The sequence below is a fragment of the Microbacterium sp. M1A1_1b genome, from assembly GCF_053345565.1.
The window spans coordinates 171057-228524 of sequence record NZ_JBKFAJ010000005.1 but is presented as its reverse complement, the minus strand read 5'-3'; the positions used below and the strand labels follow the sequence as shown (position 1 = coordinate 228524).

Sequence of the window (57468 nt, the reverse complement as noted above, 5' to 3'; positions counted from 1 at the left end):
GCCTGCCGCTCATCGCGCACGTGCTGCGGACGGCCGAGTCCCTCGAGCCCGCGCACATCGCCGTGGTGGTCCGCCACGAACGTGAGCGCGTCGCCGCCGAGGTCACCGAGCGGATGCCCGACGCCGTCGTCGTCGACCAGGACGAGGTCCCCGGCACCGGCCGCGCGGTCGAGGTCGCCGTCCAGGCCCTGCCCGCGGACTTCGACGGATCGGTCGTCGTGCTCTCCGGTGACGTCCCGCTCGTCGACCCGGCGTCCCTCCGTCGCCTGGTCCAGGCCCACACCACGGCGACGAACGCGGTCACCTTCCTCAGCGCGATCGCACCCGACCCGACCGGACTGGGCCGCATCCTGCGTGACGAGCACGGTGCGTTCGTGGGGGTCGTCGAGCACAAGGACGCCACCGACGAGCAGCGGACCATCACCGAGGCGAACGCGGGCATCTACGCCTTCGACGTGACCCACCTGCGTGCCGTGCTGCCGCAGCTGACGACCGCGAACGTGCAGGGCGAGAAGTACATCACCGACGCGCCGTCCCTCATCGCCGCACGCGGCGGGCGCATCGACGTGCTGCGCTTCGACGACCCGTGGCTGCTCGCCGGCATCAACGACCGCGCACAGCTCGCCGACGCCGCACGGGTGCTCAACGACCGCATCGTCCGGGCGCACCAGCTGGCGGGCGTGTCCGTGCAGGACCCGCGGTCGACGTGGATCGACCTCGACGTGACGATCGAGCCGGACGCCGAGATCCTCCCCGACACGCAGCTCATCGGGGCCACCGCCATCGCTGCGGGTGCCGTCGTCGGACCGGGGACGACCCTGCGCGACACCGAGGTCGGTGCCCGCGCCACGGTGAACCGCGTCGACGCCACGCTGGCGGTCATCGGCGACGACGCCTCGGTCGGGCCGTTCGCGTACCTGCGTCCGGGGACGGCGCTGGGCGACCACGGCAAGATCGGCACCTTCGTCGAGACCAAGAACGCCACGATCGGCCGCGGCAGCAAGGTGCCGCACCTGTCCTACATCGGCGACGCCGAGGTGGGCGAGGACTCGAACATCGGGGCGAACACCATCACCGCGAACTACGACGGTGTGCACAAGCACCGCACCGAGGTCGGCTCGCACGTCCGTACAGGCTCGCACAACGTCTTCGTCGCCCCCGTTAGGATTGGTGACGGGGCGTACACCGGTGCAGGCACGACGGTCCGCAAGGACGTGCCGGCCGGGTCGCTCGCGATCAGCTACGCCCCACAGCGCAACACCGACGACTGGGTCTCCGAACACCGACCCGGCACGCCGGCGGCCGAGGCGGCTCGGCGCGCGCACGGAGCATGACACCTTCTCGACGGCCACCGGTCGTCACACGGGGGCCCGGATCCGGGTCCCCGGCCACACGGCCCAGCTGGGCCAGGGAGTGAGTACGGCACTTGTCCGGAATCAAGATCACCGGCCAGAAACGACTCGTCCTCGTCTCCGGGCGAGCACACCCCGAGCTGTCGGAGCAGATCGCCGAGGAACTCGGCGTCGACCTCGTCCCGACGGATGCCCGAACGTTCGCGAACGGTGAGCTCTACGTCCGCTTCGACGAGTCGGTCCGCGGCTGCGACGCGTTCGTCATCCAGTCGCACACGTCGCCCATCAACGAGTGGCTGATGGAGCAGCTCATCATCGTCGACGCGCTCAAGCGTGCGTCGGCCAAGCGCATCACGGTCGTCGCGCCGTTCTACCCGTACGCGCGTCAGGACAAGAAGGGCCGTGGCCGCGAACCGATCTCGGCGCGTCTGGTCGCTGACCTGTTCAAGGCCGCCGGCGCCCACCGCATCATGAGCGTCGACCTGCACGCCGCGCAGATCCAGGGGTTCTTCGACGGGCCCGTCGACCACCTGTTCGCGATGCCGGTGCTGCTCGAGCACTTCAAGGCGATCCTCGACCCGTCGATGCTGACGGTCGTGTCGCCCGACATGGGCCGTGTCCGTGTGGCCGACATCTGGTCGGAGAAGCTGGGCGCACCGCTCGCCATCATCCACAAGCGTCGTGACCCCCTGGTCCCGAACCAGGTCACGGTGCACGAGATCGTCGGCGACGTCTCCGGGCGCTGGTGCCTGCTGGTCGACGACCTCATCGACACCGGCCGCACGATCGCCAAGGCGGCCGAAGCCCTCAAGGCCGCCGGGGCGATCGGTGTCGTCGTGGCCGCCACGCACGCGGTCTTCTCCGACCCCGCGACGGAACTGCTGCAGAGCGAGTTCATCGACCGCGTCGTCGTCACGGACACGCTGCCCGTGCCGCACGACAAGCGCTGGGAACGACTCGAGGTCCTGCCGATCGCCCCGCTGCTGGCCCGCGCGATCCACGAGGTCTTCGACGACGGCTCCGTGACCTCGATGTTCGACGGTGCAGCCTGACGCACCCCGCTCGCGCCGCCCTCGCCGCCCGACTCCGGGCGGCGGGCAGCGTGTTCGCCGAAGACGAGGCCGACCTGCTGCTCGATGCCGGTGACGGTGACCCGGTACGCCTGCGGTCCCTGGTGCAGCGGCGACTGCGCGGCGAACCGCTCGAGGTCGTGCTCGGCTGGGCGGCGTTCGACGGGCACCGCATCCGGGTGACACCGGGGGTCTTCGTGCCGCGTACCCGTACCACCGTCGTGGTCGAGCAGGCAGCGCGACTGCTGCACCGCTACGACCGGGTGGTGGACCTGTGCTGTGGTGCCGGGGCGATCGCGGTGGCACTGCTCGAGCGGGTGGGCGCACTCGACCTGGTCGCCAGCGACATCGACCCGGACGCCGTCGCCTTGGCGGCCGAGAACGTCGGCGATCGCGGGATCGTCGTCGCCGGCGACTTGTTCGCCCCGCTGCCGGCACGATTCCGCGGCGCGGTGGACGTCATCGCGGTGAACGCCCCGTACGTCCCGACCGATGCCGTCGCGACGATGCCGTCCGAGGCGCGCGACCACGAGCACCGGGTGGCGCTCGACGGCGGCGACGACGGGCTCGACCTGCACCGGCGCATCGCGCTCGGCGCAGGGGAGTGGCTGCGTCCGGGTGGCTCGGTCGTCATCGAGGTCTCCGATACGCAGGCCGACGCGTCAGCGGCGGCGTTCGGTGCGGCTGGGTTCCGGACGCGCGTCGAGCACGACGACGCCGTGGACGGCACGTGCGTGGTGGCGACGCTGCCCGTGTGACGCACACCGGGCCTCCCGGCTGACGGCGTCAGCCCGCGCTGATCGTGATCGTGTCCCAGCCCGTCGCACCGTTGGGCGCGGGCGGTCGCTCGACGCTCGTCTGCACCTGACCGTCGCTGCTGACGGCGCGGACACGGACCTCGTGGTTGCCGGACGTCGCCGTCCAGCGGTAGACCCACTGGCGCCAGGTGTCGGCCGACACCGAGTCAGCGAGTTCCGCGTCCTGCCAGTCCGCGGCCCCGACCTTGACCTGCACGGCCTTGACCCCGATGTGCGGCTGCCAGGCGACGCCCGCGATCGCGACCCGGTCACCGGACGTGACGCTGGTGCCGTTCGCCGGGGTGTCGATCCGCGACTCGAGCTTGACCGGACCGCGCTCTGACCAGCCGCGGGGCGTCCAGTAGCCCTGCGCGTCGGCGAAGCGGGTGACCTCCATCTCGGTGACCCACTTCGTCGCGGAGACGTAGCCGAACAGGCCCGGCACGACCATGCGGACGGGGAAGCCGTGCTCGGCCGGCAGCGGGTCGCCGTTCATGCCGACGGCCAGCAGTGCCTGGGTGCCGGTGTCCTGCAGGACGTCGAGGGGGGTGCCGGCGGTGAACCCGTCGATGCTGCGGGACAGCACCATGTCGGCGTTCCCGGTCGGCTTCGCGCGGGCCAGCAGGTCGCGGATCGGGTACCCGAGCCACAGGGCGTTGCCGATCAGGTCACCGCCGACCTCGTTCGACACGCAGCTCAGTGTTGCCATGTGCTCGGTCATCGGGAGCGCCAGCAGCTCGTCCCAAGTCAGCGTGATCTCGTGCTCGACGGCGCCGTGGATGCGCAGGCTCCAGTCGGCCGGGTCGATCGACGGCACACGCAGTGCCGTGTCGATCCGGTAGAAGTCGGCGTTCGGCGTCACGTACGGGGTGATCCCGCTGACGTCGAGGGACGAGCCCGCCGGCACGGCCGGTGCCGCTGTCGCGGGGGCCGGGAGGCGCACCGCACGTCGGATGGCGGCCGTGCGTTGCATCGCGGCCGAGCCGAGCCGCGCGCCGGTCCCGACGACCAGGGCCAGCGCTCCGGCGGTCACCGACCACGCCAGGAACGCCCGGCGTTCCGGTCGGGCGGCGTCCTGCCGGGTGGGGGTCTCGGCGACCGCCTCCCAGCGGCGCAGTCGGGTGATGAGCGGACGGAGCACACCGATCGCCGCACCGACGCCGACGACCGAGGGCAGGCCGTCCCACATCCCCGATCCGGAGCGCGTCGTGACGGCGAGCAACGACAGCGCACCGCCGAGCGCGAAGACCATCGCACCGAACGGGGGACGGCGTCGTTCGAGGATCCCGGCGGCAGCCGAGATCGCGAGTATCAGGACGCCCATCAGCACGAAGAGCGCGACCTTGTCGCCCGTACCGAACAGGGAGACCATCAGGTCCTTCGCCCCCGCCGGAGCCAGGTCGATGACCGCGCCGCCGACCGCCACGAGCGGGCTGCCGGCACCGCCGAGGAACAGGGCGGCGAGCTCGGCGACCGCCAGGAACGCGAGCGCGGCGACGACACCCGACACCGCGGCCAGCAGGCGCGGCCGCATCGACGTTCCAGGGGCAGGCACGGGACGATCGTACGTCCGGCGGACTGGGACCCAGCCGCGTCCCGGCCATGGGTCCTGTTCGTGTTCATCCGGGGTGCGGTGCCCCTGGCCGGGCGGGCGTGCGAGGATCAGGGTGTGCTGAGGCGTCGCGGTCGTGTCCCCGGGGACCCGCGCGCCCGCCGCCCGATGTCACCCGACCGGCGACTGCTGACCGTGCGCTGGGTCATCGTCGCCGTGTGGGGAGCGCTGCTGGTGGCGCGGGTCGTCGTCGTCGCGCAGCGCCCCGACGCCGACATGACCGCGTTCGGTGTCGCCGAGGTCGTCGTGATCGCCTTCGGGGTGGGGGTCATCCTGGCCGGGGTCATCCGCATGCAGGGGATGCGTCGTCGCCGCGAGGACGAGTCGCTGGCGTTCGCGATCCGTCGCATCGACCCCACCGTGTGGCTCGTGCCCGCGGCGCCGACGGCCGAGCTGCGCGCCGCGGTCGAGGAGCAGCGTTCCGACGTGACGCTCGGACCGCGGGTCACGTGGGCGTTCGGCGCGACCGAGGCCTCGCTGTGGGAACTCGACGAGCGGCGGGCCACCCGGCTGCTCGTGATCCGCTGGAGCCGGGTGATGCACATCGGACTCGAGGACGTGCCGGCACCGGGTCACCGGGACGCCTGCGCGATCGCCGTCCACTACGTGCGGCCGGACGACTCGATGGCGGTCGCCACGTTCCATGTCCGGACGGCGCCGGGCTCGCGGCGGTTGCTGGGGCGGGGTCCGAAGCTCGAACGGCTGCTGGCGGAGCTGGCACGGGAGCGCATCGTCGCCTGACGCGTCGTCGCCAGACGCGTCGGCGTCCGCCGCGTCGGTGCCCCACGCGTCGGTGCCGCACGCGTCGGTGCCCCACGCGTCGGTGCCGCACGCGTCGTGGTCTGACGCAGGACGGGTCCCGCCGTGTGGCGAGACCCGTCCCGAGCGCGGCGCCGCTGACAGCTAGTGCGTCGACGGCTCCTGCTCGACCTCGCGACGGTCGTCGTCGGACCACAGCGTGTGGAAGGTGCCGTCCTTGTCGACGCGCTGGTAGGTGTGTGCGCCGAAGAAGTCGCGCTGCCCCTGGATCAGCGACGCGGGCAGGCGGTCGGACGCCAGCGAGTCGTAGTAGGACAGCGCGGACGAGAACCCCGGCGCCGGGATGCCGGACGCGGCCGCGATGCCGACGATGCGGCGCCACGCGGCTTCGCCCTCGGCGACGGCGTTCGCGAAGTACGGGTCCACCAGCAGCGACTCGAGCTCGGGGTTCTTGTCGTAGGCCTCGACGATGCGGTTGAGGAACTGCGCACGGATGATGCAGCCGCCGCGCCAGATCTTGGCGATGTTGCCGAGGTTGATGTCCCAGTCGTACTCCTTGGCCCCGGCGATGATGAGGTCGAAGCCCTGTGCGTACGCGACGACCTTCGACGCGTAGAGCGCGGCACGGACGTCGTCCTCGAAGGTGTCGGGGACCTGCGCGATGTCGGGTCGGCTCTGCACCGACCGCTGGACCGCGGCACGCTGTGACGGCTTGGATGACACCGCACGGGCGAAGACGGCTTCGCCGATGCCCGAGACGGGGATGCCGAGACCGACGGCGTTCTGCACCGTCCACACGCCGGTGCCCTTGGAGCCGGCTTCGTCGCGGATGACGTCGACCAGGGGCTTGCCGGTGTCGGCGTCCTGCTGCTTGAGGACCTCGCCGGTGATCTCGATCAGGTAGGACTCGAGGTCGCCCTCGTTCCACTTGCTGTAGATCTGGACGAGCTCGTCGACGCTGTGCCCACCGGCGCGGCGGAGCAGGTCGTAGGACTCGGCGATGAGCTGCATGTCGGCGTACTCGATGCCGTTGTGCACCATCTTGACGAAGTGGCCGGCGCCGTCGGTGCCGATGTGGGTCACGCACGGCTCGCCCTCGGCGACCGCGGCGATCGACTTCAGGATCGGGCCGAGGGTCTCCCAGGCCTCTTTCGAGCCACCGGGCATGATCGACGGGCCGTTGAGCGCGCCTTCTTCGCCGCCGGAGATGCCGGTACCGACGAAGTTCAGGCCCTTGTCGCGCAGGTCGTGCTCGCGGCGGATGGTGTCGTGGAAGTTGGCGTTGCCGCCGTCGACGATGATGTCGCCCTCTTCGAACCGCTCCGCGAGCTGCTCGATGACGGCGTCGGTGCCCTTGCCGGCCTGCACCATGATGATCGCGGTGCGGGGCTTGGAGAGCGATGCGACGAAGTCGTCGATCGACTCGGACGCGATGAAGCCGGCGTCGCCGTGCTCCTGCATGAGTTCTTCGGTGCGCGCGTACGTGCGGTTGTAGACCGCGACCGTGTTGCCCTCGCGCGACGCGAGGTTGCGGGCGAGGTTCGACCCCATCACCGCGAGCCCCACCACGCCGATGTTCGCCTGTCCGTTGCTGTCTGCCACCATGGTCTCCTTCGTCCTGACGTCGCGACGCCCGCACACACTGCAGCAGCGCGATGCCACGTTGCACCAGCGCAGTGCCGATGTCCTGCGGCCAACCTACGGATCGACGCTTGGGACCGCACGGGTGTTGCCGCAACCTGTGGATGGTGTTCACCCGTCTCCCTACGGTGGAGGGATGAGCGACCGATCCGTCCGCCCGCCCGTCCTGGTGATGGGGGTCTCCGGCTCCGGCAAGTCGACGGTGGGCGAGGCACTCACCCGCGCACTCGTCGCCCGCGGCGAGCCGGCCGAGTTCATCGACGCCGACGACCTGCACCCCGCCGCCAACAAGGAGAAGATGCGGCAGGGCACCCCGCTGACCGACCAGGACCGCTGGCCGTGGCTCGACGCCTGCGCTGCACGCATCGCGGCGGTTCAGGCAGGCGGGAAGCGCTGCGTGATGGCGAACTCCGCGCTGAAGCGTGCCTACCGCGACCGGCTGCGGACGAGCGCGCCGGACCTGGTGATCGCGTTCCTGGACGGGTCGCAGGACCTCATCGCCGAGCGCCAGTCGCACCGGCACCACGAGTACATGCCGAACTCCCTGCTCGACTCGCAGTTCGCCACACTCGATCGCCCGCAGGCCGACGAGGCCGCGGCGTCGATCCCGATCCACGGTTCCGTGGACGACACCGTCGCCGCGATCCTCGACGCACTGCCGCCCGTCACTTCCGACTGAGCTCGGACAGCCGCGAGCGGTACTCCTCGGCGCTGATCTCACCGCGGGCGAAGCGGTCTGCCAGCACCGACCGGGCATCGGCGCGTGCCCGCCAGCTCCCACGGCGCAGGACGCCGACCACCAGGAACAGGACCAGGAACACGACGAAGAAGAACACGGGGAAGACGGGGAACGGGAATCCGCCGCCGTGCCAGTACGGAGCGGTGGCGGCGAGGGTGGTGAGCATGGTGACCTCCTGGGTCGGATCCGGTGCCGCAGATGCGACCCTCCAAGACTCCGGTCGGGAGGCCCGTGGCGCGTCCGTCGCCGAGGCCCACTTCCTCCTGCTCCCGGGGTCGTACGGCGGCGCCTCCTCCACATGCCGGTACTCCCCGGGGAGTAGTCCACAGGTCCCCCCGCGGCCCGACGCCGCGGAGGAGGCTCGACCCTAGAGTCGGAGCATGACCACCGACACGCAGGCCGCCGAGCCGCACCGGCCGTTCACCGGCCGCACGGGTCGGCTGCGGTTCGCGCGCATCGGCCGGGTCGTCCCGGTGGCGGTCGTCCAGATCGTGGTGACCCTGGCCGCGTCGCGGTGGTCGGGCGCCGGGGACGGTTCCGGTCCGCCGTGGGCAGGCGGTGGCCGGCCGGGGCTCGAGCCGGTCGACGTCGGGCCGCTTGCCGTCGTCCTGCTCGTCGCGGGCGTCGTCGCGCTGCCGTTCCGCTGGCGGTGGCCCGTCGCAGTCCTCGCGGTGAGCCTCGGTACGACGATCGGCTACGCGCTCGTCGTCAGCCCGCGCGGCCCGTTCGTCGCGGCCCTCACGATGGCCCTGGCGAACGCCTGGTTCCGCGGTCACCGTGTCGCCGTCTGGGTTGCTGCGGGCATCGCGGTGGTCGTGTTGCCGTGGGCGGACACGCTCACCGGACGTGCCCCGTTCGCCTCGACCACCACCGTGACGCTCTGCCTCGCCTGGCTGACCGCGACCGTCGCGATCACCGAAGTCGTCCGGGTGCGGGTGCAGCGTGCCACCGAAGCACGTCGTGCCCGCGCTGCGGCGGAACGCGCGCGAGCCGACGACGAACGCGTGCGGATCGCGCGGGAGCTCCACGACTCGGTCGCACACAGCATGTCCCTGATCAACCTGCAGGCCGGCGTCGCGCTGCACCTCGGCGGGGAACTGCCCGAGCCGACCCAGCAGGCCCTGACGAGCATCCGCGACACGAGCAAGCAGGCCCTGGTCGAGCTCCGGAGGGTGCTGGGTGTCCTGCGAGCAGTCGACGCCGACCGAGCCGAGCGCACCCCGACGCCTGGACTCGCCCGCGTGGCCGACCTGGTCGAGCGCGCTCGTGCTGCCGGGCTCGACGTCACGGCCGAGGTCCACGGCGACCCGTCAGCGATCGACGGGGTCGTCGACCGCAGCGCGTTCCGCATCGCACAAGAGTCGATCACGAACGTCATGAAGCACGCGCCCGACCACCGCGCGACCCTGACGCTCGACATCGGGACGGACGTGGTCGACCTGGTCGTCGAGGACGAGCCGACCGCGGCGTCCGACTCCGCACGCCGTGCCGCGGGGGTGCCGCCCGCGCTGTTCGGCGAGTCCGGCAACGGGATCATCGGCATGCGCGAACGAGCCATCGCGGTCGGCGGCGAATTCCGCGCCGGACCCCGGCCGGACGGCGGATGGACGGTCGTTGCGCGCCTGCCGTCCGGGACACCGGAGCGGGACGCATGACCGACCGCCTCGCCGGCCTCGTCACCACCCCGGCGACGCCGATCCGTGTGGTGCTGGCCGACGACCAGGTCCTCATCCGCGCTGGGCTGCGGGCACTCGTCGACGCCGAGCCCGGCATGACCGTCGTGGGCGAGGCCGGCGACGGTGACGCCGCCGTGCAGATCGCCACGCGTGAGCGCCCGGACGTCGTGCTCATGGACATCCGGATGCCCGGCACCGACGGGCTCGCGGCGACCCGGCGCATCTCGGCCGACCCGGCCCTGGCAGACGTCCACGTCGTGGTCCTCACCACCTTCGAAGAGGACGACTACGTGTTCGAGGCGATCCGTGGTGGCGCCGCCGGGTTCCTGGTCAAGGACACCGAGCCTGCCGAGCTCCTCCGCGCGATCCGTACCGTGGTGGCGGGTGAGTCCCTGCTGTCGCCCGGCGCGACGCGTTCCCTGGTCGAGGCCTTCGCGACCCACGCCAAGCCGGCCGCACTCGCTCCCGGGCTCGACGTCCTGACCGACCGCGAACGCCAGGTGATGCGGCTCGTCGCGGCCGGGCTCACCAACACCGAGATCGCCGAGCGGTTGTTCGTCAGTCCGACCACCGCGAAGACCCACGTGTCCCGCACGATGATCAAGCTCGGTGCGCGGGACCGTGCCCAGCTCGTGGTGTTCGCCTACGAGACGGGGCTGGCGACGCCCGGGTGGCAGGCATGACCGGCCTGCCGCCGCGGTACGCCGAGGCACTCGACCGCCTCGCGCAGTGAGTCCTGCGCATCGTGATTCACCTGACCCTCGACGAAGCGCTCCACGTCGTCCGACGGACCGTGGGGTCCGATGCCCTGGTCCGAGATCCGGGGCTGCTGCAGGCTGCCGTCGCCCGACCCGCCGCGACGGTCGGCAGGCAGGATGTCTCCCCGACGCTCGTCGACAAAGCCGCGGCACTCGTCCACTCGACCGTCGGCAACCACGCGCTGGTGGACGGCGACGAGCGGCCGGGGCTGATGCTGCTGGTCGTGTTCCTCGGGGTGAACGGCCGGAGGCTCACCATGTCGAACGACCAGGCGTACGCGTTCATCGTCGCGATCGCCGACGGACGACTCGACGACGTCGAGGCGATCGCTGCACAGCTCCGCGGTGCGGCGACCCCGAGCTGAACGCGTGCGTCCGCCAGCGCGCCGACCGTCCCGGACAAGGGGCAGACCGGGTGTCAGGATCGTGCCATGGGCATCGTGGTGCGCGCAGCGACCTCGTTCGACGACGTCCGGACGATGGTCGGGCCGAAGCGTCCCGACGCCAACGTCTGCTGGTGTCTGAGCTACCGGATCCCCTCGCGCGAGAACCAGCAGCTGAGCGGGACGGCCCGTGGCGACCGGGTCCGCGAGCTCGTGCGGCAGGACCCGCCGCCCGGGGTGCTGGCGTACGACGGCGACGCGGTCGTGGGGTGGGCGGGCGTCCATCCACGGCCCGACACGACCTTCGCCCGGAACCGGCGGATCCCGCACCTCGACGACCCCGGGGACACCGGCGTGTGGAGCGTCTGGTGCATCCGTGTCCGCCCCGGGCACCGCGGGCAGGGCATCTCGCACGCGCTGCTGGACGGCGCGGTGCGGTTCGCGGACGAGCACGGTGCGCGGGTGATCGAGGGCTACCCGGTCGACAACGGGTCGGCGAAGGTGGACCTGACGATGGCCTACGTCGGAACACGTCGGCTGTTCGAGCGAGCGGGCTTCGAGCACGGGGCGGACACCACGTCGGTGCTCAACGGCTTCCCGCGCGTCCTGATGCGCCGGACCCTCCGGTGAGCGTCACGACACACGACAACGCATGGCAACGCCGCACGGTGCGGCGGCCGGGGAGCAGCATGGACGCATGGCCTTCAGCGGGATCGGCATCGTCGCCGGCGCAGCACTGACCCACATCGTCCGCCGAGCGGGCGCCGACCACGTCGAACCCGGCATCGCGGGCAACCTGGTCCACCGTGACGGCGACGGGTGGTGCCGCGATCCCGCCTACGACGACGAGGGACGATTCGGCTCGTTCGCGCTGTTCGTCCCGCCCGACCTGCCGCTCCTGACCGCGGACCCCGACCTGGTCGACGGGTACCTCCGTGCGGTGCTGCCGATCGTCGCGTCGGTCGCCACGTCCGGCGCGACGATCGTGTTCGGGTCGGGGACCGCCCGGACGGCACCGCCGGACATGCCCATGACACAAGCACACGAGCGCTTCGCCCGGGTCGTCCGCGTCGCCCGCGACCTCGCGGCCACGCACGACCTGCGCATCGTGCTCGAACCGCTGAACCGCGACGAGACGAACGTCGTCCACACGATCGAGCAGGCCGTGGCGTTCCTCGACGCGTTCGACCTGCAGGGTGTCAGCGTGGTCGCGGACCTGTTCCACGTGCAGGCCGAGCACGAGTCGTTCGACGTCGTCCGGTCTCTGGCCGACCGGATCGGGCACGTGCACGTGTCCGATCGCGACCGCCTGCCGCCGGGCGAGGGGGACTGGCCGTGGCCGGAGTTCCTGGCCGCGGTGCACCAGGGCGGGTACCGCGGCCCGGTGTCGCTGGAGTGCCGGTGGTCGGACGACCCCGAGCCGCAGATGGCCGCCGCACTCCGCGCCGTCCGCGCCGCGGCCCCGCACTGACCGCACGACGTGTCACTCCCGCCTCGTGCGAGGACGATCGCCCCGTGCAGCGGATCAGCGCAGCACGGGGCCACCAAACCCGCACCCGGCGAGACGGCACCGGCACCGGCGCAGCGTCAGAGCTTGAACGTCGCCCTCGGGATGTCCGACACGATGCGCCGGGCAGTGCGGACGGCGTCCTCTTCCGACACCTGGTGCGTCACGACGAGCGACGCCAGGTACGCGGCGTCGGCGCGCCGGGCCATGTCGTGCCGCGCGGGGATGGAGCAGTACGCCCGGGTGTCGTCGATGAACCCCGAGGTCTTCGTGAACCCCGCCGAGTCGGTGATCGCGCCGCGGTACCGCCCGATCGCCGCCGGGGTGTCGATGAACCACCACGGGGCACCGGCGTACACGGCGGGGTAGAAGCCGGCCAGGGGCCCGATCTCGCGCGAGAACACCGTCTCGTCCACCGTGAACAGCACCAGGTGGAACCCCGGAGCGGTGCCGAAGGCCTCGAGCAGCGGACGGAGCGGCTCCGTGAACGCGCCGACGGCGGGCAGGTCGTGCCCGGTGTCCGGCCCGAAGCGCTCGAGCGTCGGTGTGTGGTGGTTGCGGATGACCCCCGGGTGCAGCTGCATGACGAGTCCGTCGTCGACGCTCATCTCGGCCCAGCGGAACAGCATGTCGTGTCGGTAGGCCACGGCGTCGGCGGCGGAGACGTCCCCGCGCAACGCCTCGGCGTGGATGCGCTCCCGGTCGGCGGTGGGCAGCGGCGTCGACCCGGCGTCGATGACCCCGGTGTCGGTGGCCGTCGCCCCGTGGCCGATGAAGTGGCGGCGACGGGCGCGCAGTGCTGCCAGCAGCCCGTCGTGCGTGCCCGTGTCGATGCCCGCAGCCTGTCCGATGGCCGCGACCACGGTCCTCCAGTCCGGTCGGGCCGGATCGAAGACCGCGTCCGCACGGAACGTCGGGACCACGCGACCGGTGAAGGTGGGGTCGGCTCGGAGCTGCGCGTGCGCGGCCAGGTCGGCCGTCGGGTCGTCGGTGGTCGCGAGCACCTCGATGCCGAAGGCGTCGAAGAGTGCGCGGGGTCGGAACGACGGCTCGAGCAGCGCCGAGGCGATGTGGTCGTACTGCGCGTCGGCGTTCGCGGCGGAAGGCTGCTGGTCGAGCCCGAACACGTCGTGCAGCTCGGTCTCGAACCAGTACCGCACGGGGGTGCCGAGGAAGTCGTCCCAGTGCTCGGCCAGGCGGCGCCAGATCGCCCGGCCGTCCGCCGGGCCGGGTCCGCGGCCGAGGTCTGAGAGCGGCACGCCGTTCGCGTGGAGCAGCCGCAGCACGTAGTGGTCCGGCGTGACGAGCAGCGCCGCCGGGTCCGGGAACGGGACGTCCGCGGCGATCATCGCCGCGTCGACGTGTCCGTGCGGGGAGATCACCGGGGCGTCGGCGACCGCCTGGTACACGGTGCGCGCGATCCGGCGGGCGGCCGGATCGGCGGGGAACAACCGGTCGGGGTGCGGTGCGAGCACGGTGGACGTCGTGGTGGTCGGCTGGGACATCATCGACCCTTTCGTCGGGAGGCCGGGGACGGCGGGGAGGCCGGGGAGGGCGCGGGACCGGTGGACTCGCGCACGGTCAGGTGGGTGGGGAGCGCGACGGCGCCCTGCATCCGCTCGCCGGGCAGCTGTTCGGCGGGGATCGCGCCGAGCCGCCCGAGCAGCATCGTGATCGCGACCCGACCGGCGCGCTCGATCGGCGAGGTCATCGTGGTCAGCGGCGGGTTGCAGAAGTCGGCACCGAAGATGTCGTCGCAGCCGACGATGCTCATGTCCTGGGGCACGCGCACGCCACGCTCGCGCAGTCGTCCGAGCATGCCGATCGCGATCAGGTCGTTGAAGGCGATGCACGCGGTGGCTCCGGCGTTCACCGCGGCATCGGCAGCTGCGGCACCCGAGTCGACGAACGGCGCGTGCGGGCCGATCCGGGCGACCCGGACGTCCAGGCGCTTGGCGACCTGCACCAGGGCCTTCCACCGGCGTTCGTTCGACCACGAGCTGTCCGGCCCGGCGACGTAGAGCACGTCGCGGTGTCCGAGTGACACCAGGTGCTGCACGGCCTGCTCGACCCCGCCCGGGGTGTCGATGAGCACCGAGGGGACCCCGGCCGGCCGCCGGTTCACGACGACCAGCGGGGTGCGCTCGGCGTACCGGGCGATCTGCGCGTCGGACAGGCGTGACGCCGTCAGCACCACGCCGTCGGCCTTGGCGGAGATCGCGCTGAGGGCGGCCATCTCGGCGTCGGCGGACTCCTCGGTGTCGACCAGCAGTTGCGTCCAACCGGCCGCGGCGAGCTGGTGCTGGGTGCCGCGGATGACGTCGAAGTAGAACGGGTTGGTGATGTCGGAGACCAGGACGGCGACGGCGCGGGTGCGACCGGACGTGAGCGCGCGTGCCTGCGAGTTCGCCACGTACCCGAGTTCGCGGGCGGCGTCCTGGATCCGCTGCTGGGTCACGCGGTTCACACGGTCGGGCATGGACAGGGCGCGCGAGACCGTCGACGGGGCCACCCCGGTGGCATCGGCCACGTCGCGGATGGTGACCCGACGGAGCGTGCCGGACGCGCGATCCGACGCCGCACGGGACGTGTCGGTCTCGGTCATCGGGCCTCCGATCGTCCGACGGTGGTGGCGCCTGGACGGTGCCCCGGTGACCCGAACCTAGGCCGTTCTGGCAACAAGTGGCAACCGGTTGCCGGATGTTGCCACCAGCGGGACAGTGGAGGCACCACCGGCAGCGTTGCCCGTGGATGCTCCGAGGAGGAACCCCCATGAAGACACGGACCCTGATCGGTTCCGTGGTCGTGGTCGCCCTCGCCGCGCTGTCCCTGCAGGGATGCGCGATCGTGAACGGCAGTGGCGACGACCCGAACACCCTCCGCGTCATGATGGGCGCGGACACGACCTACCCCAAGGAACGCAAGCAGTGGCAGCAGGACACCGCTGCCGAGTTCAAGCGCACCACCGGCGCGGACATCCAGTGGGAGACGTACTCGTCCGCGCAAGAGGAGTTGACCGCCATCCAGACGAGCGTCATCTCCGGACAGGGCCCCGACGTCTACGCCATCGGCACCACGTTCACACCCACCGCGTACGCCACCGGCGCGTTCGTCGAGATGGGCGAGAAGCAGTGGGCCGCGGTCGGCGGCAAGGACCAGTTCGACCCGGCATCGTTCGGCATCTCGGGCCCCAGCGCGTCGAAGCAGATCGGCATCCCGTTCGCCAGCCGTCCGTTCGTGATGGCCGTCAACAAGGACCTGCTGGCCAAGGCCGGCATCACCGAGATGCCCACCACCTGGGACCAGTTGACCGCCGACGCGAAGGCCACCACCAGCGGCGACGTGCACGGCATGGCGATCGCCTACGCCGACGGCTTCGACCCGTGGAAGTTCATCTGGGGCATGTCGGAGAACGCCGGCAACACCCTGGTCGACGGTTCGAAGGCCGAGCTGGACGCTCCCGCGGTGCAGAACGCCTACCGCACCTACTTCGACTGGGTGACGAAGGACGGCGTGGTCGACAAGTCGGCGATCGGGTGGAACAACGCCCAGGCGCTGGCGCAGTTCACCGAGGGCAAGGCCGCCTTCTTCCCGATGACCACGACGACGGCCATCAACTCCTTCAAGGGCACCGAGATCGACGGCAAGTACGAGTTCGCACTGCTGCCGACCGTCCCCCCGGGCGCAACGGAGCGTCCCGCCGACGGCATCCAGGCGGCGAGCATCCTGTCCGGCGACAACTTCGTCGTGGCCGACTACGGCACCAAGCAGGACCTGTCGTTCGACTTCATCAAGCAGGTCAGCAGCAAGAAGGCCCAGCTGCAGTACTACGACCTGTTCGGCAACCTGCCGACCAACACCGCGGCGGCCAAGCAGTTGGCCGACGACAACCCCCAGCTGAAGCCGATCATCGACGCCGGCAAGCTCTCCAAGCCGACCGCGTTCACGGGGGCCTGGTCCGACATCCAGCTCGCCCTCGTCGACGTCGTCGTGCAGTCGATCCCCTCGCTGAAGAGCGGCGAGGTCACCGACGACCAGCTCCGGAAGCGTCTGCAGGACGCCCAGAAGGACGCCCAGGCCACGCTCGACCGGCAGAAGAACGGAGGCCTGTGATGACCGCCACACAGACCGACCACAGCACGACCCGCACCCCGGTGCACAACCCCGACCGGACGGTCCGCCCGCACGGGAAGACCCCGCTGTACAAGAAGGAACGCCCGCTCTGGATGCTCCTGCCCGGCGGGGTGCTGATGGCCGCGATCATCGTGGTGCCGCTGCTCGTCGGCCTGTTCATCGCGATGCTCGACCTGGACCAGTACACGCTCCGGCAGTGGTTCAGCGCACCCTTCGTCGGGTTCGCGAACTTCGCCGAGGCGATCACGAACTCGCCGCTGCTGCACTCCGTCTGGATCTCGTCGTCGCTCGCGGTGCTCGTCACCGCGGTCACCGTGCCGATCGGCGTCGCCGCCGCGATCTCGACGCAGAACCGGTTCCCGGGCCGGGGACTGGTGCGGTCCATCTACCTGATCCCGTACGTGCTGCCCGCATTCGTCGTGGGGACCTTCTTCCGCACCATGCTGCAGCCGCAGGGCGTCGTGAACGCGGTGTTCCACACCGACGTGCTCTGGCTGAACGGTGCGGCGTCCTACTGGGCGCTCGCCGCGGTGATGGTGTGGACGTCGTGGCCGTTCGTGTACCTGCTCAGCCTGGCGGGCCTCCAGGCCGTGGACCTCGAGGTCCACGAAGCCGCGTCGCTCGACGGGGCGACCTGGTGGATCAAACTGCGGTACGTGGTCTTCCCCTACCTGCGGGGGCCGCTCAGCCTGGCCGTGATCATCGCGATCCTGCACAACATCAACAACTTCACGCTGCCGTTCGTGCTGTTCGGCATCCCGCTGCCGTCGAGCGTCGAGGTGATGCCGGTCCTGACCTACATCGCCAGCTTCCAGTCGTTCCGCTTCGGGCTGTCCGCCGCCATGGCGATCTGCTCGCTCGTGATCGTCGCCATCCCGCTGTTCGTCTACCTGCGAGCCGTGCAGCTGGACACCGGTGACGACGCCGGGCCGAACCGCAAGCAGCGCCGCGCCGACCAGGCGACGCTCGACACCGCCGCGGTCGCCACCCCGGCCGCCGCCGACATCGAGGGAGCCCGCGCATGAGCGGCTACAACGCCACCCGGACCCGTCCGACGGCGACCCTGACGGAGAGCATCACCTCGCAAGGACAGCGCCGTCGCGCCAAGCGCCCGTACGACACCGATGTCACACGGCTGCTGCCGAGGTGGCTGCTCATCGTGGTGATCGCCGTCATCATCGCGTTCATCGCGGTGCCGGTGCTCTACATCGTGTTCGGCTCGGTGAACTCCGACGTCGCGGTCGCCCGTGGCGAGTACTTCCCATCCGAGTTCACGCTGTCCAACTACGTCGACATCTGGTCGACGGTCGCGCTCGGCCAGGGGCTGGTCAACAGCATCCTGACCGCCGGAGCGGTCGCGGTCGCCAGTGCGGCGCTCGCCGTGTCGACGGCCTACGTGCTCGTCCGCTTCCGGTTCCTCGGCCGCCTGACGTTCCTGCGCGGCCTGCTCGCGCTGCAGTCGATCCCCGGCACGCTGCTGCTGCTGCCCGCGTTCGTGGTGTTCTCGAACATCGCGAGCGCCACCGGTGTGCAGATCATCGGGACCCGGTGGGGACTGTTCGTGACGTACCTGACGTTCGCGCTGCCGTTCTCGACCTGGGTGATGGTCACGTACCTGCGCGGTCTGCCGAAGGAGCTGGAAGAGGCGGCGCGCATCGACGGGGCGTCGTCCACGAAGATCCTGACCAAGATCGTCCTGCCGCTGTCGTGGCCGGGCATCGTCGTCTCGGCGATCTTCGCGTTCCTGCTCGGCTGGAACGACGTGCTGTTCTCGACGATCATGACGACCCCGAACACGCGGACCGTCGCCGTCGTCCTGCAGGTCCTCGGCACCACGCAAGAGGGCGGCGCGGTCCCGATCTACGGCCAGATGATGGCCGCCTCGATCGTGTGCGCGGTCCCGGTGGTCGCCCTGTACCTGATCTTCCAGCGCTACCTGGTCGGCGGTCTGACGGCCGGCAGTGTGAAGTAGCGAGTTGTCCACAGATCGGACTGGAGGCCCGGCGCGCGTCCGCCCCGTCGGCCACCCTGGTCCTCATGAAGGGAACGCAATGACCCAGCCCACGAGCGATCACATCAGTTGGGAACTCTCCGGCTTCGGCGACGAGATCGACGCCGACCCCGCGGTGCAGGTCGCGGTGCTGCAGGCACTCGGTGCCAGCGCGATCGAGGTCCGCAGCGCCTGGGGCGTCAACGTCGTCGACCTCGACGACGACCAGCTCGCCGGCCTGCACCGCCTGCTCGACGAACGCGGGCAGAGCGTGTCCGCCATCGCATCGCCGATCGGCAAGGTCTCGGTCGACGAACCCGTCGAGCACGAGCTCGGTCGCCTGGGCCGGGCGATCGCCGCCGCCCACGCCCTCGGTACCACGAACATCCGGATCTTCTCGTTCTACTTCGACGGGCGCACCCCCGAGTCCGTCCGCGACGACGTGCTCGTCCGGATGCGGGCACTGGCCGACCTCGCGCAGCGCGAAGGCGTCACGCTCCTGCACGAGAACGAGAAGGCGATCTACGGCGACGTGCCCGACCGGGTGCTCGACATCGTCGAGAGCGTCGGGTCCCCGTCCCTCCGCCTGGCCTGGGACAACGCCAACTACGTGCAGTGCGGCGTCCGACCGTTCACCGACGGCTGGGCGCAGCTCGCGCCGTACGTCGACTACCTGCAGGTGAAGGACGCCCTGGCCGCCGACGACTCCGTGGTCCCCGCGGGCGAGGGCGACGGCGAGCTGCTCCTCACGCTCACCGCGCTGCGCGACGCCGGGTACACCGGGTACGCCTCACTCGAGCCGCACCTCAGCGACGTCACCTCCCTCGGCGGGTTCTCCGGTCCCGCCGCGTTCGGCCGTGCCGGGCGAGCCTTCCGGACCCTCACCGACCAGATCGGAGTGACCCTGCGATGACCGCAGACACCACGTCCCCCCTCAAGCTCGCCGTCGTCGGCGCCGGCGTCATCGGCCGGCACCACGCCCGTGTCGCCCTGGCGAACGCCGGGCTGCAGGTCGTGGCCCTCGTCGACGCGATCCCCGCCGCTGCCACCAGCGCCGCGGACGAGATCGAGGCATCGGGGGCACCCCGCCCGCTCACGACGTCCACCATCGAACAGGCCATCGCGCAGACCGACATCGACGTCGTCGCGATCTGCTCGCCCTCGGGCATGCACGTCGCCCTCGCCGAAGCGGCGCTCGCCGCCGGCAAGCACGTCGTGATCGAGAAGCCGCTCGACACCACGATGCCCCGCGCCCGGCAGATCGCTGCGCTCGCCGACTCAGCACGGCAGCGGGGACTCGTGGTCAGCGTCATCAGCCAGCACCGGTTCGACCCGGCGTCGGTCGCCGTCGCCGAAGCAGCACACGGCGGCGGTTTCGGCCGGGTGACCTCGGGTGTCGCGAGCGTGGCGTGGTACCGCTCGCAGGGGTACTACGACTCCGGCGACTGGCGTGGCACCTGGGAGCTCGACGGCGGCGGCGCGGTGATGAACCAGGGCGTGCACACGGTCGACCTGCTCGTGTGGACGCTCGGTCGTCCGGTGGAGATCTCCGCCCAGGTCGGGCTGCTCGCGCACGACCGCATCGAGGTCGAGGACACGGCGGTCGCCACCGTGCGCTTCGACAACGGTGCCCTCGGGGTCATCCACTGCACCACGGCCGCCTACCCCGGTCTCAGCGCCCGGTACGCGATCTACGGCACGCAGGGCTCCGCGGTCGTCGACGACGACAAGCTCGGCTACTTCCACGTCGCCCCCGACGCCGCCACCCTGGCATCGGCCGCCGCCAGCGCGAACACCACGGCCGTGGCCGACCCAGTCGACCAGAAGGCCGACGTCGTCCCCGCCGAGCACGTGGCCGGTGGGCCGCCCGAGCCCGACCACTTCCTGGCCGGGCACGGCCGCCAGTACGACGACATCGTCGACGCGATCCGCACCGGGCGCGAAGCCGGGGTGACCGTCGACGACGCCCTGGTGTCCCTGGCGACCGTGCGCGGGCTGTACGTCAGCGCGACGCTCGGGCAGCCCGTCCGGATCGACGACGTGATCAGCGGCAAGTACGACGACGTCGTACCGGTCGTCCCCGCAGCAGAAGGAGCAGTCCGATGAAGTTCTCCGTGTTCACCGCATCGACCCCCGACTGGACCCCGTCGCAGGCCGCTGACACGCTCGCCGCGCAGGGCTGGGACGGCATCGAGTGGCGCGTGGTCGACGACATCCCCGAGCCCGGCACCGTCGTCCCCGCCGACCGGTCGTTCTGGGCCGGCAACAAGTCGACGTGGCAGTACACCGCCATCGCGGAACAGGTGCCCGAGATCGCCCGCATCACCGAGCAGGCCGGATTGGCCTATTCGGGCATCGGCGGCTACCGGCAGGCGTCCGACCGAGACGGCGTCGAGACCATGCTGCGCGTGACCAGCGAGCTCGGCGCCCGCCAGGTCCGCGTGTCGATGCCCGTCTACCGGCACGAGAAGGAACGCACCGGCGAGACCTACCCGCAGGTGTTCGACCGCACCCGAGCCGATCTCGAGTGGGCGGTGTCCCGCGCGTCCGAGCTCGGCGTCAAGGCACTCGTCGAGCTGCACCACATGACGATCACGCCGTCCGCCTCGGCCGCGCTGCGCCTGATCGACGGACTCGATCCCGAGCACGTCGGGGTCATCCACGACCTGGGCAACCTGGTGATCGAGGGGCAAGAAGACCACCTGGCCGCGTTCGAGCTGCTCGGCCCGTACCTGGCGCACGTGCACGTGAAGAACGCCCGCTGGGTCGACACCGGGGACACCCGCGCCGACGGCAGCAGCGTCTGGCAGCACGAGTGGGCACCGCTGCGGTCGGGTCAGGCCTCGGTCGGTGACTACTTCGCCGACCTGCAGGCCTTCGGGTACGACGGCTGGGTCACCATCGAGGACTTCTCCACGGACCTGCCGCTCGAAGCCCGCACCGCCGACAACCTGGCGTTCCTGCGGTCGCTCGTGCCGGTGCCGGCATGACCGATCGCCATCCGGGCATCGTGCACCTGGGGGTGGGAGCGTTCGCGCGCGCCCACCTGGCCTGGTACACCCAGCACGCCACGGGCACCCCGTGGGGGATCACCGCGTTCACCGGGCGCTCCCCGGACGCGGCCGACGCCCTGACGGCGCAGGACTGCCGGTACACGCTGGTCACCCGCGCTGCCGACGGCGACTCGGCCGAGGTCATCGATGCGATCGTCGCCGCGCGCCCCGGCAGTGACACCGACGCGTTCGCCCGGGCGCTGGCGTCGGCGGACACCACGATCGTCACCCTGACGGTGACGGAGCAGGGCTACCGTCCCGACTCCGACGTCCCCGCGCGGCTGGTCGCCGGACTCGATGCCCGCCGTACTGCCGGCGGAGGGCCGCTCGCGCTGGTCAGTCTCGACAACCTCACGCACAACGGCCAGGTCCTGCGCCAGGCCGTGCTCGACGCCGCGTCCGACCCCGAGCTGCGGTCGTGGATCGCGTCGACCGTCACGTTCCCGAGCTCGATGGTCGACCGGATCACCCCCGCGACCACCACGGACGACGCGCAGGGGCTGCCCGATCTCACCGGCGCGCTGCCCGGGGACCGTGTCCCCGTCGTCACCGAGCCCTTCACCGAGTGGGTGCTGCAGGACCGGTTCGACGGCATCGACCGCCCCGCATGGGAGTCCGCCGGCGCCCGCATCGTGGACGACGTCACCCCGTACGAGCAGCGCAAGCTCTGGCTGCTCAACGGGTCGCACTCGCTGCTGGCGTACCTCGGCCTGCTGCTCGGTCACCAGACCGTCGCCCAGGCCGTTGCCGACCCGGTGTGCCGCCGCGCGGTCGAGCACCTGTGGGACGAGGCGGCCCTCGAGCTGGCGCTGCCCGACGACCAGGTCGCAGCGGCTCGGTCGACCCTGGTCGACCGGTTCCAGAACCCGCGCATCCGGCACACCCTGACCCAGATCGCGTCGGGCGGCTCCGAGAAGCTCCCCGTCCGCGTGGTCGACGTCCTGCGCCGACGCCTCGAGCACGACCCGCACGCCGGCGTCGGGCCGGGCGCGGCGACGCTCATCGCCGCGTGGTGGCTGCACGTGACCGAGCAGCCCGAGCTGGTGAACGACCCCGGCGCGCCCGGTGCAGGCTCGGACGTGCACGACGTCCTGACCGTGATCGCCCCCGACCTCGACACCACCCCGGTGGTCGCTGCCGTCACGGCGGCAGCCGACCGCATCCGCCAGGCCCGCGCCCACGCACCCGAAGGAGTCCCCGCATGACCGACGACCAGACCGGCACCACGAACCCGGCCGCCCCCATGCCCGTTGACCCCGTCCCCGGCGCGACCGACGACCTGTCCGCGGGCGGTGCCACGTCGGGCCGCCCGGACACGTGGGCGAGTGCCGACCGGGGGCAGCTGATCGACCGCGCCGAGGTCATCGTCACCAGCCCCGACCGCAACTTCGTGACGCTCAAGCTCACGACGGTGGACGGCGTCACCGGCCTCGGCGACGCGACGCTGAACGGGCGCGAACTCGGCGTGGCCGCATACCTGTCCGAGCACGTCGTCCCGCTGCTGACCGGACGCGACGCCAGCCGGATCGAGGACGCGTGGCAGTTCCTGTACCGCTCGTCGTACTGGCGTCGTGGGCCGGTCACGATGGCTGCGATCGCCGCGGTCGACATGGCGCTCTGGGACATCAAGGCCAAGGTCGCCGGCATGCCGCTGTACCAGCTGCTCGGCGGGGCCTCGCGGACAGGGCTGATGGCGTACGGACACGCGTCCGGCAAGGAACTGCCCGAGCTGTTCGACTCGATCCGGGCACACCAGGCCGAGGGCTACCGCTCCATCCGCGTGCAGACCGGCGTCCCGGGGCTCGAGTCGATCTACGGCATCGCGTCCAACCGCACCACCGAGGGCAACGCCGGCGTCCGGTACGACTTCGAGCCGGCGCAGCGTGGGGCCTTCCCCGCGATGGAGGACTGGGACACCCGGGCGTACCTGCGCCACCTGCCGACGGTGTTCGAGGCCGTGCGCAACGAGTTCGGTCCCGAGCTGCCCCTGCTGCACGACGGCCACCACCGGATGACCCCGCTGCAGGCCGCCAAGCTCGGCAAGTCGCTCGAGCCCTACGACCTGTTCTGGCTCGAGGACTGCACCCCCGCCGAGAACCAAGAGGCACTGCGTCTCGTGCGGCAGCACACCACCACGCCGCTCGCGATCGGCGAGGTCTTCAACACGATCTGGGACTTCAAGGACATCATCCGCGACCAGCTCATCGACTACGTCCGCGGTGCCGTGACCCACATGGGCGGGGTCACGCCGCTGAAGAAGACGATGGAGTACGCCGCGATGTACCAGATCAAGTCCGGGTTCCACGGGCCGACCGACATCTCGCCGGTGGGCCTGGCAGCGCAGATGCACCTCGGGCTCGCGATCCACAACTTCGGGATCCAGGAGTACATGCAGCACGGGGACCGCACCAACCAGGTGTTCCGGCAGACCTTCACCTTCACGGACGGGTACCTGCACCCCGGCGACGAGCCGGGCCTCGGTGTCTCGCTCGACGTCGACGAAGCGGGCAAGTACCCCTACGAACAGGCGTACCTGCCGTTCAACCGCCTGGCCGACGGCACCGTCCACGACTGGTGACACGGGCGCGGGTAGCCTCGGCGGGCGTGGACATCGACACGCTCGCCCAGGCAGCCCGCGAGCTGCTGCTCGTCGCACCGGCCGACTTCGTCGCCGAACGCACTGCACGGCAGCGGGCCGCCCGGAAGGACGACCGTGACCTGGCCGCAGCGATCGGCACACTTCGCAAGCCCGCACCCGCCGCCTGGGTGATCGACCTGCTCTCCCACGACGACGCTCTGGACGAAGCGGTCGACCTCGGCCCCGCGATCCGGCAGGCCCAGGCGGATGCCGACCCGCAGCAGATCGCGACCCTCCGGCGGCAACGCGCGGGCATCGTCACGGCACTCGCGCAAGCCGGAGCCGACCTGGCCTCCGACGCCGGGCACCCCGCGACGACCGCTGTGCTCGACCAGGTCCGGGCGACGATCGAGGCCGCGATGGCCGACCCGCACGCCGGGGCCGCGGTCCGCTCGGGGCTGCTCGTGCAGCCCCTCACGAGCGCCGGGTTCGACGACGTCGACCTCGACGGGGCGCTCGCCGTGCCGGACGCGGTGCCCGACGCCTGGTCCGGCAGCGGGGCGGACCCCATCCCGATCACCAGCGCGCGACGAACCACGAAGCCGAGCCGAGCCTCCAAGCCGGAACCGGAACCGGAACCGGAACCGGAACCGGAACCGGAACCGGAACCGGACTCGGGCCGCGACCCCGCGGCCGACCGCCGCGCCGCCCGCCAGGCCGAGACCGCCGCGCGGGCGGAGTCCCGCGATGCCGACGCGGTGCTCGACGCGGCCCAGACCGACCTCGAAGCCGCCGAGGCGCGTCGGGCCGGACTCCAGCGCGACCTCGAGCGCGCGACCGCCGAGGTCGGACGCCTCGAGCACGCTCGGGACGACGCCGAGGCAGCGAGTGACAGCGCGCGGGAACTCCTGGCGGCCGCGCAACGCCACCGCCGCGACCTCGGCCGCTGACGCCCGCTCATCACCTCGGATGAAACGTGCCGCCAGCGCTCGCTGACCGCCCGAGCCGCACCATACGCTCGGGCCCATGACCTCCACCCTCCGCCGGTTCCGGCACCTGCTGGCCCCGGCCACCGGCGCCGTGTACGTCGTGCTCTGGATCCTCGCCGAGACCGGTCGGTCGGGGCTCGCGGACCACATCGTCGTGGTGTCGGCCCTGGCGATCGCGATCGGCCTGGCGAACTGGATGCCCGCGACCTCGCTCGGACTGGTCGTCGTCGTGCCGCTGCTGCAGGCCCTCCGGCTGCTGCACCGTCCGACGGACACGACCTGGCCGGAGTACCTGGCGATCGCGATCGTCGTCGGCATCGTCGGTGCCGGACGGTCGGACCTGCTGCGGTGGCTCGCGGTGCCCGTGCTCGCGGTCGCCAGTGCCGCCGCCGCGTGGGCCATGGTCGTGCCGACGGTGGCCGACCAGGACGTGTGGGGCCAGTGGGTCGGTTCGTCGGGAGGCACCAGGAACGACCTCGTGGTCATCACGCTGGCCATCGCCGGTGCGAGCGGCATCGGATGGGCCGTCGGCGTGGCGATCGGTGCGACGTGGCGGATCGGCCTGGCGCGGCTGCGCGTCGTCGAGGCCGAACACGAGACCGAGGTCACGACCGTCGAGCTGCAGGCCGAGCAGGAGCGCGCCCGGATCGCCCGCGACGTGCACGACTCGCTGGCGCATTCGTTGGCCGTGGTGGTCTCGCAGGCGCAGGGTGCCGCCGCGATCGCGGTCCGCGACGAGCACGCCGTCCGGGCGCTCACCGACATCGCCGAGGTCAGCCGCGCCGCGCTCGGGGACGTCCGCGCACTGGTCGAACGGATCCAGGGGGCCGGTGTCGACACCCGGCTCGGACTCGACGCAGTGCCGATGCTCGTCGACGACATGCGAGAACTCGGCATGCACGCCGAGTTCGAACAGCACGGGGAACCGGGGCACTGCGCACCCGGGGCGGCCGGAGCGGTGCACCGGATCGTCCAGGAGAGCCTGACGAACGTCCTGAAGCACCAGGGCCGGACCGCATCGGCCCGGGTGGTCCTCGACTGGCGCGGTCCGGGGCTCGGCCTCGTGGTGACGTCGACCGGCGCCCAGCCGCTCGTCGAACTCGACGGACCGGGCTCGGGAGTCGCTGGCATGCAGGAGCGTGCACGTCTGGCGGGCGGATGGCTGCGCGCCGGTGCGGGCGACGCGGCGCCGGAGTGGGTCGTGACGGCATGGCTGCCGACGGCCGGACGGATGGACGCACCGGACGACGCGCCGGTCGACGCTGATGCCGCTCCGGCGCTGGAGGTCGCCCCGTGATCCGCGTCGGCGTCGTCGACGACCAGCGCCTGTTCGCCAGCGGCATGCAGATGCTCGTCGACGCCCAGGACGACATGACCTGTGTCGGGATCGCGGCCGACGGCACGGCAGCGCTCGAGCTCTGCGCGGCCGACCACCCCGACGTGCTCCTGCTGGACCTCCGGATGCCCGTCATGAACGGCATCGAGGCCCTGGCCCGGCTCGCCACGACGACCGACGACCGGCCCCGCGTGATCGCCCTGACGACCATCCGCCGCGACGACGCCGTCCTGTCGGCCCTGCGTGCGGGAGCCGCGGCATTCCTCACCAAGGACGCGCTGCCCGACGTCGTGACCGCCACGATCCGCGACGTCCACGAAGGCCGGCCGGCACCGACCGAGACCGAGGCGCTCGACCTGCTCCGCGCGCAGGGTGTCGCCGTCGAGGTCCATCGCCGCGACGAGGTCCTCGATGCGCTGAGTGCGCGCGAACGCGAGGTGTTCCTGCTCGTCGCCAAGGGCCTCAGCAACGCTGAGATCGCCGCGTCGACGTTCATCAGCGAGGCCACCGTCAAGTCACACGTCCGTGCGGTGCTCACGAAGCTGGGCCTCCGCAACCGCATCCAGGTCGTCATCACGGCCCACGAACGCGGCCTCGTCCGCGCCTGAACCAGGGGGAAGAACCATGCACATCACAAACCGAGCCGCGAAGACCGGCACGCTCGCCCTCGTGATCGTCGGTCTGGCCGCCAGCGTCGTGCACGGCCTGCCCGAGCCTGCCGACGTCGCGATCGCACCGACGACGGACCGGGACCCGGGCGCGTGGACGATGCCGCTCGACGGCTACGTCCAGCCCGGATGGGACAAGCAGGACTACGCGGAGAACCTGGTGATCCAGCCGTGCCTGCGTGCCACCGGGATCGACTTCCCGGTGCCGTGGGCGACGATCGCCGGTCTCGAGGCATCGTCGGACGCCGAGGAGACCCCCGACAGTGGCAACACGTCGCCGGCGCTGTCGTGGAGCCGACCGCTCGACGCCGAGCGTGCCGGTACGCGCGGCTACCACGCGCCCGACACCACCGGGGCGAACCGGGACGGCATCAAGTCCTGGGGTGAGGACCCCAAGCGGAACGCGGCGTTCGCAGCCGCACCGCAGCAGGCGGTCACGAGATGCTTCCACCAGGGGTACCGCACGCTCGGCACCCAGGACGAGAACGGCGGCGACCAGCAGGCATCGACCACGGCGAAGCGACTGACCTACCTGGCCGCGATGGCTGCCCGCCAGGACGGCGCCGTGGTCGCCGCAGCCGCGAAGTGGCGCACCTGCATGGCACCGGCGGACGTCGCTGACCTGCCCGAAGCGCCGAGCGGGATGCCCACGCGGTCGATGCGGAACGACTACGGCACGGACATCGCCTCCACGCCCGTGCAGGACGGCGAGGTCCGGATCGCGAAGCAGGACGTCGCGTGCCAGGACTCGTCCGGCTACCGCTCCGCCCTGTACGACGCCGAGTGGAACCGTCTGCTGCACGTGACGGCGACCGATGCCGCCGACCTGCGGAAGGCGGGGGCGGACCAGCCGTCCGTCGACCGCCGGCTCGACCAGGTGATCCGCCGGCTCGCGCCGAAGGCGCCGGCCGACGTCGACTGACACGGGGAGCACTGCGCGTCCGACGCGCGCACCCACCGGACGGGAGGCGCGGTGCCAGCTGGCACCGCGCCTCCCGTCCGCCTGTGCCGACCTTCACCCGACGCGCGACGGACGGCCGAATCGCGCGTGGTGAGGCGGAATTTCCGACTGCCTGTGCGCGTCTCGACCGCCCACGCGCGGAACGCCCCATCCTGCCGTGGCCGACACGCCCGGGCGGGACTGGTAGAGTTGTGGACGACTTCGGCGAGGGCCGCGTACGCGCGGCCGTGATCGACGCGGCGGATGACCCGGCAAGCTCTGGGACCGTTCCTCACGCGTGCACGCGTTCGAGTTGCAACACCACAGACCCCACGATGCCGGCACCCCGGCCTCGTTCCCCAGACCAGGAGGCACCATGGCCGACTACACCAAGCTCGCAGCGGAAGTCCGCACCAAGTTCGGCAAGGGCGCTGCCCGCAAGCTCCGCGCGGCCGACAAGATCCCCGCCGTCATCTACGGCCACGGGACCGAGCCGAAGCACGTGAGCCTGCCCGGCCACGAGACCATGCTGCTCGTCCGTACGGCCAACGCGGTCGTCGACCTCGACATCGAGGGCACGGCGCAGCTCGCCCTCGTCAAGGACGTCCAGCGTGACCCGGTGCGCCAGATCATCGAGCACATCGACCTGGTCGTGCTGCGTCGTGGCGAGAAGGTCACCGTCGACGTCCCGATCGTCGTCGAGGGCGAGTCCTTCTCCGGCACAATCCACGTTCAGGACCTGAACACCGTCTCGCTGCTGGTGCTCGCCACCGACATCCCCGAGCACGTCGTCGTCGACGTCGAGGGCCTCGAGGACGGCAAGCAGATCCACGCCTCCGAGCTGGTCCTGCCCGAAGGCGCCGAGCTCGAGACCGACCCCGAGGCACTCGTCGTGCAGATCGTCACCCCGCGTGCGACCGCCGACGACGAGGCCGCGGACGAAGCCGCAGCCGAGGCCGGTGCCGAAGCCGGCGCCGAGGGCGGCTCGGAGCCGGTCGAGACCGAGTCCGAGTAACACCCCCGTTCGAACGACATCTGGTCGACGCTGATGACGGATCGTGTCCTCGTCGTGGTCGGGCTCGGCAACCCCGGGCCCGACTACGCGGGGAACCGTCACAACGTCGGCCAGATGGTCCTCGACGAACTCGCTGCCCGGATGGGTGCGACGTTCAAGAAGCACAAGACCCCGAACACCGTCGCCGAAGGGCGGCTCGTGCCGGGGGGGCCGCGTCTGGTACTCGCCAAGCCCGGGTCGTTCATGAACACGTCGGGCGGTCCGGTCTCCAGCGTGCTCGGGTTCTACAGCGCGACCCCGGCCGACCTGGTCGTCGTGCACGACGAGCTCGACCTGCCGTTCGACACCGTCCGGCTCAAGGGCAACGGCGGCCACGGCGGCCACAACGGGCTGCGCGACATCATCAAGGCCACCGGCACGAACGAGTTCTCCCGGGTGCGCGTCGGCATCGGCCGCCCGCCCGGACGACAGGACCCGGCCGACTACGTGCTGCGCGACTTCTCGCCCACCGAGAAGAAGACGCTGCCCAACCTGCTGGCGGACGCGGCCGACGCGGTCGAGGCGATCGCCAACCTCGGGCTGCTCGCCGCCCAGCAGCGCGTCCACGCGCCGTCGTGATGCCCGTCACCCCGCTCGTCGTCCTGGCGGCCGCCGGACCGCTGCAGTGGGTCGCGCTCATCGTGGTGGCCGTGGCCGGACTGACCCTGGCGTTCACTGCCCGGGTCCTGACGCGGCGGGTCACTCGCGGTGACCGCGACGACGTCCGGCCGACGCAACCAGACGACCTTGAGCCCGGCGAACACTGACGTCGGCGTGCAGGCCGGCCGTCCAGTCGCCGTTCGCCCGTCGCGCACCGCGCGGTCGCTGTCGGGCGTCGCCGGTACCATGTGCTGAGTGACGATCTCGGGCATCATCCCTGCGCTCTCGCGCGCCTCCGCGTTCGATCGCGTCCTGCGTGCCGCTCCTCGCGACGCCGACTTCTCGGTGGTCGACGGCCTGCGCGTGCCACTGCTGGCGGCGCTCATGGCCGAGCGGAAGGGGCCGCAGTGCGTCCTGGTCATCACCGCCACCGGGCGTGAGGCCGAGGCCGTGCGCGGCGCGCTGTCGAGCTACCTGCCCGACACGCAGGTGCTCGAGTTCCCCGCGTGGGAGACCCTGCCGCACGAGCGCCTCTCGCCGAGCGCGCAGACCGTGGGCACCCGCATCGCCACCCTGCGCGCCCTGCAGCGGTGGCAGGACACCGACGCTGCCGACCGCCAGACCACCGTCGTCGTGGCGAGCGTCCGCGCCGCGCTGCAGCCCATCGCCGACAACCTGACCGAGCTCGCGCCGGTCGTGCTGCGCTCCGCGTCGCGCGGCAACGACCTGGGCGCGATCGCGGCGCAGCTCGTCGACCTGGCGTACGCCCGCGTCGACCTGGTCACCCGCCGCGGTGAGTTCGCCGTGCGCGGCGGCATCCTCGACGTCTTCCCGCCCACGGCCGACCACCCGGTGCGCGTCGACTTCTTCGGCGACGAGATCGACGGCATCAAGGCCTTCTCGGTGGCCGACCAGCGGTCCACCGACGACGACCTGCAGTCCGTCGAGCTCACCGCCTCGCGCGAGCTCCTGCTCAGCGACGACGTCCGGCAGCGCGCCCGCGAGATGCTCCACGAGTTCCCGAACCTGTCGCAGATGCTGGCGAAGGTGGCCGAGGGCATCCCGGTCGAGGGCATGGAGTCGCTCGCACCGGCCCTGGTCCGCAAGCTCGTGCCGATGACGACGTACCTTCCGACCCAAGCGACGATCGCGGTGTTCTCGCCCGAACGGGTGAGCGGTCGTGCGCACAGCCTGGCCGAGACCAACCAGGAGTTCCTGCAGGCCGCGTGGAGCGCCGCCGTCGCGGGAGCCCAGGCGCCGATCGACCTGGACGCGGGCAACTTCCTGACCGTGCCGCAGCTCCGTGCCGCGCGGGGCGACCGCACCTGGTGGACGATCTCGCCGTTCGACAGCGGTGCCGACGAACCCCTCACCGACGCCGACGCCGCGGCCGAGGCGGGGGAGTACGTCCGGGTCCGGGCCGATGCGGTCCCGAGCTTCGCCGGCAGTGCTGACGGAGCGATCGCGCACGTCAAGGCGCTGACCGACGACGGCTGGGCCGTGGTCGTCACCGCCCAGGGGCAGGGGCTCGTCGAACGCGCCGTGCAGGTCCTCGCCGACGCCGGGGTCGCAGCCCGGGCCGAGGCCGTCACCGCACCGCCGCAGCCGGGCGTCGCGATCGTCACGATGGCGACGGTCGAGCACGGCTTCTCGATCCCGGACCCGCGCATCGCCGTGCTGAGCGAGGCCGAGTTCTACGGTCGGACCGCCCAGCAGGGTGCCCGCACGGTCAAGAAGCTCGCCAGCCGCCGCAAGAACGTCGTCGACCCGCTGCAGCTGAAGCCGGGCGACGTCGTCGTGCACGCCACGCACGGCATCGGCAAGTTCGTCGAGCTCGTCTCGCGCGAAGTGAGTTCCGGTGGCCGCAACGCCGTCAAGACGCAGCGCGAGTACCTGGTGCTCGAGTACGCCCCGTCCAAGCGTGGCTACCCGGGTGACAAGCTCTTCGTGCCCACCGACCAGCTCGACCAGCTCTCGCGCTACGTCGGTGGCGAGTCCCCGAGCCTGTCGAAGATGGGCGGCTCGGACTGGTCCGCGGCCAAGTCGAAGGCCCGCAAGGCCGTCCGCGACATCGCCGTCGACCTGGTCAAGCTCTACTCGGCCCGCATGGCGTCGAAGGGGCACGCATTCGGTCCGGACACACCCTGGCAGCGCGAGCTCGAAGAGGCCTTCCCGTTCGCCGAGACCGCCGACCAGCTCACCACCATCGACGAGATCAAGCGCGACATGGAGCGCCCGATCCCGATGGACCGGCTGCTCTCGGGCGACGTCGGGTACGGCAAGACCGAGGTGGCGATCCGCGCCGCGTTCAAGGCCGTGCAGGACGGCAAGCAGGTCGCCATGCTCGTGCCGACCACCCTGCTCGTGCGCCAGCACATGGAGACCTTCGCCGAACGGTTCGCCGGGTTCCCCGTACACCTGCGCGCGCTCAGCCGGTTCCAGACCGAGAAGGAGTCCAAGGAGACCCTGGCCGGCCTGGCCGACGGCACGGTCGACATCGTCATCGGCACGCACCGCATCCTGTCGCAGGGTGTGCAGTTCAAGGACGTCGGGCTCGTCATCATCGACGAAGAGCAGCGCTTCGGCGTCGAGCACAAGGACCAGCTCAAGAAGCTCAAGACCAACGTGGACGTGCTGGCGATGTCCGCGACGCCGATCCCGCGGTCGCTCGAGATGGCCGTGACAGGCATCCGCGAGATGTCGACCCTGGCCACCCCGCCCGAGGACCGCCACCCCATCCTGACCTTCGTCGGCCCGCAGTCAGACCTGCAGGTGGCCGCGGCGATCCGTCGTGAGATGCTCCGCGAGGGCCAGGTCTTCTACGTGCACAACCGCGTCAAGGACATCCAGTCGGTCGCCGCACACCTGGCCGAGATCGTGCCGGACGCCCGCATCGCCGTCGCGCACGGGCAGATGTCCGAGACGACGCTCGAACAGGTGATGGTCGACTTCTGGGAGCGCCGCTTCGACGTGCTGGTCTCGACGACGATCATCGAGACCGGGCTCGACATCGCGAACGCGAACACGCTCATCATCGACCGGGCCGACAAGTACGGCCTGTCGCAGCTGCACCAGCTGCGCGGCCGTGTCGGTCGTGGCCGTGAGCGCGGGTACGCGTACTTCCTGTACGACGCCGACAAGCCCCTGTCCGAGACGGCGCAGGACCGGCTCGAGACCATCGCGGCGAACAACGAGCTCGGCGCGGGCATGCAGGTCGCCATGAAGGACCTCGAGATCCGCGGCGCCGGCAACCTGCTCGGCGGCGAGCAGTCCGGCCACATCGCGGGCGTGGGCTTCGACCTGTACCTGCGCATGATCGGCGAAGCCGTGTCGCAGTTCCGCGGGGACGTCGCCGAGGGGCAGACCGAGTTGCGCCTCGAGATCCCCGTCGACGCGCACATCCCCGAGGACTACGTCGAGTCCGAACGGCTGCGGCTCGAGGCCTACCAGAAGCTGTCGGCGGCGTCGGCTCCGACGGCGCAGCACGACGCGATCGACATGGTGCTCGACGAGCTCACCGACCGGTACGGCACCCCGCCGCAGCCGGTGCAGACCCTGGTCGAGGTCTCGCGGCTCCGACGCATGGCCCAGCAGGTCGGCCTGTCCGACGTGGTCGTGATGGGTTCGAACCTGCGCGTCGCGGGCAAGGAGCTCGCCGACTCGTCCCAGGTGCGGCTCAAGCGGATGTTCCCCGGTGCCCGGTGGTTCCCGCAGCAGAACGCGTCGAGCATCCCGATGCCGCGTCCCCACGACCAGGCGCTGCCCGACGACGCGCTGATCCAGTGGGTCGAGAGCATCCTGACCGCGGTCTACGGGGCGGCGGCTCCGGCCGAGGCGCCCGCGGCTGGGTAGTCACCACCCGACGGACAGGAGGCCCGGTGCCAGCTGGCACCGGGCCTCCCGTCCGTCGGGTGGTTGCGCCCGACTCGTCGCGACAAGTCCGGTGTCGTACGACATCGACTGTGTCGTTCTGCCGGACGGCTGCCACTCGCGCGACATGTCCGATGTCGTACGACGGCGACCCTGTCGTTCCGCCGGACGGCTGCCGCGCTCGCGCCGCCGCCCTACTCCGTCGCCTCGGCCTCGGAGAGCTCGCGCCGTGCCCTGTGGTGCCGCGCGCGCAGGCTGACCACGATCGCCGAGGCCACCATCGCGATGCCGGACCCGACCAGCACGGCCAGCACGCCCTCGTCGACGATCTCGGCGCTGCCGGCGAAGGCCAGTTCGTTCATCAGCAGCGACACCGTGAACCCGATGCCGCCGAGCACCCCGACGGTGACGATCGACCAGAACGACAGCGACGGTCGGCCCGGTCCGCGGAACAGCCGCGTCGCGACGGCACCGAACAGCGTGATGCCGATGACCTTGCCGACCGGCAGCGCGAGCACGACGGCCCAGAACGCGGGGGAGAGCTCGCCGATGCCCACGGCCGGGATGACCACCGCGGCGGACGCGAAGGCGAAGACGGGCAGCACGATGGCGTTCGACCACGGTTCGACCCGTTCGTGCAGGGTGTGCCCGGGTCGGCGCGGCAGCACGAGGCCCAGGGCGACGCCGGCGATCGTCGCGTGCACGCCCGAGTGGTAGACCAGCCACCAGGTCACGACGCCGACCACGACCATGCCGGAGATGAACCACCCCTGGCCGGTGCGACCCGGGCGGAGCATCCGGCCGAGCAGCCAGAACACCACGAGCAGCACGGCCGCGCCGCCGAGCGCCAGGAAGTCCGTGTCGTGCGCGAACACCACGGCGATGATGATGATCGCGATCAGGTCGTCGAGCACCGCCAGCGCCAGCAGGAACACCCGGAGCGTCGAGGGCAGCCCTCGGCCGAACATCGCCAGCACACCGAGTGCGAACGCGATGTCGGTCGCCGTGGGGATCGGCCAGCCGGACGTGTAGTGCGTGCCGGCGGTGACGGCCAGGTAGATGCCGGCGGGCACGACGACACCACCGACCGCGGCGATGGCGGGGACGACGGCCGTCTTCGGGTTCGACAGCTCACCGGCGACGAGCTCGTGCTTGAGCTCGATCGCGACGAGCAGGAAGAACACCGCGAGCAGGCCGTCGCTGATCCAGTGCGTGACCGACAGGTCGAGGCCGAGGCCACCCCACGGGGAGTGCGCGTCGAGGACGTCTTCGAGGCCGGGGCCGATCGGCGTGTTCGCCAGGACGAGACCGAGGACGGCTGCGGCGAGCAGGGCGATGGCGCTGAAGCGTGGGGAACGGATTGCTGCGAGCATGGGACTCCGTGAGGGTTCGGGAAACGGTCCGTCGACCAGACTTCCCGACACGCCTGGGCCAGGATATCCGATACTGACGACATGACCGTCTCGGACCTGACCGCCGTCGTCGACCGCCTGCTGGACCCGGACAGCGGCTGCGTCTGGAACCGCGTACAGACCCATGCATCGCTCGCCCGGTACGCCGTGGAAGAGGCGTACGAGCTGGTCGACGCGATCGAGGACGGCGACACCGACGATGTCCGCGAGGAACTCGGCGACGTGCTCTACCAGGTCGTCCTGCACGCCGGGATCGCCGCACGCGCAGGGGAGTTCGACCTGGACGACGTCGCCGAGTCCGCCCGCGAGAAGATGGTCCGGCGGCACCCGCACGTCTTCGGCGACGAGCGTGCGGACACCGTCGACGAGGTCGTCCGGGTGTGGCGTGCGGCGAAGACGGCCGAGAAGTCGTCGCGCACCAGCGTGTTCGACGGGGTGCCGCGGGCGATGCCACCGATGGAGCGTGCGGTGAAGCTGCTGGAGCGCCTGGAGGAACGGGGTGACGCCGACACGGTCGTCGCGTCCGTCGTCGGCTCGGCCGAGGCCGAGGCCGGGGCCGGGGTCGGGGCCGGGGCCGACCCCGGGGTCGTCGTCGGGTCAGGCGTCGGGGCTACGGGTGCAGACGCCGACTGGGGCGTCGACATGCTCGGCGCGATCGCGTCCGCCAGGCGGTCCGGCATCGACCCGATCGAGAGCCTGCGCGCAGCGGTGCGACAGCTCGAGGCGCAGGGACGAGCCGCCGACTGAGTGAGCGGGGACGCCGGGGCGGGCGTCGGCTGCGCGAGTGGGGACGCCGGGGCGGGCGTCCACTGCGCGAGTGCAGGAGAGAAGTGCGGGCGTCCTCCTAACCCGAAAAAGGAGGACGCCCGCGAGCGGGCAGACGACGCAACCAGGGACAGTGCGCCGGCAGGGAAGCCCGCTCGAACCGCGGGGCACACTGCAGCACGGTGCCCTCGCGAACGGTACGGCGGGTGGATCAGGCACCTGCCGTACCGAGGTTCTGCATCCACAATATCAGTGGGTTGGGATGCTCGCAACCCGGCGAGCACGATCTGACAGGATTGGGGGCATGGCAACGACCGTGACGGCACCCCGTGGCATGCGCGACTTCCTCCCCGCGGACAAGGCACGGCGTGAGCACGTCCTCGGTGTGGTGAGGGGCGTGTACGCCCGACACGGCTTCGACGAGATCGAGACGCCCGTGGTCGAGGACGCGGCTCGGCTGCACTCCGGGCTCGGCGGCGACAACGAGAAGCTCGCGTTCGGGGTCATGCGCCGCGGACTCACGGTCGAGGACCTGCGCACCGCGGACGCGCCGCTCGACCTCGCCGACCTCGGGCTGCGCTTCGACCTGACCGTGCCCCTCGCCCGCTTCTACGCCTCGCACCGCGCCGAGCTGCCGACGGTGTTCCGCTCGGTGCAGATCGCGCCGGTGTGGCGTGCCGAGCGGCCGCAGAAGGGGCGGTACCGGCAGTTCGTGCAGTGCGACATCGACATCCTCGGCGAACCGGGGCAGCTCGCCGAGATCGAGCTGATCCGGGCGACGACGGCCGCGCTCGATGCCCTCGGCGTGACCGGCACCTCGATCCGCATCAACGACCGCCGGATCCTGCTCGCGCTGCTGGCGTCGTGGGGCATCACCGACCCGGCAGCGGCCGACCGTGCGCTCATCACGGTCGACAAGCTCGACAAGATCGGGGCCTCCGGCGTGGCGGCCGAACTCCGCGAGCACCTGGACGCCGAGCTGCCCGGGCTCGAGGACACGATCAGCGCGCTCGAGTCCGCCGACTGGGACAGCGTCGCGGGCGCCGACTGGCTCGACGACGCAGCGTTCGACGACCTGCTCCGCCTGCGTCAGGCGCTGCCCGGCGTCGATCTGCGCTTCGACCCCACGCTCGTGCGCGGCATGGGCTACTACACGGGGACGATCTTCGAGGTCGCGCACCCCGACTTCGGCTACAGCCTGGGCGGTGGCGGGCGGTACGACGGCATGATCGGACGCTTCCTCGGCCAGGACGTGCCGGCGGTCGGGTTCTCGCTCGGGTTCGAACGGCTCGTCGACCTGGTGACCCTGCCCGAGGCCACGGCGTCCGACGCCGTCGTGCTGGTCTACGACAAGGACGCCGACCCGGTCCGGCTCGCCGCGCTCAAGGCCGAGGCACTCGAGCAGCACCAGCGGGTCCGGCTCGAACGACGGACCAAGAACACGAAGAACCTGCTGGCGGGGTTGGCGGCGCAGGGCTTCGGGTCGTTCGCGTCCGTGCACGCCGACACCGAGTCGCTCACCGGTGTGGAGTTCCGCCCGCTCGCCTGAGTTCTCCACAGTCGACACCCGGTGGCGCAGAACCGTTCACCGCGCGTCGGTAGGATCGTCCCGCAAGCACCACAACCGCAACGTGTAGGGAGTACCCCGTGGCCGTGATCGATGCCGTAGGAGCACGCGAAGTCCTCGATTCCCGAGGAAACCCGACGGTCGAGGTCGAGGTCCTCCTCGACGACGGCGTCGTCTCGCGCGCGCTCGTCCCGTCCGGCGCCTCCACCGGCGCCTTCGAAGCGTACGAGCTGCGCGACGGCGACAAGGCCCGTTACGGCGGCAAGGGCGTCCTCAAGGCGGTCGAAGCCGTCCTCGACGAGATCGGCCCCGCGCTCGAGGGCTTCGACGCCACCGACCAGCGACTCGTCGACGCCGCGCTCATCGAGCTCGACGGCACCGAGAACAAGTCGCGCCTGGGTGCGAACGCCATCCTCGGCGCCTCGCTCGCCGTCGCCCGTGCCGCTGCCGACTCGGCCGACCTGCCGCTGTTCCGCTACCTCGGTGGCCCGAACGCGCACACGCTGCCCGTGCCGCTGATGAACGTCGTCAACGGTGGCGCGCACGCCGACACCAACGTCGACATCCAGGAGTTCTTCCTGGTGCCCTACGGCGCCGAGTCGTTCTCCGAGGCGCTCCGCTGGGGCGTCGAGACCTACCACGCGCTCAAGGGCGAACTGAAGAAGCAGGGCCTGGCGACCGGCCTCGGTGACGAGGGCGGCTTCGCACCCGAGCTCGCGTCGAACCGTGCCGCGCTCGACTTCCTGCTCGCCGCCATCGAGAAGGCCGGCTTCACCCCCGGCAAGGACATCGCGCTCGGGCTCGACGTGGCCGCGACCGAGTTCTTCTCCGACGGCAAGTACGCGTTCGAAGGCAAGCAGCTGTCGGGCGAGGAGTTCACGCAGTACTTCGTCGACCTGGCCCGCGACTACCCGCTCGCCACGATCGAAGACCCGCTGGCCGAAGACGACTGGGAAGGCTGGTCGCACCTGACGAGCCAGCTCGGCGACAAGCTGCAGATCGTCGGCGACGACCTGTTCGTGACGAACCCGAAGCGCCTGCAGCGGGGCATCGACGACAAGGCAGCGAACTCGATCCTGGTCAAGGTGAACCAGATCGGCACGCTCACCGAGACCCTCGACGCGGTGTCGCTCGCACAGCGCCACGGCATGACCGCGATCCTGTCGCACCGCTCGGGCGAGACCGAGGACACCACCATCGCCGACATCGCGGTGGCGGTCGACGGCGGTCAGATCAAGACCGGCGCCCCGGCTCGCTCGGACCGCGTCGCGAAGTACAACCAGCTCCTCCGTATCGAGGAAGAGCTCGGCGACGCCGCGGTCTACGCCGGCCGCACCGCGTTCCCGCGGTCCGCGTCGCTGTAGTCGACGCAGCCACCAGCCGGACCCGACGGGTCCGGACCACGCGCCCCGTGCCTCCAGTCCGCTGACCCGGACCGCAGGCACGGGGCGCGTGTCGTCTGCGGCTGCACCGTCGCGGCGCCGTGGTCCTGAGAGGCTGCCGACACGAGGCGCGGCGGCACGGACGCACCCGGCAGCCGGGTTATCGTCGACACGTGCCCAGCCAGAGACCCCGTGTCCGCCGCGTCCCCGTGGCCATGCCCGAGGGCGCCACGCCGGAACAGCCCTGGTACCGCACCATCCGCTTCTCCGGGTTCAGCCTGATCATGCTGGCGGTCATCGTGCTGTTCGTCGTCGTCCTGGCGCCGTCGCTCCGCACGCTCATCCAGCAGCAGGAGCAGATCGCCCAGAAGCAGCACGAGGTCGCCGCGCAGAAGTCCGACGTCGCGCAGAAGAAGAAGGACGTCGCGCGGTGGGACGACCCCGCGTACATCGAGGCGCAGGCACGCGACCGTCTGCTCTACGTCTACCCGGGTGAACAGAGCTTCCTGGTCATGGGTGACGGCGAGAGCGCCGGGACGGGTGACGCCAAGCCGACGACGGACTCGGGGACCCCGGTCAGCGCGACGGTGCAGACCCCGAAGGTCGACTGGGTGCAGGCGATGATGTCGTCCGTCCTGAAGTCGGGACTGTCGGACGAGACCGAGCAGGAACTCGTCGCCCCCGACGTCTCCGGCACCGGCAGCACCAGCAAGTAAGCGTTCCGTCACACGGTGCGAGGTCGGCGCGAACTCGGGTAGCCTCTTGTACCCGTGACGACCCCTCCGTTCGACCCGCCGTCCGACCGCGACGTGCAGGTGGTCTCGGCCCAGCTCGGCCGGCCCGCCCGCGACGTCGTCGGCATCGCGGCACGCTGCGTCTGCGGCAACCCCACGGTCGTCGCGACGAAGCCGCGCCTGGGCAACGGCACCCCGTTCCCCACGCTGTACTACCTGTGCCACCCGGCAGCCACCGCTGCCGTCAGCACACTCGAGGCGACGGGCGTCATGCCCGAGCTGGCCTCGTTGCTCGAGGACCCCGACATGGCGCAGCGGTACCGCGCGGCGCACGAGTCCTACCTCGCCGACCGCGAGTCGATCGAGCACGTCGACGAGATCGACGGCATCAGCGCGGGCGGCATGCCCGTCCGCGTGAAGTGCCTGCACGCACTCGTCGGTCACACCCTCGCTGCCGGACCCGGCGTGAACCCCATCGGTGACCTGGCACTCGACCGTGCTGCATGGTCGCCCGACCGGTGCGAGTGCCGGGCGTATGATGGGCTCGCAGACGCTGGAGTCGGGGCGGGTGGCGGCGAAGTCTGACCAGCCGCCCGGCTGGCCACCCCACTCCAAGGAGATCATCCCCCGTGCCCAAGATCCTCGTCGTCGGCGGCGGTTACGCCGGCTTCTACACCGCCTGGAAGCTCGAGAAGCACCTTCGCCCCGGCGAAGCCGAAGTCGTGATGGTCGACCCGCTGCCGTACATGACGTACCAGCCGTTCCTCCCCGAGGTCGCCGCCGGGTCGATCGAGCCGCGTCACGCGGTCGTCTCGCACCGTCGTCACCTGAAGAAGACCCGCGTCGTCACGGCGAAGGTCACGAAGGTCGACCACGCCACCAAGACCGCGACGATCACCCCCGAGCTCGGTGAGCCCTGGGAAGAGTCCTACGACCAGGTCGTCATGACCGCCGGCGCCGTGTCGCGCACGTTCCCGATCCCGGGTGTCGCCGACGAGGCGATCGGCCTGAAGACCATCGAGGAAGCCGCCGCGATCCGCGACAAGGTCCTGACGAACTTCGCGAAGGCATCGAACCTGCCGGCCGGCCCCGAGCGCGACCGTCTGCTCACCGTCGTCGTCGTCGGTGGTGGGTTCGCCGGCATCGAGGTGTTCGCCGAGCTCCGCTCGTTCGTCACCGACCTGCTGAAGAGCTACCCGCAGCTGTCCTTCGACGACACGCACTTCCACCTGGTCGAGGCCATGGGCCGGATCATGCCCGAGGTCTCGCTGGAGACCTCGCACTGGGTGCTCAAGAACCTGGCCGAGCGCGGCGCGAACGTGCACCTCGAGACCCAGCTGGCATCGGCCGTGGGTGGCGTGTGCCAGCTCAAGGCCAAGGACGAGTCCATCGAGACGATCGAGTCCGACCTGATCATCTGGACCGCCGGTGTCATGGCGAACCCGATGGTCAAGGGCACCGACTTCCCGCTCGAGCCCCGCGGCCGCATCACCGTGCAGCCCGACCTGCGCATCGTGAACGAGGGCGAGATCGTGACCGACGCGTGGGCCTGCGGCGACGTCGCGGCCGTTCCCGACCTGACCGGTGGTGGCGTCGGTGGCATGTGCGTGCCGAACGCCCAGCACGCGGTGCGTCAGGCGAAGCAGCTCGCGAAGAACCTGGTCGCGACGATGCGCAACGAGGCCACGGTCGACTACAAGCACGAGAACCTCGGCGCCGTCGCGGGTCTCGGTCTCGGCATCGGTGTGTTCCAGTCCGGCAAGTTCGCCATGAAGGGCTTCCTGGCCTGGGGCGCGCACCGCGGCTACCACGGTCTGGCCATGCCGTCGTGGGAGCGCAAGTGGCGGGTCATCGGCGACTGGGTCGGCGGCTTCTTCCTGGGCCGCGACATCGCATCGCTCGACGACCGCGAGACCCCGCGTGCCGCGTTCGAGGCGTTCGCGTCGCGTCCGAAGCCCGCGACCGCCGACGAGCCCAAGGCCGTCGCTGCGCCGGCGCCCGAAGCGGGCAAGCCGGCCGACGCTGCCGGTCCGGCCTACGCCACCCCGGCGGAGGACGTCTCGAAGGACGCCGAGCCGATCAAGGCCGACTCCAAGTAGTCACACCGCGCACGACGACGGCGGCCGCCCCTCGGGGTGGCCGCCGTCGTCGTCGATAGGCTTGTGCCGCCGCGCCCCCGTGGCCCAATCGGTAGAGGCACGCGACTTAAAATCGCTGAGTTGTGGGTTCGAGTCCCACCGGGGGTACCGCCGCGTCGTGCCTCCGGGCGCGGTGCGGGCCACAGCACCGGGCAAGCCAGCACGGTGCGCGCCAGCACGGTGCGGGTCTGGCGGGGTGGTGCGGCGTTGTTCCGCCGCACGGCGCCGTCAACGGCGCACGGGGTGCGAACCGCGCACGGTGCTGACGGGAGGCCGTGCTGGCGACGTGCGCCGATCCTCCCGTCCGGCGCGGTGCGGGCCGCAACGCGGTGCGGGCCGCAACGCGGTGCGGGTCTGGCTGCCTGGTGCGGCGTTGTTCCGCCGCACCGCCCCGTCAACCTCGCACCAGCCGCGAACCGCGCACGGTGCGCGCACGACACGGCAGCACGACACGGCAGCACCCCACGGCAGCACGACACCCGCGCACGACACCCCAGCACGACACCCCAGCACGACAGAGCGGCGCGGCCCCGAGGGACCGCGCCGCTCCGGCACGCAGGATCGTGCGACTCAGTGCAGACGGAAGCCGGTCACCATCGGGCACGTGAACGGGTCGCGCGCGGCGAGCCCGACGCGGTTCAGGTACGCCACGACGATGGCGTACGACTGGCCGATCGAGGCCTCGGTGTACGGGATGTTGTGCTTCGCGCAGTGGGCCTTGACCATCGGCTTGGCCTTGCGCAGGTTGGGGCGCGCCATGCTCGGGAACAGGTGGTGCTCCGCCTGGTGGTTCAGACCGCCGAACAGGTGGTCCGCCCAGACACCGCCGGTGATGTTGCGCGAGGTGCGGACCTGGCGGGACAGGAAGTCGATGCGCGCACCCTCGGCGATGATCGGCATGCCCTTGTGGTTCGGGGCGAACGAGCCGCCCATCATGACGCCGAACACGGCCATCTGCACGCCGATGAAGGCGACGCCGACGCCGAACGGCATGAGCGTGAACACGGCCCAGAAGTACAGCGCGAAGCGGGCGGCGATCAGGACGCCCTCCAGGATGCGGTCACGGCCGGAGCCCTTGATGTGCTGACCGGTGACGAGTGCCTTGACGCCCAGGAAGTGCAGGTTCGCGCCCTCCATCGTCAGCAGCGGGAAGAACGCCCAGCCCTGCACGCGCGTCAGTGCGCGGAGGAGTCCACGGCGTTCTGCGGCGTCTTCCTCGATGAAGGACACCGTGTCCTGCGCGATGTCGGGGTCCTTGCCGATGGTGTTCGGGTTGCCGTGGTGGCGGTTGTGCTTGTTCATCCACCACGTGTACGACAGGCCGACCAGGAACGTGCCGACGATGCGTCCGGCCCGGTCGTTCCACTTGCGCGACGCGAACACCTGGCGGTGCGCGGCTTCGTGCGCCAGGAACGCGAACTGCGTGAACAGCGCGCCCAGCACGCCGGCCGGGATGAGCACGAACCACGAACCGTCGAGCATCACGACCGCGACCCAGCAGATCGCGACGAGGGCGATCAGGACGCTGAAGACGGCCCAGTAGAACCCGACGCGGCGCTCGAGGAGGCCAGCTGATCGGACTTCTTCGAGGAGGTCCTTGTAGGTCGAGGTACCGGAGGTCGCTCCGGGTGCTCGGGGAGTCGTGGGACGGTACAGGGTCGATGAAGACGGCAACGAGCTGCTTCCATCAGGAACAGCCCTTCGGCCGAACAGGAGAGTTCCCGCGATTGCGATTGCTAGGGAACCTAGGGGTCGAACCTGGGCAGGAACCGTGGAATGCGCGTACCGTCCGTCCGACGTCGTTCGGAGCTCGGCATCCGCGTTCTGCGACGTCCGGGCGCGCTCTGACGGGGGCGGTTGCTCGGTACCATGACGCACGTGGTGGGATTCGGCAGTGCGCTCGCGAACCTCCGTGGCGTCCTGCGACAGCCGGAGGCGCACGTCGAGGTCGTCGACGGCGAGACCGTCCCCGTCGGCATGCTGCTCGGCACGCTCGGTGCCCTGCTGCTCGACGCGGGCAGCTCGGTCACGGACGTCCGCTCGGCGCTCGACAAGGCCCGTCAGTCCGCCGGGATCGGCCCGGAGCTCGCCGTCGGGGTGCTGCCCGCGCTGGTGATCGTCAGCGAGACCGCGACCGGGTCGGCCACGATCGTCAACGCCGAGGGCATCGAGCTGTCGTTCCGCCAGGCCGCCCGCGCCAACCGCCTGGTGCTCGGGCTCGAGAGCGGGTCGATCGCCCTGGCGGAGATCCCCGCCCGGGTCCGTGCCATCCGCGCCGGCACCCGCCCGCCGGCCGCGCTGCCCTGGATCGCCGGCAACGCCCTGACCGCCGCGGGGCTGGCCGTCGTGTTCCGCTGCCCCTGGTGGGCGATCCTGGTCACGCTCGGCGTCGGCGCACTCGTCGGCGTCATCGGCCTGCTGCTCCGCCGGTTCCGCGAGGCCGTGGCGATCATCCCGTTCCTGGCGGCGTTCATGTCGACCGCGGTCGTCGGACTCGTCGCCGCGTGGACGGGGTTCGACCACGTGCCGCTGTTCGCCGTGTGCGCTCCCGTGGCGGTGTTCGTCCCCGGCGCGCTCATCACGAACGCGCTGCTCGAGCTGACCGCGGCGGACATCGTGACGGGTGCCTCGCGGCTGGTGCAGGGCGTGATCATGCTCGGCTTCATGGCGTCGGGCATCGCCGCCGGCAGCGCGCTCACCGGGCTGCACGTCGACCCACGCTCGGCGGCCCTCGTCGGCGAGGTCGCCGGGATCGGGACGGCCCGGGGCGGCTGGGAGTCGGTGCCGTCCTACTGGGTGTCGTGGGTCGCCGTGGTCGTCCTGGCCCTCGGGCTCGGTCTGGTGTTCGGCTCCGGGTGGCGCCTGACGCTCGTGTCGGTCGCGGTGATGGTGACGGCGTACGCGCTGGTCAGCGGCACGAGCCCCCTGTGGGGCAGCGTCGTCGCGACCGGTGCCACCGCGGCCCTGCTGTTCATCGCGACCCGGCTGGTGGAGCGGCTGGTCCCGGTGATCCCGGCGACGATCTCGTTCTTCCCCGCCTTCCTGCTGCTCGTGCCGGGCACCGTCGGTCTCGTCGCGGTCTCGACGCTCGACCCCGTCGCGCTGGCGACGCCGCTGGCGACGTTCGTCAGTCTGTGCGTCGGGACGAAGATCGGCGGGCTGCTGCCCGGCCTGTTCCGGCGGAACGCACCCGCGCACTGAGCCGCTGCGGGCCGTGGGCGCACCGGCGGGCGGACTGGAGGCCCGTGGCGGGCCCGCCACACGCCTCCAGTCCGCCGCCCGTCAGGGCTCGATGAAGCGGTCCGCTTCGTCCTCGGCCTGCGCCTTGGCCAGGTAGTGCACCTTCTTGCCGGTCGCGTTGTACGGCAGGTCGGTGACGAAGCGGTAGCGGCGCGGACGCTTGTACCGGGCAAGTCCCGGGTGCTCGGTCGTCCACGTCTCGAGCTCGGCGGCCGCGGCGGTGTCGTCCTCGGGCAGTCCGCGGTCGGCGCGCACGATGAAGGCGACGACGACCTCGCCCCACGCCTCGTCCGGCACGCCGACCACGATCGAGTCGGCGACGCCGGCGTGCTCCTGCAGGACGGCCTCGACCTGCACCGGGTGCACGTTCTCGCCGCCGGAGATGACCATGTCGTCCTTGCGGCCCACGATCGTCACCCGCTCGTGCTCGTCCCACGTGGCCAGGTCGCCCGGGTAGAACCAGCCGTTCGCGAACTTCTCGGCCTCGAGCCCCGGGTTCCGGTACGAGTAGCCCGACTTGACCGTGCGGACCGCGAACTCGCCGATCTCGCTGCCGTCCTTCGGCACGGTGTCGCTCGGGTCGGCCAGCCGGTCTTGGTACACCCGGACCACGGCGACGTCGTCGTCGGTCGATGCACGGCCGGTCGAGCCCGCGCCGTCGGGGAAGTCCTCGGGACGCAGGAACGTGTTCCAGAAGGTCTCGGTCGTGCCGTACCCGTTGAAGATGCGCGGGGACAGCAGCTCCTGGTACCGCAGGGCCGCGGCACGGTCGAGCGGTGCGCCCATCGTGACGATGCCGTGCAGGCTCGACAGGTCGCGCGGCCGGCGCTCCTGCGCGTTCGCCAGCTGCACCAGGTTCGGCGGGGCACCGATCAGGAAGGTCAGCTGTTCGGACTCCACCAGGTCGAGCACGCGGTCGGCGTCGAAGTGCTTGAGGGTGGTCAGCTCGGCACCGACGTAGAACACCGGGTTCGGGCCGCCCGAGTACAGGCCGCCGCGGTGGAAGAGCGGGGACATGTTGAGCGTCTTGTCGAACGGGCTGAGCGGGAAGTGCATGATCACGTCGTGCGCGCTGAGCACCTCGACCAGGCTCGGCAGCGGGACGGGCTTGGGGCGTCCGGTCGTGCCCGAGGTGTACAGCCGGGTCGTCTCGGCGAAGGTGTCGCGGGGCTCGGTCGGCGCGAGCTCGTCGGCGGTGACGGGGTCGGCGGCGAGGAGCGCGCCGAACGCGGTGCCGGGCGCGGGCGCGTTCGTCGGTGTGCCGGTCGTGCTCGTCGCTGGTGCGCTCGTCGCACCCGTTCCGTCGGTTGCGGTGTCCGTCTCGGGCGCTCCGAGCACGACGACGTGGTCCGGCCGGTGCGGGGCGGTCTCGAGCGCAGCACCGATCTCGGCCGCGCGCACGACGTCGTGGACCAGGACGACCGGGGCGGAGTCCTCGATGATGAAGGCGACCTCGTCCGGGGCCAGCCGGAAGTTCGTCGGCGAGAACACCGCGCCGATGCGGTGGCACGCCAGGTACAGCATCGCGAACTCGGGGGAGTTGAACAGCTCCACCATGACGACCGAGCCCGGGCCGACGCCGTGTCGCACCAGCCAGCCGCTGATCCGGTCGACCGCGTCCCCCAGCTCGGCGTACGTCCACGAGCGGTCGGTGTCGGGGTCGCGCAGCGCAGGCCGACCGGCGAAGCGGTGCGTGTTCCGCGCGAACCCGTTGGCGTAGGTGTAGCTGTGCTCGAAGACGTCGCGGAAGCGCGTGGCGTCGTAGTCGGATCGGGTGTCGGTCATCGTCGCTCCCTGGGCTCGTCCGGTGCTGCCCCGCACCGTCGTGGTGCGTCGCACCGTCAGCGATGCGCGCCGATCGCCACTGTAATGCTCGGCCGAGGGCCCGGGCCGCGGCGGGCCCCGGCGACGTCCACGGCGCGCGGGGAGGCGGCTGCAGGACCCTGCCGGGCGCGCTGTCGGGAGCCGTCAGACCCGCGTGGCGTCCTCGGCGTCGACCAGCCGGACCCACAGCCAGGTCCCGAGTGCCACCGCGACGCACACGCCGGCGATCACGGCCATCGCGACGGGGGAGAAGTGCGTGCCTGCGGGCCCCGAGTAGACCGCCGCCCCGAGCGCCACGACCACCGCGGCGATCGACGCGTACCGCGCCCGCGAGTGCGCCCACAGCGCGCTGCCGGCCGACCCTGCCAGCGGCAGCAGCGTCGCCACGAGCGAGCCCAGACCGCCGACGCACAGCGTGATCGCGACCTCGGACACGAGCGCGCTCCAGAACCCGGACCCGGTCGTCACGCTGTGCACCACCCAGCCGGACACCGCCAGGACCAGCAGTGCGCCGGAGCGCCACGTGGCGCTCCGGGCACCGGCGGCGACGGCGGTACCGAGTCGCATCGCCCCGGTGTCCGCGTCGGGCCGGCCCACGGGAACCAGCAGCACGCCGAGCACCAGGGCAGGAGACAGGTCCGCGGCGCGGGTGATGCCGCACGCGACGACCGCCGAGAGCACCAGCCACGGCGAGACGCGGAAGCCCACGGTGTGCCGGTCGGCGCCCGCGGCCCACCGGGTCGCCAGCACGACCGCGGCGGCGAGCAGCCCGGCGCCGAGCAGCACGGCGATCGCGAGCCGGACGTAGCGCGCCTCGAGCGAGATGCCCACGCCGAGCAGGGTCAGGACCGTGGCCAGCACCACTGCGATCGACACCGAGGCCCAGGCCGGCAGTGCGTCGTCGCCGCGACGGCGCTCGGAGCGTGGTCGGTTGCGGCCGGTGAACGAGCCGAACCGGAGTGCGACGCGTCCGCGCAGGGTGCGTGCGACCATCCGCGCGGGACCGGCGATCAGCACCAGGAAGCCGAGCGCGACGGCCGCGGCGATCGCCAGGGTCTCCCACGAGGCGGCGGACTGGATCGTCGGGACGGTCCGGTCGAACGAGGTGGCGATCGACCAGTCGCCCGCCGGACCGGACCAGCCCGAGCCGGATCCGCCGTTCGTGGCGCTGTCACCCGTGCCGGTCCCACCCGCGGCTCCACCGGCGCTGCCGCCCGCTCCGGGCGTACCCGTGCTGCCGGCCGCACCGTCGCCGTGCCCCGTGGTGCCGCCACTGCCGGGCGTCCCGCCGGTCCCGGTCGCGCTGCTGCTGCCCGGAGACCCGGAGCTGCCACCGGTGCCGGTGTCGTCCGGGCTCGTGGACGTCGACCCGGTCGCACCGGGGGTCGCCGCGACGACGACCGTGACGGGCGACGACGAGCTGGAGTGGTTGCCCGCGGCGTCGTGCTGCAGCGCGGTGATCGTCCGCGCCCCCACGGCGAGGCGGATCCCGGAGGTCGTACACGACCACGTGCCGTCCGCGGCGACCGTGGCACCGCAGACCGGGGCGCGATCGACGTACACCGTCAGCTGCGCACGCGGCTCTCCGGTGCCGCGCACGGTCAGCGCGGACGTCGGGACCTGCTGGCCGGCCCGGGGCGAGGTGATCGTGGGCGCGCTCGGTGGCGTCCGGTCGAACGTGACCGACACCGGGGCGGACGCTGCGCTGCGCAGGTCGGAGCGGAAGCCGTCGGCGGTGCTGGCGGTCGCGGTGGCCGTCATCGTGACGGTGCCGCTCGGATGGGGTGCGGCGCCCGTCGACCACGACACGATCCACCGTCCGTCGGACCCGACCGTGGCCGTCCTCACGGCCGAGGACCCGGAGACCGAGACCGTGACGGTCGTCCCGACGTCACCGGTGCCGACGACCGTGCCCGTGGTGGGGTCCCGCGTGCCGATCACCGGCGGGACGACCACGTCCGCTGCGGGGGCGTCGGCGGTGCGGCGGGAGGGATCGGTGACGTCCTGCACCGTGAAGACCTGGTGCGGTCCGGTCCGGACCCGGCCGTAGCAGTTCCACGTGCCGGCGCCGTCGGCGGTGTCGGTGCAGATCGAGGAACTGGTAAGCGCCGGGTCGATCACGCGAACCCGGTGGCCGGGCATCGCCGTGCCCTCGAACCGAGCCGTCGTGGTGGTGAGGTCGCCCGGATCGGCGATCGTCGGGTCGACGGGCGGCTGTCCGCTGGGCGGCGTGGTCGGGGTCGGCGAACCGGTGGAGGGCTGCGGCTGCAGGTCGGCCTGCTGGTTCCCCGGAGCGGGCGCCTGGGCGTCGTCGGCTACCGGTGCGGGTGCCGGGTCGGCCGTCGCGTCGTCGGCTGCCGGTGCGGGTGCCGGGTCAGCCGTCGCGGCGGCGGCCGCGGTGGGCATCGGGTCGGCCGTCGCGGCGGCGGCCGGCACCACGGCGAGTGCGAGGAGGCCCGCCACCAGTGCCGCGGTCAGCCCACCGACCAAGGGCGTGCGGGATCGCTGGACGCGACGGCCGCCCCCGACCGCCGCGGTGGTCGAGGACTCCCCACGCGTGCTCATGTCCCTCCATCCCATGCGACGGAGCGGCATCGGTCAATACACCTCGCGGATGATCCGCGGATCCGACGGCCACGCGCGCGCAGTCCGGATGCCCGGTGTGCATGACTCGGGAAACCGCCGTGAACCGGGTGTCCGGCGCAGGGGAGGCCCGACGAGCGTCGGTACAATCGCCGGTGGTTCACCCGACCTCGACGTAGGAGCACGCCAGCATGGACACCGGACTCATCACGACCCTGATCGTCGTCGGCGTGGTGGTCGTGGTCCTCGTGATCGTCGGGATCTACCTCTGGGTGACGTACAACGCCCTGGTGACACTCAAGGTCCGCGTCGACGAAGCGTGGAGCGACATCTCCGTGCAGCTCAAGCGCCGGGCCGACCTGATCCCCACGATCGTGGACACGGTCAAGGGGTACGCGACGCACGAGAAGGCGGTCTTCACCGACGTCACGAAGGCCCGCGCCGAGACCCTGAGCGCCGGGGACGCCGACGCAGCCTCGGCCGCCGAAGGGCACATGCAGAAGGCCCTGAAGAGCGTGTTCGCGATCGCCGAGGGCTACCCCCAGCTGCAGTCCAGCCAGAACTTCCTGCAGCTGCAGACCGAGCTGGTCGACACCGAGGACAAGATCCAGGCCGCGCGCCGGTTCTACAACGGCGGTGTCCGTGAACTCAACACGAAGATCCGCGTCTTCCCGAACTCGACGTTCGCCAAGCGCCGTGGCTTCGACCAGGCGTCGTTCTTCGAGACGTCCGAGCCGGCGGCCATCGCCGAGCCCCCGCGCGTCCAGTTCTGACACCCGGCCGACACGACAGCCCGTGTACAGCGCGATCGCGCGCAACAAGCGCAACACCGTCCTGATCCTCCTGGTGTTCCTGGTCGTCATCGGAGCGCTCGGGTTCCTGGGCGGGTACCTCGCCGGCAACGTGTCGATCGGCATCGTCGTGCTGGTCGTCGCGCTGGGGTACGCGGTGCTGCAGTACTTCACCGCCGCACGACAGGCGACGGCGATCGCGGGTGGCATCGAGATCGACCGGATGACCGAGCCCCGACTGTGGCGGACGGTCGAGAACCTCGCGATCACCACCGGGATGCCGATGCCCCGCGTGTTCGTGGTCCGCGACCCCGCGCCGAACGCCTTCGCGACCGGGCGTGACCCGGAGCACGCCGTGGTCGCCGCGACGACCGGGCTGCTCGAGCTCATGGACGACGCCGAGCTCGAGGGTGTCATGGCGCACGAACTCGGGCACGTCCGCAACTACGACATCCGGGTGTCGACGATCGTGTTCGGGTTGGTCGTCGCGGTGGGGCTCATCGCCGACGTGCTGGTGCGCATCTCGATCTTCAGCGGGCTGAGCGGGGGCCGCAACCGCAACAACGACAACGGCGGTGGTTCGAACCCGATCCTGCTGATCGCGGGGCTGGCCGCCGTGGTCATCGCCCCGGTCGCCGCGATGGGCATCCAGGCAGCGGTGTCCCGACAGCGCGAGTACCTGGCCGACGCCACCGGTGCGCTGACCACCCGGCACCCGGAGGGGCTGGCCCGGGCGCTCGAGAAGCTCGGCGCGTACGGCCGGCCGATGCAGACGCAGAACTCGTCGATGGCGCACCTGTGGATCAGTGACCCGATGCGGCACGGGGTGATGGACCGGCTGTTCTCGACGCACCCGCCGCTGCCCGACCGGATCGAGCGGCTGCGGGCGAACCAGGACCGCTTCTAGTCCGCGGTGCCGGCAGACACGACGTCGGCCGGGTCGGCCGCGGCAGCCCGGTCGGCTGCGTCGGCTGAGTCCGCTGCGTCGGCTGCGTCGGCCGCGGGTCCGTCGTCCGCCGCGACGTGCGGGACCATCGGCACGCCGAGCGCTCCCGCGACCTGCGCGGCGGCCGTCCCGCGGTCGGTCACCTCGATGGCGTCGAGCCTCTGCCACGCTGCCGCCCGTCGCAGGGTCGCAGCGAGGCGCTCCGGATCGAGGGGCGCGCCGGGTTCCTGCCACGCGGTGCGCACGCGCAGGACCCCGCGCTGCCGGTCGCTCTTCAGGTCCACCCGGCCCACCAGGGCGTCGTCCTGCAGCACGGGCAGGACGTAGTAGCCGAACACCCGCTTGGGTGCGGGCGTGTAGATCTCGATCCGGTAGTGGAACCCGTACATGCGCTCGGCCCGCCGCCTGAACCACACGACGGGGTCGAAGGGGCTGAGCACCGCGTCGGCCGTCACCGTGCGGGGGACCCGGGCGTCCACGTGCAGCCAAGCCGGTTCTCGCCAGCCCTCGACCCGGACGGGCAGCAGCACCCCGGCGTCCTGCAGCTCGGCCACCGCGGTGGCAGTGTCGTCCGATCGAAGTCGGTGGTAGTCGGCGATGTCGGCCCGGGTGCCGACGCCGAGCGCGCGTGCGGCACGGGCGACGAGTTCGCGGATCGCGTCCGGGCGCTCGGGAGCGGACTCCAGCAGCCCGGGCGGCAGGACCTGGTCCGGCAGGGCGTAGACGCGCTCGAAGCCGGACCGCCCCGCACTGACGGCGTCGCCCCAGCGGAACATCTGCTCGAGGCCGAGCTTGACGTCGCTCCACCCCCACCACGGACCGCGCCGGACGTTCGACTCGTGCTCGACGGCGCTGGCGGGCATCGGCCCCTGGGCGCGGAGCAGGGCGTGCAGTTCGCGGCGGACGGCCGCGGTGCGCTCGACCCCCTCGATGCGGGTCGGCCCGGCGTCCCGCCGACGGTAGGCGTCCATCTTCCAGCGGAACAGGGGCAGGTCGGCGCGGGGGACGAAGGCGGCTTCGTGCGCCCAGTACTCGACGTGCGGACCGCGCCTGGTCATCGTCAGGCGGTCCAGCAGGGCCTTGTCGTACGCCCCCAGCCGGGCGAACAGCGGCAGGTAGTGGCTGCGCTCGAACACGTTGACGGAGTCGATCTGCAGCAGGCCGAGCCGTTGGATGCCGGCGTTGAGCGTGCGCGTGGTGACCGAGTCGGGGAGTGGACGGCCGAATCCCTGTGCCACGAGCGCGACACGACGGGCCTCGGCCGCAGAGAGCATGGACCTGGGCATGTCGCGACCCTACCGAGCACGGCAGACACGACCGACGACAGGCCACATGTCGCATCCGACACCTGATCGCACACCCGTGGATACACTCAGCGGCATGGCATGGGGCAAGAAGCAGAAGCACCCCGACCCCGTGGTCGAGGAATCGGTACCGATCGGCATGCGCATCGCCGGGGCGTGGTCCTGGCGGGTGTTGGTCGTGGTCGGGGTGATCGCCCTGTTCATCTACCTGGTCACGGTGTTCAGCGAGATCCTCATCCCGTTCCTGGTCGGCATCGTGGTGTCGGCGCTCCTCATCCCAATCTCGAACTGGATGCAGCGCCACCACGTCCCCAAGTGGCTGGCCGTGGTGATCAGCCTGCTGGGCGGGCTGGCGGCGATCGGTGCGCTCGTCTGGCTCGTCGTCGACCAGGTCATCGCCTCGTACCCGTCCCTGCGTGACCGGACGGTGTCGCAGTACGCCAACATCAAGGACTTCGTCCTGAACTCCGGCCTCGGCATCTCACAGTCCGACGTCAACGGCTGGCTGAACGACGGCGCGAAGTGGCTGCAGGACAACGCCGCGTCGATCCTGTCCGGGGTGGCCAGCGCCGGATCGGGTGCCACGCACGCGTTCGAGGCACTGTTCATCATCCTGTTCACCACGATCTTCCTGCTGATCGACGGCAAGAACGTGTGGCGCTGGACCGTCCGGCTGTTCCCGCGCAAGGCCCGCGCCGCCGTCGACGGTGCCGGGGTCGCCGGGTGGATCACCCTGACCAGCTTCATCCGCGTGCAGATCTTCGTCGCGTTCGTCGACGCGGTCGGCATCGGCCTGGGCGCGTGGATCGTCGGGCTGTTCTTCGGCGGCATGCCCCTGGTCATCCCGATCGCCGCCTTCGTGTTCCTCGGCGCGTTCATCCCCGTCGTCGGTGCGATCGTCACCGGGTTCCTGGCCGTGTTCGTCGCGCTCATCTTCAACGGGCCGGTGGCGGCCGTGCTCGTGCTCGCCGTCGTCCTGCTCGTGCAGCAGATCGAGGGCCACATCCTGCAGCCCCTGGTCATGGGCAACGCCGTCAAGGTGCACCCGCTCGCCGTGGTCCTCGGCGTCACGGCGGCCTCCGGGCTCGCGGGCATCGCCGGTGCGTTCTTCGCCGTCCCGCTCATCGCCACGCTCAACGCCATGGTGACCACGATCGCCAGTGGCCGCTGGCGCCGTCTCGACTCGGACCACGTGCTCGAGGCCACCCCGAAGCGCGGGCAGCACGGGCAGCTGCAGCTCTCTCGTCGCCGTCGGCACACGGCCGACGACGACGTGCCGGCCCCCGGCAGCGACAAGGACGGCACCGCAACTGAGGGAACGGCCAGCACCAACTAGCGTCATCGGTTCGTCTCCGGCCCGGAGACCGACGATGATGGGACGGTGACCGACACCACCGCGCTGACGATCCCGACCCTCGACGACATCGAGCGGGCCAGGCAGACGATCGCGGGCGTCGCCCGGGTCACGCCGATGGAGACGTCGCAGTTCCTGGCCGAGCTGCTGGGATCCCCGGTGCACCTGAAGTGCGAGAACCTGCAGCGCACGGGGGCGTACAAGCTGCGCGGCGCCTACAACCGGCTGGCGGCCCTGACCCCCGAACAGCGGGCGATGGGCGTGGTGGCGGCCAGCGCCGGCAACCACGCGCAGGGGGTCGCCCTGGCAGCTCGCGAGCTCGGCATCCCCGCCACGATCTTCACGCCCGTCGGCGTCGCCCTGCCGAAGCTGCAGGCGACCCGGCACTACGGCGCCGAGGTGGTCCTGCGTGGCCACTCGGTGGAAGAAGCGCTGTCCGCCGCCAAGGACTTCGGCCACCGCACGGGCGCCGTCTTCATCCCGCCGTTCGACCACCCCGACGTGATCGCCGGCCAGGGCACGGTCGGTCTCGAGATCCTCGACCAGGTGCCCGACGTCGACACGGTCGTCGTGCCGATCGGTGGCGGTGGCGTGATCTCCGGCATCGCGATCGCGGTGAAGGGCCTGGCGGAACGCCTCGGTCGCCCGATCCGGGTCATCGGGGTGCAGGCCGAGAACGCCGCGTCCTACCCTGACTCGCTCGACGCTGGCGAGCCCGTCACGATCGCCACGACGCCCACCATCGCCGACGGCATCGCGGTCGCGCGTCCGGGCGACATGAACTTCCCGATCATCCGCGACCTGGTCGACGAGATCGTCACGGTCGCCGACGACGACGTGGCACGCGCACTGCTGGTGCTGCTCGAGCGCGCGAAGCTCGTGGTCGAGGCCGCCGGTGCCGTGGGCGTCGCCGCGATCATGTCGGGCGCCGTCCACGACACCGGCCGCACCGTCGTACTGCTGAGCGGCGGCAACATCGACCCGCTCATGATGGAGCGGATCATCACCCGCGGTCTGGTCGCCGCGTCGCGCTACATCGGCATCCGGATCATGCTGCCGGACCGCCCGGGGCAGCTGGCCCGCGTCGCGCAGGTCATCTCGGACGCCGGCGCGAACGTGGTCGAGGTCCTGCACACCCGGCACGGCCAGGGGCTCGTCATCAACCAGGTCGCTCTCGACCTGTCGATCGAGGCTCGCGGGCCGGAACACGCCGAAGAGGTCATCCAGCGCCTGCACGAGGCCGGCTTCCGCCCGGAGCTGCTGCAGCCCTGAGCCGGCGGTGACCAGTGGGGTCGGTTCCCGACCCCGAGACGGACAGGAGGCCCGTGACGATCCCGCCACGGGCCTCCTGTCCGATGCGCAGCGCGCCTACGGCTCGTAGCGCTCGACGTTCGTGACCTCGACCGCGATCTCCTTGCCGTTCGGCGCGGTGTAGTGCGTGGAGTCGCCGGCGCGCAGGCCGACGATCGCAGCACCGACCGGGCTGACGGGGCTGTAGACGGTCAGGTCCGAGCCCTCGGCGACGATCTCACGCGAGCCGACCAGGAACGTCGACGGGTCGCCGGCGATCGTGGCCGTGACGACGGTGCCCGGCTCGACGGTGCCGTCGAACTCGGCCTCGGTGACGGTGGCGGTCTTCAGCAGGTTCGTGAGGACGCGGATGCGGGCCTCGATCTTGCCCTGCTCGTCCTTGGCGGCGTGGTACCCGCCGTTCTCCTTGAGGTCGCCCTCTTCGCGCGCGGCCTCGATGCGGTTCGCGATCTCGGCACGGCCGGGGCCGCTCAGCTCTTCGAGCTCCGCCTTGAGACGGTCGTAGGCGTCCTGGGTCAGCCAGGTGGCCTGCGTGTCGTTGCTCATGATGGTCATCCCTTCGGCCATGAAAGAACGAGACCGACCGGAGCGGTCGATCTCGTCAGGCGAATCAGGGCAGTCTAGGGAACCCAGCAGGTGTGGATCAAGCCGGTCACGCCGCGTGTCGTGGTGTTGACCGTGGTGGTGATCGAGCGGGTGCGTTCCGTGGCCGGAGGCAGCGTGACGACCTTCCACCCGACGATCGTGTACGACTTGTCGAGCACCTGGACGGCACACTCTGCGGCGGTGCCCGGGTCGACCGACACCTGCGAGTCGACGGTCGCGCGGTGCTCGGAGACGATCTTGTAGCCGACGTCGTCGGAGTCGAGTCCGTGCGAGGTCTGGCCCGGGCCCGCCCAGATCACCCAGGCGCCGAAGACCACGACGATCGCCGCCGCGACGAGGATCGCGATCAGCCGCGTTCGACGCGAGCGACCGGGGGTCCGGCCGTAGCGGTCGTCGAGGGTGGCGGTGGCGCTCGGGGTGGGGTGTTCGGACAGTTGGGGGCTCCCGGGGTGGATATCCTGGTCCCAGGGTAGTTCACGTCGCCTCGTGTCCACCCGAGTCCCCGATCCCCAGCAGTGAGGAACCTCCGTGGCCTACCGCCTGATGGCCGTGCACGCCCACCCCGACGACGAGTCGAGCAAGGGAGCGGCCACCGCGGCGAAGTACGTGGCCGAGGGCAACGAGGTCCTGGTGGTCTCGTGCACGGGCGGCGAAGCCGGGGACATCCTCAACGAGCAGCTCGGCGAACCGGCCACCAGCCGCGCCCACCGCGACATGGCGGGGTTCCGTCGTGGCGAGATGGCGGCGGCGCAGGCAGCGATGGGGATCCAGCACGTCTGGCTCGGCTACCACGACTCCGGCCTGCCCGATGCCGACAAGGGCGAGACCGTCCGGCCGGGCACGTTCTCGACCGTGCCGCTGGAGTACTCGACCGAGGCACTCGTGCGGGTCGTGCGCCGGTTCCGCCCGCACGTGCTCGTCACCTACGACGAGAACGGCGGCTACCCGCACCCCGACCACATCCGCACACACGAGGTCTCGATGGCCGCCTGGCGCGATGCCGGCGACCCGACGAAGTACCCCGAGGCGGGCGAACCGTGGCAGATCGCGAAGCTGTACTACGAGCGCACGATGAACCCCGTCCGCTTCCGCACGATCTTCGAGGCGCTCAGGGAACGCGAGCCGGACAGCCCGGCGGTGCAGCAGTTGGGCGAGTGGGTCGAACGGTTCGCCGACCGACCCGACCTGTCCACGACCCACGTCGACGTGCACGAGTACTTCGACGCCCGTGACGCCGCACTGCGCGCCCACGCCAGCCAGGTGCCGCCGGACAGCGCGTTCTTCCACCTGCCGAACGACCTGGCTGCGACGCTGTGGCCGACGGAGGACTACCAGCTGATCGACGCCCGGGTGCCCACCGAGGTGCCCGAGACCGATCTCTTCACGGGCATCCCGCCGGAACAGGACGACAACGCGTGAGTGTCATCGCAGCGGTGCTCGCCGCCACCCCCAGCCCCAGCCCCACCTCGGCCGTGCCGGACGTCGACGTCACCCCGGGTGTGGTCGGCTTCATCGCGATCGCCCTGGTGGCGGTCGTGACGATCCTGCTCATCGTCGACATGACCCGGCGCATCCGACGCACCCGCTACCGCGCCGAGATCCGCGACCGCCTCGAGGCCGAGGCGCGTGGCGAGACCCCGGCCGACGGGCCGGCCGAGCCGGGCCGCACCGACGTCGGCGACGACACCGAGCGCGGCCAGCCGAGCACCTGACGGACCGCAGGCGTGTGGCGGCATCGCCACGAGCCTCCCGTCCGCCCGGAGGTGCGCCCGCGTGGTGGGTCGGATCGCGCGTGGTGGGTCGGATCGCGCGTGGTGGGTCGGATCTTCGGGGGGACCACGCGCGATCCGACTTCCCATCGCGCGTGCGAGGGGACAGAACGCGCGGGGTCAGCGGACGGGGTGCAGCGCCACGATCAGGATGCCCGCCCACTGCGCGGCGAACGCGGCGACCGTCAGGGCGTGGAAGACCTCGTGGAACCCGAAGACCGTCGCCGACGGGTTCG

The 57468-nt window shown here is 71.4% G+C and carries 52 protein-coding genes and 1 tRNA gene (2 of these 53 running past the window's edge); 40 read left to right on the top strand and 13 right to left on the bottom strand.

Annotated features, from left to right (window positions below; genetic code table 11):
* The 3 genes from glmU to ACLBWP_RS13430 form a co-directional block, all read left to right on the top strand.
* On the top strand, positions 1–1334 hold the 3' portion of the coding sequence (glmU, locus tag ACLBWP_RS13440; RefSeq protein ID WP_243560988.1) for a bifunctional UDP-N-acetylglucosamine diphosphorylase/glucosamine-1-phosphate N-acetyltransferase GlmU. The gene continues 94 nt to the left of window position 1, outside the view; 1334 of the gene's 1428 nt are visible here — the last part of the coding sequence; its start codon lies off the left edge, out of view; the stop codon is at positions 1332–1334.
* 92 nt (positions 1335–1426) lie between these two features.
* Positions 1427–2404 (top strand): ribose-phosphate diphosphokinase, encoded by a 978-nt coding sequence (locus tag ACLBWP_RS13435; protein WP_243560987.1) that lies wholly within the window; start codon positions 1427–1429, stop codon positions 2402–2404.
* Positions 2401–3180 (top strand): putative protein N(5)-glutamine methyltransferase, encoded by a 780-nt coding sequence (locus ACLBWP_RS13430; RefSeq protein WP_447655635.1) that lies wholly within the window; start codon positions 2401–2403, stop codon positions 3178–3180. Before ACLBWP_RS13435 ends, ACLBWP_RS13430 begins: the two co-directional genes overlap by 4 nt.
* Before the next feature lie 28 nt (positions 3181–3208).
* Here the strand turns inward: ACLBWP_RS13430 and ACLBWP_RS13425 are convergent, their stop codons facing one another.
* Positions 3209–4753 carry a molybdopterin-dependent oxidoreductase gene (locus ACLBWP_RS13425; RefSeq protein WP_447655634.1) on the bottom strand — a complete coding sequence of 515 codons (1545 nt, stop codon included), beginning with the start codon at positions 4751–4753 and terminating at the stop codon, positions 3209–3211.
* A 135-nt stretch (positions 4754–4888) separates the two neighbouring features.
* On the opposite strand from ACLBWP_RS13425, the gene ACLBWP_RS13420 reads away from it, so the two are divergent.
* Positions 4889–5572 carry a hypothetical protein gene (locus tag ACLBWP_RS13420; RefSeq protein WP_243560985.1) on the top strand — a complete coding sequence of 228 codons (684 nt, stop codon included), beginning with the start codon at positions 4889–4891 and terminating at the stop codon, positions 5570–5572.
* Positions 5573–5734: 162 nt separating this feature from the next.
* Here ACLBWP_RS13420 and gndA read toward each other — a convergent pair whose 3' ends face one another.
* On the bottom strand, positions 5735–7195 hold the full coding sequence (gene gndA, locus ACLBWP_RS13415) for an NADP-dependent phosphogluconate dehydrogenase (protein WP_447655539.1): 1461 nt from the start codon (positions 7193–7195) through the stop codon (positions 5735–5737).
* Between the two features lie 172 nt (positions 7196–7367).
* Between gndA and ACLBWP_RS13410 the strand changes: the two genes are divergently transcribed.
* Complete coding sequence (locus tag ACLBWP_RS13410) at positions 7368–7910, top strand: gluconokinase (protein WP_447655538.1); 543 nt, start codon at positions 7368–7370, stop codon at positions 7908–7910.
* Here ACLBWP_RS13410 and ACLBWP_RS13405 read toward each other — a convergent pair.
* Entirely contained in the window at positions 7897–8136 is a 240-nt protein-coding gene (locus ACLBWP_RS13405; RefSeq protein ID WP_243560982.1) for an SHOCT domain-containing protein, read from the bottom strand. The two genes, ACLBWP_RS13410 and ACLBWP_RS13405, sit on opposite strands and share 14 nt — an antisense overlap.
* A gap of 214 nt (positions 8137–8350) precedes the next feature.
* Here ACLBWP_RS13405 and ACLBWP_RS13400 point away from each other — a divergent pair, with 214 nt between their 5' ends.
* The 5 genes from ACLBWP_RS13400 (at position 8351) to ACLBWP_RS13380 (ending at position 12258) form a co-directional block, all read left to right on the top strand.
* On the top strand, positions 8351–9625 hold the full coding sequence (locus ACLBWP_RS13400; RefSeq protein WP_447655537.1) for a sensor histidine kinase: 1275 nt from the start codon (positions 8351–8353) through the stop codon (positions 9623–9625).
* Positions 9622–10329: a response regulator gene (locus ACLBWP_RS13395; protein WP_447655536.1), complete on the top strand. Its 708-nt coding sequence runs from the start codon at positions 9622–9624 to the stop codon at positions 10327–10329. The genes ACLBWP_RS13400 and ACLBWP_RS13395 overlap by 4 nt, the downstream gene beginning before the upstream one ends.
* A 62-nt stretch (positions 10330–10391) precedes the next feature.
* Positions 10392–10769: a type II toxin-antitoxin system death-on-curing family toxin gene (locus ACLBWP_RS13390; RefSeq protein WP_447655535.1), complete on the top strand. Its 378-nt coding sequence runs from the start codon at positions 10392–10394 to the stop codon at positions 10767–10769.
* Between the two features lie 66 nt (positions 10770–10835).
* The gene (locus tag ACLBWP_RS13385) at positions 10836–11417 is read left to right on the top strand and encodes a GNAT family N-acetyltransferase (RefSeq protein ID WP_447655534.1); all 582 of its coding nucleotides are present in this window, start codon (positions 10836–10838) and stop codon (positions 11415–11417) included.
* A 67-nt stretch (positions 11418–11484) separates the two neighbouring features.
* The gene (locus ACLBWP_RS13380) at positions 11485–12258 is read left to right on the top strand and encodes a sugar phosphate isomerase/epimerase family protein (protein WP_447655533.1); all 774 of its coding nucleotides are present in this window, start codon (positions 11485–11487) and stop codon (positions 12256–12258) included.
* Positions 12259–12374: 116 nt separating this feature from the next.
* On the opposite strand, the gene uxaC is transcribed toward ACLBWP_RS13380, so the two are convergent.
* Together uxaC and ACLBWP_RS13370 are read right to left on the bottom strand one after the other, a co-directional pair.
* Positions 12375–13799: a glucuronate isomerase gene (uxaC, locus tag ACLBWP_RS13375; RefSeq protein WP_447655532.1), complete on the bottom strand. Its 1425-nt coding sequence runs from the start codon at positions 13797–13799 to the stop codon at positions 12375–12377.
* Entirely contained in the window at positions 13799–14899 is a 1101-nt protein-coding gene (locus tag ACLBWP_RS13370) for a LacI family DNA-binding transcriptional regulator (RefSeq protein ID WP_447655531.1), read from the bottom strand. Before ACLBWP_RS13370 ends, uxaC begins: the two co-directional genes overlap by 1 nt.
* A gap of 167 nt (positions 14900–15066) precedes the next feature.
* On the opposite strand from ACLBWP_RS13370, the gene ACLBWP_RS13365 reads away from it, so the two are divergent.
* The 16 genes from ACLBWP_RS13365 (at position 15067) to mfd (ending at position 33488) form a co-directional block, all read left to right on the top strand.
* Entirely contained in the window at positions 15067–16407 is a 1341-nt protein-coding gene (locus tag ACLBWP_RS13365) for an ABC transporter substrate-binding protein (protein WP_447655530.1), read from the top strand.
* The gene (locus ACLBWP_RS13360) at positions 16407–17453 is read left to right on the top strand and encodes a carbohydrate ABC transporter permease (protein ID WP_447655529.1); all 1047 of its coding nucleotides are present in this window, start codon (positions 16407–16409) and stop codon (positions 17451–17453) included. The genes ACLBWP_RS13365 and ACLBWP_RS13360 overlap by 1 nt, the downstream gene beginning before the upstream one ends.
* Positions 17450–18400: a carbohydrate ABC transporter permease gene (locus ACLBWP_RS13355; RefSeq protein WP_447655528.1), complete on the top strand. Its 951-nt coding sequence runs from the start codon at positions 17450–17452 to the stop codon at positions 18398–18400. The genes ACLBWP_RS13360 and ACLBWP_RS13355 overlap by 4 nt, the downstream gene beginning before the upstream one ends.
* 79 nt (positions 18401–18479) lie before the next feature.
* Positions 18480–19331, top strand: coding sequence for a sugar phosphate isomerase/epimerase family protein (locus ACLBWP_RS13350; RefSeq protein ID WP_447655527.1), 852 nt, complete (start codon positions 18480–18482; stop codon positions 19329–19331).
* Positions 19328–20524 carry a Gfo/Idh/MocA family oxidoreductase gene (locus tag ACLBWP_RS13345; protein WP_447655526.1) on the top strand — a complete coding sequence of 399 codons (1197 nt, stop codon included), beginning with the start codon at positions 19328–19330 and terminating at the stop codon, positions 20522–20524. The genes ACLBWP_RS13350 and ACLBWP_RS13345 overlap by 4 nt, the downstream gene beginning before the upstream one ends.
* Positions 20521–21408: a sugar phosphate isomerase/epimerase family protein gene (locus ACLBWP_RS13340; RefSeq protein WP_447655525.1), complete on the top strand. Its 888-nt coding sequence runs from the start codon at positions 20521–20523 to the stop codon at positions 21406–21408. The genes ACLBWP_RS13345 and ACLBWP_RS13340 overlap by 4 nt, the downstream gene beginning before the upstream one ends.
* On the top strand, positions 21405–22676 hold the full coding sequence (locus tag ACLBWP_RS13335; protein WP_447655524.1) for a mannitol dehydrogenase family protein: 1272 nt from the start codon (positions 21405–21407) through the stop codon (positions 22674–22676). Before ACLBWP_RS13340 ends, ACLBWP_RS13335 begins: the two co-directional genes overlap by 4 nt.
* Positions 22673–24049 (top strand): D-mannonate dehydratase ManD, encoded by a 1377-nt coding sequence (manD, locus tag ACLBWP_RS13330; protein WP_447655523.1) that lies wholly within the window; start codon positions 22673–22675, stop codon positions 24047–24049. Before ACLBWP_RS13335 ends, manD begins: the two co-directional genes overlap by 4 nt.
* A gap of 26 nt (positions 24050–24075) precedes the next feature.
* Positions 24076–24999, top strand: coding sequence for a hypothetical protein (locus ACLBWP_RS13325; protein ID WP_447655522.1), 924 nt, complete (start codon positions 24076–24078; stop codon positions 24997–24999).
* Positions 25000–25075: 76 nt separating this feature from the next.
* The gene (locus ACLBWP_RS13320) at positions 25076–26335 is read left to right on the top strand and encodes a sensor histidine kinase (RefSeq protein ID WP_447655521.1); all 1260 of its coding nucleotides are present in this window, start codon (positions 25076–25078) and stop codon (positions 26333–26335) included.
* Positions 26332–26982, top strand: a complete 651-nt coding sequence (locus ACLBWP_RS13315) for a response regulator (RefSeq protein ID WP_447655520.1) — start codon at positions 26332–26334, stop codon at positions 26980–26982. Before ACLBWP_RS13320 ends, ACLBWP_RS13315 begins: the two co-directional genes overlap by 4 nt.
* Before the next feature lie 16 nt (positions 26983–26998).
* A complete protein-coding gene (locus ACLBWP_RS13310; protein WP_447655519.1) occupies positions 26999–27964 on the top strand; it encodes a hypothetical protein in 966 nt (321 codons plus the stop codon).
* A gap of 394 nt (positions 27965–28358) precedes the next feature.
* The gene (locus ACLBWP_RS13305) at positions 28359–28997 is read left to right on the top strand and encodes a 50S ribosomal protein L25/general stress protein Ctc (protein ID WP_243561430.1); all 639 of its coding nucleotides are present in this window, start codon (positions 28359–28361) and stop codon (positions 28995–28997) included.
* 33 nt (positions 28998–29030) lie between these two features.
* Positions 29031–29615: an aminoacyl-tRNA hydrolase gene (gene pth, locus ACLBWP_RS13300; protein ID WP_447655518.1), complete on the top strand. Its 585-nt coding sequence runs from the start codon at positions 29031–29033 to the stop codon at positions 29613–29615.
* A complete protein-coding gene (locus tag ACLBWP_RS13295; RefSeq protein ID WP_243561428.1) occupies positions 29615–29803 on the top strand; it encodes a hypothetical protein in 189 nt (62 codons plus the stop codon). The genes pth and ACLBWP_RS13295 overlap by 1 nt, the downstream gene beginning before the upstream one ends.
* An 88-nt stretch (positions 29804–29891) precedes the next feature.
* Positions 29892–33488, top strand: coding sequence for a transcription-repair coupling factor (gene mfd, locus ACLBWP_RS13290; RefSeq protein WP_447655517.1), 3597 nt, complete (start codon positions 29892–29894; stop codon positions 33486–33488).
* 212 nt (positions 33489–33700) lie between these two features.
* On the opposite strand, the gene nhaA is transcribed toward mfd, so the two are convergent.
* Complete coding sequence (gene nhaA / locus ACLBWP_RS13285) at positions 33701–34879, bottom strand: Na+/H+ antiporter NhaA (RefSeq protein WP_447655516.1); 1179 nt, start codon at positions 34877–34879, stop codon at positions 33701–33703.
* A gap of 81 nt (positions 34880–34960) precedes the next feature.
* Between nhaA and ACLBWP_RS13280 the strand changes: the two genes are divergently transcribed.
* From ACLBWP_RS13280 to ACLBWP_RS13250, 7 genes are all read left to right on the top strand, one after another.
* Positions 34961–35665: a MazG family protein gene (locus ACLBWP_RS13280; protein WP_447655515.1), complete on the top strand. Its 705-nt coding sequence runs from the start codon at positions 34961–34963 to the stop codon at positions 35663–35665.
* Positions 35666–35987: 322 nt separating this feature from the next.
* Positions 35988–37232, top strand: a complete 1245-nt coding sequence (hisS, locus tag ACLBWP_RS13275; RefSeq protein WP_447655514.1) for a histidine--tRNA ligase — start codon at positions 35988–35990, stop codon at positions 37230–37232.
* 98 nt (positions 37233–37330) lie between these two features.
* Entirely contained in the window at positions 37331–38614 is a 1284-nt protein-coding gene (gene eno / locus ACLBWP_RS13270; RefSeq protein ID WP_447655513.1) for a phosphopyruvate hydratase, read from the top strand.
* Positions 38615–38805: 191 nt separating this feature from the next.
* Positions 38806–39348: an FtsB family cell division protein gene (locus ACLBWP_RS13265; RefSeq protein WP_243561422.1), complete on the top strand. Its 543-nt coding sequence runs from the start codon at positions 38806–38808 to the stop codon at positions 39346–39348.
* A gap of 54 nt (positions 39349–39402) precedes the next feature.
* Positions 39403–39951 carry a DUF501 domain-containing protein gene (locus ACLBWP_RS13260; protein ID WP_243561421.1) on the top strand — a complete coding sequence of 183 codons (549 nt, stop codon included), beginning with the start codon at positions 39403–39405 and terminating at the stop codon, positions 39949–39951.
* Between the two features lie 44 nt (positions 39952–39995).
* Positions 39996–41465, top strand: coding sequence for an NAD(P)/FAD-dependent oxidoreductase (locus ACLBWP_RS13255; protein WP_447655512.1), 1470 nt, complete (start codon positions 39996–39998; stop codon positions 41463–41465).
* A gap of 73 nt (positions 41466–41538) precedes the next feature.
* Positions 41539–41612, top strand: a tRNA-Leu gene (locus ACLBWP_RS13250).
* Positions 41613–42074: 462 nt separating this feature from the next.
* On the opposite strand, the gene ACLBWP_RS13245 is transcribed toward ACLBWP_RS13250, so the two are convergent.
* Complete coding sequence (locus ACLBWP_RS13245; RefSeq protein WP_447655511.1) at positions 42075–43178, bottom strand: fatty acid desaturase family protein; 1104 nt, start codon at positions 43176–43178, stop codon at positions 42075–42077.
* A gap of 204 nt (positions 43179–43382) precedes the next feature.
* On the opposite strand from ACLBWP_RS13245, the gene ACLBWP_RS13240 reads away from it, so the two are divergent.
* Positions 43383–44705 carry a threonine/serine exporter family protein gene (locus ACLBWP_RS13240; protein ID WP_243561417.1) on the top strand — a complete coding sequence of 441 codons (1323 nt, stop codon included), beginning with the start codon at positions 43383–43385 and terminating at the stop codon, positions 44703–44705.
* Positions 44706–44786: 81 nt separating this feature from the next.
* On the opposite strand, the gene ACLBWP_RS13235 is transcribed toward ACLBWP_RS13240, so the two are convergent.
* Both ACLBWP_RS13235 and ACLBWP_RS13230 read right to left on the bottom strand, forming a co-directional pair.
* Positions 44787–46529: a class I adenylate-forming enzyme family protein gene (locus ACLBWP_RS13235; RefSeq protein WP_447655510.1), complete on the bottom strand. Its 1743-nt coding sequence runs from the start codon at positions 46527–46529 to the stop codon at positions 44787–44789.
* A 183-nt stretch (positions 46530–46712) separates the two neighbouring features.
* On the bottom strand, positions 46713–49133 hold the full coding sequence (locus ACLBWP_RS13230; RefSeq protein WP_447655509.1) for a hypothetical protein: 2421 nt from the start codon (positions 49131–49133) through the stop codon (positions 46713–46715).
* Positions 49134–49357: 224 nt separating this feature from the next.
* Between ACLBWP_RS13230 and ACLBWP_RS13225 the strand changes: the two genes are divergently transcribed.
* A complete protein-coding gene (locus tag ACLBWP_RS13225; RefSeq protein WP_374202499.1) occupies positions 49358–49924 on the top strand; it encodes a LemA family protein in 567 nt (188 codons plus the stop codon).
* Positions 49925–49946: 22 nt separating this feature from the next.
* Positions 49947–50849 (top strand): M48 family metalloprotease, encoded by a 903-nt coding sequence (locus tag ACLBWP_RS13220; protein WP_447655508.1) that lies wholly within the window; start codon positions 49947–49949, stop codon positions 50847–50849.
* Here the strand turns inward: ACLBWP_RS13220 and ACLBWP_RS13215 are convergent.
* Positions 50846–52174: a winged helix-turn-helix domain-containing protein gene (locus ACLBWP_RS13215; protein WP_447655507.1), complete on the bottom strand. Its 1329-nt coding sequence runs from the start codon at positions 52172–52174 to the stop codon at positions 50846–50848. The two genes, ACLBWP_RS13220 and ACLBWP_RS13215, sit on opposite strands and share 4 nt — an antisense overlap.
* 94 nt (positions 52175–52268) lie before the next feature.
* Between ACLBWP_RS13215 and ACLBWP_RS13210 the strand changes: the two genes are divergently transcribed.
* Positions 52269–53528 carry an AI-2E family transporter gene (locus ACLBWP_RS13210; RefSeq protein ID WP_243561410.1) on the top strand — a complete coding sequence of 420 codons (1260 nt, stop codon included), beginning with the start codon at positions 52269–52271 and terminating at the stop codon, positions 53526–53528.
* A 45-nt stretch (positions 53529–53573) separates the two neighbouring features.
* Complete coding sequence (gene ilvA / locus ACLBWP_RS13205; RefSeq protein ID WP_243561409.1) at positions 53574–54818, top strand: threonine ammonia-lyase; 1245 nt, start codon at positions 53574–53576, stop codon at positions 54816–54818.
* Positions 54819–54914: 96 nt separating this feature from the next.
* Here ilvA and greA read toward each other — a convergent pair whose 3' ends face one another.
* Both greA and ACLBWP_RS13195 read right to left on the bottom strand, forming a co-directional pair.
* Positions 54915–55403: a transcription elongation factor GreA gene (greA, locus tag ACLBWP_RS13200; protein WP_243561408.1), complete on the bottom strand. Its 489-nt coding sequence runs from the start codon at positions 55401–55403 to the stop codon at positions 54915–54917.
* 74 nt (positions 55404–55477) lie between these two features.
* Positions 55478–55957, bottom strand: a complete 480-nt coding sequence (locus ACLBWP_RS13195; RefSeq protein ID WP_243561406.1) for a DUF4307 domain-containing protein — start codon at positions 55955–55957, stop codon at positions 55478–55480.
* Between the two features lie 34 nt (positions 55958–55991).
* Between ACLBWP_RS13195 and mca the strand changes: the two genes are divergently transcribed.
* Together mca and ACLBWP_RS13185 are read left to right on the top strand one after the other, a co-directional pair.
* The gene (gene mca / locus ACLBWP_RS13190) at positions 55992–56882 is read left to right on the top strand and encodes a mycothiol conjugate amidase Mca (RefSeq protein ID WP_447655506.1); all 891 of its coding nucleotides are present in this window, start codon (positions 55992–55994) and stop codon (positions 56880–56882) included.
* The gene (locus ACLBWP_RS13185; protein WP_447655505.1) at positions 56879–57175 is read left to right on the top strand and encodes a hypothetical protein; all 297 of its coding nucleotides are present in this window, start codon (positions 56879–56881) and stop codon (positions 57173–57175) included. Before mca ends, ACLBWP_RS13185 begins: the two co-directional genes overlap by 4 nt.
* Positions 57176–57352: 177 nt before the next feature.
* On the opposite strand, the gene trhA is transcribed toward ACLBWP_RS13185, so the two are convergent.
* Positions 57353–57468, bottom strand: partial view of a PAQR family membrane homeostasis protein TrhA gene (gene trhA, locus ACLBWP_RS13180; RefSeq protein WP_447655504.1) — the final stretch only. 589 nt of this gene lie beyond the right edge of the window; 116 of the gene's 705 nt are visible here — the last part of the coding sequence; its start codon lies off the right edge, out of view — the gene reads right to left on this strand; its stop codon occupies positions 57353–57355.

What these genes read in the sequence shown, in the direction of transcription:
- ACLBWP_RS13210 (WP_243561410.1), top strand. Translation starts at nt 52,269, where the DNA reads ATGGCATGGGGCAAGAAGCAGAAGCACCCCGACCCCGTGGTCGAGGAA.
- manD (WP_447655523.1), top strand. Translation starts at nt 22,673, where the DNA reads ATGACCGACGACCAGACCGGCACCACGAACCCGGCCGCCCCCATGCCC.
- ACLBWP_RS13280 (WP_447655515.1), top strand. Translation starts at nt 34,961, where the DNA reads ATGACCGTCTCGGACCTGACCGCCGTCGTCGACCGCCTGCTGGACCCG.
- ACLBWP_RS13305 (WP_243561430.1), top strand. Translation starts at nt 28,359, where the DNA reads ATGGCCGACTACACCAAGCTCGCAGCGGAAGTCCGCACCAAGTTCGGC.
- ACLBWP_RS13345 (WP_447655526.1), top strand. Translation starts at nt 19,328, where the DNA reads ATGACCGCAGACACCACGTCCCCCCTCAAGCTCGCCGTCGTCGGCGCC.
- ACLBWP_RS13425 (WP_447655634.1), bottom strand. Translation starts at nt 4,753, where the DNA reads ATGCGGCCGCGCCTGCTGGCCGCGGTGTCGGGTGTCGTCGCCGCGCTC.
- ACLBWP_RS13410 (WP_447655538.1), top strand. Translation starts at nt 7,368, where the DNA reads ATGAGCGACCGATCCGTCCGCCCGCCCGTCCTGGTGATGGGGGTCTCC.
- ACLBWP_RS13310 (WP_447655519.1), top strand. Translation starts at nt 26,999, where the DNA reads ATGCACATCACAAACCGAGCCGCGAAGACCGGCACGCTCGCCCTCGTG.
- greA (WP_243561408.1), bottom strand. Translation starts at nt 55,403, where the DNA reads ATGAGCAACGACACGCAGGCCACCTGGCTGACCCAGGACGCCTACGAC.
- uxaC (WP_447655532.1), bottom strand. Translation starts at nt 13,799, where the DNA reads ATGTCCCAGCCGACCACCACGACGTCCACCGTGCTCGCACCGCACCCC.
- ACLBWP_RS13235 (WP_447655510.1), bottom strand. Translation starts at nt 46,529, where the DNA reads ATGACCGACACCCGATCCGACTACGACGCCACGCGCTTCCGCGACGTC.
- ACLBWP_RS13335 (WP_447655524.1), top strand. Translation starts at nt 21,405, where the DNA reads ATGACCGATCGCCATCCGGGCATCGTGCACCTGGGGGTGGGAGCGTTC.
- gndA (WP_447655539.1), bottom strand. Translation starts at nt 7,195, where the DNA reads ATGGTGGCAGACAGCAACGGACAGGCGAACATCGGCGTGGTGGGGCTC.
- nhaA (WP_447655516.1), bottom strand. Translation starts at nt 34,879, where the DNA reads ATGCTCGCAGCAATCCGTTCCCCACGCTTCAGCGCCATCGCCCTGCTC.
- ACLBWP_RS13350 (WP_447655527.1), top strand. Translation starts at nt 18,480, where the DNA reads ATGACCCAGCCCACGAGCGATCACATCAGTTGGGAACTCTCCGGCTTC.
- ACLBWP_RS13360 (WP_447655529.1), top strand. Translation starts at nt 16,407, where the DNA reads ATGACCGCCACACAGACCGACCACAGCACGACCCGCACCCCGGTGCAC.
- ACLBWP_RS13365 (WP_447655530.1), top strand. Translation starts at nt 15,067, where the DNA reads ATGAAGACACGGACCCTGATCGGTTCCGTGGTCGTGGTCGCCCTCGCC.
- pth (WP_447655518.1), top strand. Translation starts at nt 29,031, where the DNA reads ATGACGGATCGTGTCCTCGTCGTGGTCGGGCTCGGCAACCCCGGGCCC.
- hisS (WP_447655514.1), top strand. Translation starts at nt 35,988, where the DNA reads ATGGCAACGACCGTGACGGCACCCCGTGGCATGCGCGACTTCCTCCCC.
- ACLBWP_RS13295 (WP_243561428.1), top strand. Translation starts at nt 29,615, where the DNA reads ATGCCCGTCACCCCGCTCGTCGTCCTGGCGGCCGCCGGACCGCTGCAG.
- ACLBWP_RS13405 (WP_243560982.1), bottom strand. Translation starts at nt 8,136, where the DNA reads ATGCTCACCACCCTCGCCGCCACCGCTCCGTACTGGCACGGCGGCGGA.
- ACLBWP_RS13355 (WP_447655528.1), top strand. Translation starts at nt 17,450, where the DNA reads ATGAGCGGCTACAACGCCACCCGGACCCGTCCGACGGCGACCCTGACG.
- ACLBWP_RS13320 (WP_447655521.1), top strand. Translation starts at nt 25,076, where the DNA reads ATGACCTCCACCCTCCGCCGGTTCCGGCACCTGCTGGCCCCGGCCACC.
- ACLBWP_RS13215 (WP_447655507.1), bottom strand. Translation starts at nt 52,174, where the DNA reads ATGCCCAGGTCCATGCTCTCTGCGGCCGAGGCCCGTCGTGTCGCGCTC.
- ACLBWP_RS13230 (WP_447655509.1), bottom strand. Translation starts at nt 49,133, where the DNA reads ATGAGCACGCGTGGGGAGTCCTCGACCACCGCGGCGGTCGGGGGCGGC.
- ACLBWP_RS13370 (WP_447655531.1), bottom strand. Translation starts at nt 14,899, where the DNA reads ATGACCGAGACCGACACGTCCCGTGCGGCGTCGGATCGCGCGTCCGGC.
- ACLBWP_RS13380 (WP_447655533.1), top strand. Translation starts at nt 11,485, where the DNA reads ATGGCCTTCAGCGGGATCGGCATCGTCGCCGGCGCAGCACTGACCCAC.
- ACLBWP_RS13385 (WP_447655534.1), top strand. Translation starts at nt 10,836, where the DNA reads ATGGGCATCGTGGTGCGCGCAGCGACCTCGTTCGACGACGTCCGGACG.
- ACLBWP_RS13400 (WP_447655537.1), top strand. Translation starts at nt 8,351, where the DNA reads ATGACCACCGACACGCAGGCCGCCGAGCCGCACCGGCCGTTCACCGGC.
- ACLBWP_RS13395 (WP_447655536.1), top strand. Translation starts at nt 9,622, where the DNA reads ATGACCGACCGCCTCGCCGGCCTCGTCACCACCCCGGCGACGCCGATC.
- ACLBWP_RS13340 (WP_447655525.1), top strand. Translation starts at nt 20,521, where the DNA reads ATGAAGTTCTCCGTGTTCACCGCATCGACCCCCGACTGGACCCCGTCG.